This is a genomic window from Spirillospora sp. NPDC048911, from assembly GCF_043198015.1.
GTDB lineage: Bacteria > Actinomycetota > Actinomycetes > Streptosporangiales > Streptosporangiaceae > Spirillospora.
Window position 1 is genome coordinate 731,237 of the sequence record NZ_JBICUD010000003.1, and the last position, 57,671, is coordinate 788,907.

The window sequence follows — 57,671 nt, forward strand, 5'->3', positions numbered from 1 at the left end:
AACGTGCTGGTGTCGGCGGACGGCCCGCGCGTCATCGACTTCGGGGTGGCGCGCGCGGCGGAGCGTTCGACGCTCACCGCGACCCACCAGGCCGTCGGCACCCCGGCCTACATGGCGCCCGAGCAGGCCCGCAACGTCCGCAAGACCGTGCCGGCGAGCGACGTCTTCGCGCTGGGCTCGACGATGCTGTTCGCCGCGACCGGCCATCCGCCGTACGAGGGCGACTCGGTGACCGAGATCCTGGTGCGGCTGGCGACCGAGCCGCCCGATCTCACCGGCCTCCCGGCGGAGCTCGCCGAGGTGGTGGAGAGCTGTCTCGAACGCGAGCCGGAACGGCGGCCCACGGCGGCCGCCCTGCTCCCCCGGCTCGGCTACGACTCCGGCCTCGAACTCCCGGCCGTCCAGCTGCCGCGATGCGCCCTCGCCCTGATCGAGGACTACCGGCAGTGGCCGCAGCGCCCGGCCGCGCCCGCCGGGCAGACCGAGGGCGCAGACGCGGACGCGGACGACGAGGCGGACGACTACACGTTCGCGTCCCCCACCTCGTCCCCCGAGTTCCGGCCCGCACTGGCCGCCCTGCGCGAGAACGCCGCCGAGGCGAGCCCTTCGCCGGGCGCCCCGGCGGGCCCCGTCTCGGACCCGGGGGCGCGTTCGACCATCAGGTGGCGCAGCAGCCGGGCGGCGCGCCGCGCGATGGTGCTCGCGGTGGCGGCCGCCCTGGTCGTGCTGGGCGGCGCCGCGGGCGCCGCGCTCAACGCCCCCGACGACGAGCCGGCCCGGCAGCCGGACGGTCTCCCGGGCGGCGGCCGCCCGCTGGCACCGCCGCCTCCGGCGTCGGGCGCCGGGCAGCGGGCGGACGGCGACCCGCGCATCCAGATCAACCAGCCGCTCGGCGACGGCCACACCGTCTTCGTGGTGCACGGCCGCGGGTGGACTCCCGGCCGGCCGGTGACGATCCGCCTGGACAAGGGACGGGCGTCACCGGCCAGACCGGTCGTCGACATCCAGGGCACCTTCAACTACGCAGTCAACCAGAGCCACGAGTTCTACCCGGGAAAGCTCCCGCCGGGCGTGCACGAGGTCGTGGTGACCGCGTCCGGGGGCGGCGCCGTGGCGCGCGCCAAGTTCACCGTCAACAACCTCTAGACCCCAGGCGCCTACGTGCGGTCCCACCAGAGGTCTTCTTGCCGCGAGCACCAGGACGGGTCGTCCAGCCGGGCGAGGTCGCCGCTCGTGATGACCGCGTGGTCGATGAGGGCCCCGACGACCACCTCGTCGGAGAGCCGGGTCCCCTGCCGGGTGAGCCCGCGCGTGGTGATCTTGCGGCGCAGCACGCGGAGGTGCTCGCCGACGCGGGCGGAGATCCGCTCGCGGAAGGCCGGATCGGTGTCGAACCGTTCCAGCTCGTGATGGGCGTCGGTCACCGTCAGCGCGGCGCGCGCGATCTCGGGTGTGCGCGGCAGCGACGTCGTCCGCGCCGGATCGAGCAGCCACGGCCGGCACCAGAGCAGCGCGACGAGGAACAGCTTCGTCTTCGGGTCGAGGTAGAGGGGCCGCAGCGTCGAGTCGTCGTCCGGCCCGATCACCTGGCCGTTCCCGGAGTCCGTCCGCAGCCCGTGCCGGCTCATGATCTGAACGCGCACCGGCTGGCCTTCGTCGAGCATCGTGCGCGAGCCCACCAGCGTCGTCCCCGACCGCATGAACCATCCGCCGGACGGCTCGCTCCGCCCCTCCAGCGGCGGCAGCCGGACCTGGTGCCCATCGCATTCGACGTAGAGGGCGTGGGTGCCGCTGAGATTGGCGACCCACGCCCCGCCGCCCACGGCGACGATCACCCCGGCGCGCCGGGAGAGTCCCCGGTCCGCCGAGATCACCAGGTCCATGTCGGCGCCGCGGCCGAACTCCATCCGGCCGCCCTCGGGGATTCCGATGGTCTCGCCGGACGGCGCCGTCACCCGGGTCGCGGCGACCTCCGCGTCGATAACGCCCACAGCTGCGGAGTCTAGGACCGCCCGCCCGTGCCGGGTATCCCGGAATTCGGGGATGGCGACTGGGGAGATTTCGGGATTTGCTGTGGTACGCAGTCGGACCCACGGGGGCGGGCCCGCGAGGGGAAGCGGGATCCACCGGGCCGGCCCGAAGCGGCGGTGAACGGCTTCGGACCGGCCCGGGCCCGGTCCCTCCGGGTCTCCCCGGCGAACGAACGGCCCACCGTGTCCTCTGATGACGACGTGTCCACCGATGACGACGCCACCGCGGCGCCCCTGCTCGAAGACCGCCACCTGGCCCGGCTGCTGATGACCACCTGGGCGCTGATCAGCGGACGGGCCGTGCCCGACGCCCCGCCGTCCAGGCTCACCGAGCGGCAGCTGATCGATTTCTGGGCCGACGACCTCCTCGACGCCGACGCGGCCCCGATGCGTCGCGGATCACACCCCTAGCGGCCCTCTCGCGTGTCACGTCCCGTCGCCCCGCGACGTCTTGTGCATGACGGGCTTTCGACGAGGGATCGTGACCAATGGACAAGCTGAAGACCTCATGGCGTGCGCGGGCGACGGATCACTGGTCGTTCCTCTTCGGGCAGATCGCGGTGTACGCGTTCGTGGTGCTCCTCGTCACGGGCGCGTTCCTGACGGTGTTCTTCGAGCCGAGCACGAAGGTGGTCACCTACGACGGCTCGTACGTCCCGCTGCGCGGCGTCCAGGTGAGCGAGGCGTACGAGTCGGCGCTCGACCTCAGCTTCGACGTGCGCGGCGGGCTGCTGATGAGGCAGATCCATCACTGGGCGGCACTGATCTTCATCGCCGCGATCACGCTCCAGCTGCTGCGGATGTTCTTCACGGGCGCGTACCGGCGTCCCCGCGGCCTGAACTGGCTGATCTGGGTGGGCCTGCTCACGCTGGGCATGGCGGCGGGCGTGACCGGCACGATCCTGCCGGACGACATGTTGTCGGGCGGCAGCCTGGGGCTCATCCAGGGCGTGACTCAGTCGATCCCGGTGTTCGGCACCGATCTGATGGGGCTGCTCTTCGGCGGTGAGTTCCCTGGCGACGACATCATTCCGCGGTTCTACTGGGTGCACGTGGTGGCTCTGCCAGGGGCGGTGCTCGGTCTGTTCGCGCTGCGCCACAGGCTGGTCAAGCGGCACGGCCACACGGAGTTCAAGGCGCACGCGAGCCGCAGCCTCGGCACGTTCCAGACCGCACACCTGGCGGCGCCGAAGGCCATGTCGGTGGCGATGTTCCTCGCGACCTGCGGGGTCCTGACGCTCCTCGGCACGGTCGCGCAGATCAACCCGATCTGGCAGTTCGGCCCGTTCAAGCCGGGCGACATCACGGCCGGCGCGGTGCCCGGCTGGTACATGGGCTTCCTGGACGGCGCGATCCGGATCATGCCGGGCTGGGAACTGGACGTGGCCGGGCATCCGCTCACGCTCGCCGTCCTGGTGCCCGCGCTGATCGTCCCGGGCGCGTTCTTCACCGTCCTCGCGGCCTACCCGGCGCTGGAGCGCAGGTTCAGCGGCGACCGCGACGTCCATCACTTCCTGGACCGCCCGCGTGACGCGGCGACGCGGACGGCCGTGGGCGCGGCGGGCATCACGTTCTACGGCCTGCTGTGGGCGGCGGCGGCCAACGACCAGATCGCGTACAACTTCCATCTGTCGCTGTTCGCGGTGACCTGGTTCTTCCGGGTGGCGGTGTTCGCGCTGCCGCTGCTCGCGTTCGTCCTCACGCAGCGGATCTGCCTGTTCCTGACGGCCGGGGAGCGGCACGAGGCGGAGCACGGCCGCGAGACCGGCCGGATCGTGATGGACGTGGACGGCGGCTTCAGCGAGATCCACGAACCCGTCCGCGAGCCGGTGCGCGAGCTGACCGCCGCGGGAAGCGGCGTGGGAACGGCGACCGGGATCACCGCCGGTGCCGGCGGACGTCAGTCCTTCGGCGGGATGACGCGGTAGACATGCCAGCCCTCGGCCACGACCTCGCCGTCCGCGCCGCGCACCTCCGCCTGGCAGAAGACCGTCGACTTGCCGCGCCTGGTGATCCAGCCCTCGGCGATCAGGTCGGTCTCGCGGGCCGCGCTCAGGTACCGCAGCTGCATGTCGATCGTCAGCATGATCGGGATCCGCTCGTACACCGCGCCGACCGCCGGGACCACGACGGTGTCGATCAGCGTGGCGATGGCGCCCCCGTGCACGACCCCGGCGGGCTGGTTGAGGCGCGGCCGGTACGGGAGCCGCATCCGGGCGTAGTCCACGCGGACCTCTTCGAGCTCCAGGCCCACCAGGGACCCGAAGTACGACTCGTCGTTGTTGAAGAAGTCGATGAAGAGCTTGTCGCGCCCGTCACCGAAGGGCTCGTGGAGATCCGCACGCAAGACGCGTTCCTTTCCGGGGGGCTCGGCGAGCAGTTGAGTTGCATGGAGCAACTGAGCTGTCTCCCGGACTCTACCAGCAAGTAACCCCATCCGTTCACCCTCATGAACCACACTGGCACCATGGTCGGAACCCCCCTGACAGGCAGGTCACGCGAGCTCCGCGCCATCGGCCGGCTGCTCGCCGGCGCCTCGGACGGCGCCGGCGGGGCCCTGGTCCTGCGCGGCGAGCCCGGCATCGGCAAGACCGCGCTGCTCTCGCACGCCGAACGGGCCGCCACCGGCATGCGCGTGCTCCGGGTCATCGGCGTCGAGACCGAGGTCGAGCTCCCGTTCGCCGCCCTGCACCAGCTTCTCCTGCCCGTGCTCGACCGGCTCACGGACCTTCCGGCGCCCCAGGCGGCCGCGCTTCGCGGCGCGTTCGGCATGGCCGAGGCGACGACCCGCGACCGTTTCATGATCGGGCTGGCCACGTTCACCGTGCTCGCCGATCTGGCGGCGGAGGCGCCGGTCCTGTGCCTGATCGACAACCTGGAGTGGCTGGACCAGCCCTCGGCCGACGCGCTGCTCATCGCCGCACGGAAGTCGCGGGACGACGCCGTCGCCCTCCTCCTGTCCGCGCGCGAGGTCCCGCGATCCTTCACCGACGCGGGAATCCCCGAACTGGCCCTGTCCCGCCTCAAGGCCGCGGACGCGGCCGACCTGCTCCACGAGCACGCGCCCCTGCTCGCACCCGACATCCGCGAACGCATCCTGCAGGACGCCTCAGGGAATCCCCTCGCCATCGCAGAGCTGGCGAAGGCGAGCCGCGACGAAGACCTGCCGCGCCATCCGGCCGAGACGCCGCCCCTGACCGATCGGCTGATCGAGACCTTCCACCACCACGCCAGGGCGCTGCCCGACACCACCCAGACGCTCCTCCTCGTCCTGGCCGCGGACGACACCGGCGACGTCGCGCTGGCCGTCCGGGCGGCGCGCCAGCTCGGTGTCCAGGCGGACGCGGCCGACGACGTGAAGCCCGCCGAAGCCGCGGGCCTCCTCGTCCTCAAGAACGGGAGGGCGGAGTTCTGCCATCCGCTGATCCGGTCGGCCCTCTACCAGAGCGCGGCCCACGGCCGGCGGCTGGAGGTCCACCAGGCCATCGCCGAGGCCCTGGCGCAGTCAGGCGACGCTACCGAACGCCGCACCTGGCATCTGGCCGCCGCCGCGACGGGCCCGCGCGAAGACATAGCCCTGGCCATGGAACGCGTGGCGGAGAAGGCCCGCAGCCGGGCCGGTCACGCCGCCGCCGTCTCCGCCTACATCCGCGCCGCCGAGCTGACCCCCGCCGCCACCGCACGCGCGCGCCGGTACACCCTGGCGGCCGAAGCGGCCATCGAGGCGGGCCAGCTCCGCCACGCCGAGGTCCTGGCCGACCTGGCCTCCACTCTCACCATCGACGAGAAAGACCTGGCCAGCCTGGCACGCATACGTTCGACCATCGAATTCGAGCAAGGCTCCCCCGCCACCGCCGGCCGCATCCTCACCGAGGGCGCGAAGCTGATCGAGACGTCCGACCCGGGCACCGCCGCCCTCATGCTCGCGGCGGCCATCCGCAACGCCTCGTTCGCCTCCGACCCCGGCCTCGCCCGCGACGCCGCCGACGACCTCAACCGGCTGCCGCTCCCCCGCGACCCGATGTTCTGCGCGCTCACGTCGCTGGCCGACATCCTGAGCGGCGACTACTCCGCGGCGACCGGCCTCAACGAGAGGCTCCAGGCGCTCCCCACCGAGCACCCCCAGGAACGGCTGCTGGCCGCGTCCCTCGCCCTGGTCGCGGCCGACGACGAACGCGCCCACGGCCTCGCCAGCTCCGTGGTCGCCCAGGCCCGCGAACGAGGCACGATCGGCCTGCTCCCCAGCGCACTCGCCATCCAAGCCCAGGCAGATCTCCTGCGCGACCGCCATCCCGATGCCATGGCCGCCGCCACCGAAGGCCACCGCGTCAGCCAGGACCTCGGCCAACCCCACCGCACCGCCCACCTGGGCGCCCTGGTCGCCTGGCTCTCAGCCGTCCAGGGCGACGAAGAACGCTGCCGCGGCCTCTCCGCCCAAGCCATCGCCTACGGCAACGACCACGGAGTAGCGACAACCCCCGCCCTGGCCACCTGGGCCCTAGGCATCCTGGACCTCACCCTGGGCCGCTATGACGACGCCGTGGAACACCTACGCAACCTCCAGGCAGGCGCCACGTCCCACCCCGTAATCGCCATGTACGGCCTGGTCGACCTGATCGAAGCGTCCTACCGTTCGGGCACCCCAGCCGTACAAGCACTCCCCGCCCTGCTCACCTGGACGAAGGTGATCGCTCGCCCCTGGGCCGACGCCATAGCCGCCCGCTGCCGAGCCCTGACCCGACCTGCCGAAGCCGAGACCCACTTCACAACCGCGCTGCGACACCACAGGCCCACCGACCAGCCCTTCCAGCAAGCCCGCACCCAACTCCTCTACGGCGAATACCTCCTGAACCACAACCGCCCAACCGAAGCGACCCCCCACCTGCAGGCCGCCCAGGCCACCTTCAAGCGCCTGAATGCCCACCCCTGGACGACCCGTGCTGTCCGGTGAGGCCGCCAGTGCGGCCACTCCCTGCGGGATACGTTGTGACGCTTACGTGGTTTGGCCGTTCACTTCGAGGGTGACGCCCGGCTTCTCCGTCCAGAAGGCGAGCAGTCCGCCGATCTTCGCGACCTTCGGGAACGGCTCCGGGTAGGACCAGACCACGTCTTCGGCCATGCCGTCGGCGGCCTGAACCGACCAGTAGACGGCGTCGCCCTTGAACGGGCAGTGCGACGTCGTCTCCGAGGGCTCGAGCAAGTCCATCTTCACGTCCGCCACCGGAAGGTAGTAGCGCGGTGGACAGCCCGTCTCGGTGAGCACGACCGGGCTGGACGAGCTCGCGACGACCACGTCCCCGAGCCGGACGACGACGTGATCGGACGCAGGCGTGACCTCGATGTCATGTCCTCGTGTCTTCATGGACCGATCAGATCAGACGTCGCCCGCGAAGCGCCAGCGGGAGTGCCGCCTCGCCCGGCCGCTTCTCAAGGGCGGACGGCGTAGACCAGCTTCGAGTCGATGGCACAGAACAGGGTGGTGGTGTCCGCGGCGGTGAGCTCGTGCGCCGACCCGGTGATCAACCCGGGTTCGTCCGGGGGGTCCAGGTGGTAGCGCCGGTGTCCGGTCGCGAGATCGAAGCCGTAGAGGCCGCCCATGGAGCCCTGATGGACCGTGGTGCCCACGATGAGCGGGCGCTCGCCGTAGCCCTCGTCGGCCGTCTGCCGCCATCGGACCCTGCCGGTGGCGGCGTCCAGGCCCTGCATGTGCCCCTCAGGGTCGGACAGGACGGCGACGCCGCCGCCCAGGGCGGGCAAGAGGTAACCGCCGCGTGAGGCGGGCGTGCTCTTTTCCCGGGTACGGGTGAAGTTCCACCGCCGGGTCCCGGTGCGCGCGTCGAGGGTGGACAGGGTGCCGGCCGTCTCGCCGACGTACACGACGGCCCCTGCGACCATCATCGCCCCGACCGAGCCGGAGGCGAACTGCCAGCGCTCCCGGCCTGTCGCGGAGTCGAAGGCGCGAATCCCACTGGTCTGGGTTCGGACGAGCACCAGCCCGCCGCCGGCCACCGGCGACGCGGCGGCGCGGGAGAGGTCGTCCACGCGCGTTCTCCACCGGGCGCTCCCGGTCGCGGCGTCGACAGCGCAGAGGAAGCGGTCCTCGGAGACGAAGTAGCAGACACCGCCGTCCGTCGCCACGGAGCTCAGGCCGAGCTCGGCGCGGTAGGTCCAGCGGGCCCGGCCCGTGGCCGGATCGAACGCGAACAGGCCGCTGTTCCCGCTGCGGACCCTGCCGGCCACGCAGACGGCGCCCGCCGCGACCACCGGTGTGGAGTCGAGCGTGTTCATGTCGAGCGAGACGTCCCAGAGGAGGCGGCCGCTCGCGAGGTCGAACGCCGTCAGCTTCGACAGCGAGATCGCGTCGCACAGGAATCCCCTGCCGCTCAGCACGGCCATGGACGAGTTCCTGTCCGCCTTGAACGCGCCTCGCCACAGCTGCTCGCCGGTGCGGCCGTCAATGGCGATGGTCGCGTCGCCGGTGACGACGTACACGTTGCCGGCCGCCGCGATGGGCCCGGCCCGCAGATCCGTGTTCCCCGGCAGCGTGAACTTCCAGCGAACCGGGTCGTCCTTCTTGAAGTAGAGGAATCCGGCGCTCGCGGCCCCGGCCACGAGCACGACGCCGCCTACGCCGGCCGCGCCGGCGAGGAGGACCGCGCGGCGGGCGGGGCCGCGGACGGCGGGCTGTGTCCCCTCGTGCTGGACGTGCTGGGCGACGGGCGGCGGCAGCCAGTACGTTCCGTGCGGTGAGGCGAGTTGCCCGCCGGACGCCAGCGTCTCCAGCACCTGCTCCGGGCTCGGCCGCAGCTCCGGGTCCTTCTGCAGGCAGGCCGAGATCAGCTGTCGCAGCCCGGGGTCGACGACGCGGCTGAGATCGGGCTCCTGGTGCAGGACACGGTAGATCAAGTCGTGGACGGCGCCGTGGCCGAACGGGCCCGCGCCGGTGACGGCATAGGTCAGCACGGCGCCGAGGGAGAAGACGTCCGCCGCGGGGCCCGCGGTGCCGCCGGACGCCTGCTCGGGCGACATGTACGCGGGCGTGCCGAGGGCCGCGCCCGTCCGGGTGAGGGCGCTGGCCTCGCTCGCGAGGGCGATGCCGAAGTCGATGACCCTCGGCCCCTCGGGGGTCAGCATCACGTTGGACGGCTTGAGGTCGCGGTGCACGATCCCGGCGCGATGGATGGAGACCAGGGCCTCGGCGAGCCCGGCACCGAGCGTCCGTCCCGCCTGCGGCGGGAACGGACCGTGCTGGGCGACGGCGTCCTGGAGGGGCAGGCCCGGCAGGTAGGCGGTCGCGAGCCAGGGCTGGGGCCCGTCCGGGTCGGCGTCCAGCACCGCGGCGGTGTAGACGCCGTTCACCGCGCGGGCCGCGGTCACCTCGCGGCGGAAGCGGGCCCTGAAGTTCGGCTCGCCGGCCATCGCCGGGTGGATGACCTTGATCGCGACGCCGCGGCCACCGGGCGAGCGGCCGAGGTACACCTGGCCCATCCCGCCCGCGCCGAGCCTCGCCACCACCCGGTACGGGCCGAGTTTGCGGGGGTCTCCAGGCCGTGTCGCCGCCATCGCGATCCCTTTCCGATCCGCACCCGGTCAGCTCCCGGTCTGAGGGGTGCCGGACCCGTCCTTGGCGTCGAGGGCGTACAGATAGCCGTCCTTGCAGGCCACGTAGACCATCCCGTCCGCCGCCGCGGGGGCGGACTCCACCCCGCCGGACATGCCGAACTCCCAGACCACGCGTCCGGTGGCGGCGCCGACGGCGTGCAGGACGCCGTCGTCGGTGATTCCGGCGGAGAAGTAGAGCATCCCGTCCGCCATCACCGCGCCGTCATGGATCTCCCCGTCGGCCTGTATCTGCCAGCGCAACGTGCCTCGCGCCGCGTCGATCGCGAAGAGGTTTCCGCCGAAGTCGCCCACATAGACCACGCCGTTCGCCACCGCCGGTCGTGCGGTGACGGAGCCGCCGAGGTCGTACACCCAGCGCCGTTTTCCCGTGCGGGCGTCGATGGCGTGCAGCTTCCCTCCCAGGAAGTCGCCGCAGTACACGACGCCGCCCGCGACCTGGGGCCTCCCCGTGCCCTGGCTCATGCCGTACGTCCAGCGGACCCGTCCACTGGACTTGTCGAGCGCCGCGAGGCTCTGGACGCGCGGTACGTACACGACGGCACCGGCCACCGCGCGGTCGGAGACGATGTTCTTCCCGCCTGTGGCGCTCCAGCGGATCGCGCCGGAGGAGGCGTCGAGCGCGTAGAACGGATCGTTTCCGGCGAAGACGAGGCCGCCGGAGAGGACGATGTCGGATTCCGAATGGCCCACCGGACGCCGCCAGCGCGCTGTGCCCGTCCGCGCGTCCACCGCGTGGACGTTGCCGTCGTGCCCGGCGACGTACACCACGCCGCCGGCGATCGCGGCTTGCGACCTGACCGGCTGCCCGGTGGCGTAGCGCCATCGCGGCTTGCCCGTCCTGGCGTCGAACGCGAAGAGGTCGCCCTTCTCACTCCCGACGAACACCGTGCCGCCGGCGACGGTGGGGCTGGTCATCAGGTACTCCTCCCCGGTGTTACGCCTCCAGACGGGCTTGCTGACCTTGACCGGCTGGGGCGGCGGCGCCGAGGTCGGGCCGGTGGACGGGCTGGGCCGCGTTGGGGCCGCCGAGGGCCGTTCCTCCGGCCACAGCAGCACGCCGGCCACGGTCGCCGTGACCGCGGTAGCGGCCCCCGCGCCTCCCAGCACGAGAATCCGGCGCCGGGACGGGCCGCGCCCGCCGCCTCCCTCGCCGGGGTCGGTCGGGACGGGCGGCCGCGTGGCCGCCTGGGCGATCCCGGCGGCGACGGACGGCGGCAGCCATCCCAGGCCGTTCAGATCGGTCGCCTGCGGTACGAGCGGTGCCAGGCGTTCCAGCAGCCGCGCGGGCGTGGGACGGCCGGCGGGGTCCCGCGCGAGGCAGTCCGCGACCAGCGACCGCAGCGCCGGCTCGGTGACACCGTCCACGCGCGGCGGTTCGTGCGCCGCGCGGTAGATGAGCATGTGCGGCGGCCCTTGCCCGTACGGGCCTTCCCCGGTCGCGGCATGGACCAGGACGGCGCCCAGGGAGAAGACGTCGGCGGCCGGCCCGGTGCCTTCGCCTCTGGCCTGTTCCGGGGCGATGAAGCCGGGCGAGCCCACGGCCATGCCCGTTCCGGTGATGGTGGCGGCCTCCGCGGCGTGCGCGATGCCGAAGTCGATGACGCGTGGCCCGTCCGTGCCCAGAATGACGTTGGCGGGCTTCAGGTCGCGGTGCACCACTCCGGCGCGGTGGACGGACACCAGCGCCTCGGCGAGACCGGCGCCCAGGGCCAGGACGGCGGGCACCGGCAGGGGCCCGTACCTCTCGACGACCTCCTGCAGCGGCATGCCCGGGAGATAGGCGGTGGCCAGCCAGGGCGGGTCGGCGTCGGGATCGGCGTCCACGACCGGCGCGGTGAACGCGCCGCTGACCGCGCGCGCCGCGCCGGCCTCGCGCCGGAACCGCTGCCTGAAGTCGGCGTCCTCGGCCAGATGGACGTGCACCACCTTGACGGCGACCATGAGCCCGCCCGGAGACCGGCCCAGATACACCAGCCCCATGCCGCCCGCGCCCAGCCTGCCCACCAGCCGGTACCCGCCGACGCGCCGTGGATCCCCGGCCCGCAACGCCTCCATCGCCCAACTCCCGCTGCCCGCGTACAGGGATGACCTTCCTCGCAGCGACCCCCACCGCGCAAGTGATTCGCCCCTCTGCGGACATTCGTCATGGAGAACGCGGCCTCACCGCGGCGGCAAAGCCCACGCGAACATGATGGGCGGGTTTCAGCTCACGGGGCGGGTCGCCTGCACGAAGGTGACCCGGCCGAACCTGTGGTCGGCGTGCGCGACCTCGCGGGCGTCGTCGAACCCGGCCTTGGCCAGCAACTCGATGATGCCGTTGCCGTGGTTGCGGGCCACGACCGGGTTCTGCGCCGCCCGGGACCGCATGAGGCGGGGCAGGTGCCGGAGGGCGTGGATCGGGCCGTGCGAGGAGTGGCCGGCGTCCTCGACGTTGGACGCCGGGCCGCCGAAGTCGACGATGGTGATCTTCCCTCCTTGCCGGAGGGCACGCAGCGCGTCGCGTGCGAACGCGTCACGGCCGTCGTCATCGACGTGGTGCAGGGCCAACGACGAGACCACATGGTCGAGCGAGGCGTCCTCGCCGGGAATCCGGTCGGCATATCCCTGGACGAGGGTCAGCGCGACGCCGCGGCGGCGCGCCTTGCGCGCGGCCCTGCGCAGGGCGTCTCCGTCGGGGTCGAGGCCGGTCACCCGCGCACCCGGCTGGGCCGCGAGCACGGTGAACGACAGGTTGCCCGTGCCGCAGCCGACGTCGACCACCGCCTGGCCGGGCTCGATACCGGCGAGCTCGACCGCACGCTCGTGCAGGGCGCGGACACCGGCCACCCGGGTGAGGGCGTCGTAGAACGGCAGGAGCCAGGTTTTGCCCGCACCCGGCAGGAAGGGGCGATCCCGCTCCTGCGGGGTTCGCTGGTCGGTGATCCGTACGTGTGCCATGGAGGTCCCCTGTGCGCTCGGTGGCGGTCTGCCTCGGCGGCCCGTGACAGACCTGATGTCGTCACTCCCGAGTCTTGGACATTCTGCGGTTGCCGAGCAGGACGTAAGTTGGAAGCCATGGGACATCCTTCGGTCGGCACGTCGCCCGGCTCCCCGTCGAGGCTGCGCACCGTACGGCGCGACGGGACGCCGGTCTACCGCTACCAGCAGCGTCCCGGCCTGCCCGCCGTCTCGGTGATCCGCTTCGACGCCGGAGCCGTCCACACCGACCTCCCGCCGGACCACCGGCACGCCCACGACTTCCTCGTCCTGGTCTACGTCGAGGAAGGCACGGGCTCGTTCACCCTCGACGGCACCGACCGATCGCTGCGTGCCGGCGAGGTCCACGCGGTGTCTCCCGGGCAGGTCATCGGCATCGCGGCCGTCGCCGAGCTCGCCCGCAGCCGCGGGTGGTCGGTCGCGTTCACCCCGGACGCCGTCCCCGCCCTGGCCTCGGTCTCCCCACTGGCCTGGACGCATCATCCCCTGCTGGCCCTGTTCGCCCCCGGCGCCGGGCACGGCCGGGTCGCCGGACCCGACCAGGCGAAGTGGTCGGCGTGGCTGGGCGACCTGGCCGACGAACTCGACGACCCGGGCCGTCCGGGGGCCCACGAGGCCGTCGCCGCCCTGCTCACCCGGCTCCTGGTCGCGTCCGCGCGGCTGGCACCGGCCGCCCCGGGCACCCTGGACCCGCTCGTCGAGCGGGTCTTCACCAAGATCGAGGCGACGTTCCACGAACCGGTCTCCGCCACGGACATCGCCCGCACGCTCGGCTACACCCCCGGACACCTCACCACCGTGCTCCGCCGCCGCACCGGCCGCCCCCTGCTCGAATGGATCACCGAACGGCGCATGATCGAAGTCCGGCGGCTGCTGCGCGAGACCGACCTCCCGCTCGACGCCGTGGCCGCCCGGACCGGCCTGCGCGACGCCACCTATCTCGTCCGCCGCTTCCGCAACCGCTACGGCATCACCCCGCAGCGATGGCGCCGCACCGAACGAGCATGGCCATGACGACGGCCAGCGCGTACGCAGCGAACACGCGCACCCATGCCGCTCATCTGCTCTGTGCCACCGATCGGCTCAGGACCGGCGTCGGAGAACAGCCAAGGGGCCCACAGCGCGGCGAGCACGGCGAGACCCGCGCCCGCCTCGAAGCGCGGCGTGGCGAAGTCGGGACAGAGGCGGGCATCCTGGGCATAGGAGTCAGGATCGTCCGGTGCGTAGCAGACGGTCACGCGATCACCCCGGGCGGGAAAGTGCTTCCAAGCAGTGATCTTGGCGGACACCGTGCGGCCATCGCGCGTGGTGAACCGCACGTTCGCGTAATTCCCACTCTTGGCCCGCACGGCCTTCTCCACCCGTCCGACGGCCAGCGCACGCTCACATCACGCAACACGGCCGCCTCCTGGTAGGCGAACCCCGCGAAGACCAGACTGGCCGCGGCGACCGGCAGAAGCACCACGGTGAGAAGAACGCGGACGGCCGGCCAGCCACGCAGCGGCTTGCCGTCCCGGGCGTGCCGACGGCCCGCATCGCGCATGTTGGCGGCCAGTCTCCGGTCACGCCTGCGCTCGATGGCGCCGCGCCATTCACGCCCATCTCCACCCATACCGCCCATTGGACGCGGGAGCGGATCCGGCGGTTCACCGCCAGCCCAAGCGCTGGGTTTCTCACCATCACCCAATCATGCGAACCGCGCTCTTCTGCCGCAGACAACGCCTGCTTGGCCCTCGATCGAATGCGGTTGCTGCGCCGGTCGGCCTCTGGCAATTCGCTTAGCATGACCTGAGCCCTGCATGGAGACGCGGCAGAAGAGGCATATCGCCGGGGAGGGAACAAAGTTGTTCAGGAGGGAGGTCCTTGAGGGATCGCGGGCGGACGGATCGACCGGGTGTGGGCCCAGCCCCGGGTCCGCGCGGGGAGCACCCAGCGCACCTGGGCGGGGATCATCGTCATCGGCTCTCATGGCTTACCTACGATCGGCGGAGCGCGGTAGCGTGCGCTGATGGATTGGGATGCCTTTGAGACGGCATGGCATGAGAGTGGATGCCGTGCCCTGGCCGACCTCGCCGCAGCGCATCCTGGCGAACGGCTTTACGCCGCGGCTTTTCACCTCTTCTATATGGACGACGTTCAGATTCTCCAGCCTGCTCTTGCCGCCAATATCGAGACGGCGGTGCACCGGAGTCACGGATACTCCACGCGATTCGCTCCGCCGGAGTGGCGGTGGGACGTCCTGGACACCGTGAGCGAGGCGATTCGGCCGTGGTACCTGCGTCTGACCGAGGAATTCCTCAAGCCCGCCGGCACCGATGCCGAACAGGACGCGGCGATGAGCGCGCTCGAAGTGGCACACGACGGCGCCATGGCGAGGGTCTGCAAGGCGATGACCGCGACCGCCCGCCGGGGCGGCATCCACGACTCGCTTCCGCCCGATTTCGTCGTCGTCATCCTCGAAGGCCAGCGGGGGGACGAGGAGGCCGATCTGATCCGGGCGAGCGTCGACCCTCAGGTGCTCGCGACCGTCCCCCAGCTGACCGAGTACCTATCCAAGGGGGCGATTGTCTCCCGGTGGGACGGGTCGCCAGCGTGATGGGGGCATGCCGAGTTCGGTTCGGAAGGCTGCGCTGAATGCGCTGGGGGTGGTGTAGCCCACCCGCTGTGCGACGTCGGCGACGGGCAGCCCGCCTGCCAGGTGTGCGACCGCGTCGAGCATGCGTCTGCGTCGCCGCCACTGGCCGATGCTCATCCCGGTTTCGGCCAGGAACAGCCGCTCCAGAGTGCGTCGGCCGACGCCCACCCGCTGGCATATGGCTGCGACGTCCAGGGTGGTGAGCAGTCGCGTCGCGGCCACCGCCCTGGGGTCGGCCGGTGTCGGCAACAGCAGCGCCGCGTCCGATGGCAGTTCGGCGAGCAAATCTCCGAGCACGGCGACCAATCGGGCATCGCGGGGGGTGTCCAGGCTCAGGGGCGCGTGCGCCACCAGGTGCATCACCAGTTCGCGCAGTAACGGCGACACGTCCAGGACCCGGCAACCGGCCGGCAGCAATTGCGCGCGCTGGCCGGTGTAGAGAATGCGCAGTGCGCTGCGGTGCACCACCCGCAGCCGGTGCGCGATGCCGGCCGACACCCATAGTGCGCGGTGCCTGGGCAGGGTCCAGCGGCCCCGGGCGGTGTCCACGACCAGCACACCGGACGCGGCGTAGATCAGCTGGTGCCATCCCGCCGCTTGCGGTGGGGTCAGCGGTCCCGGCGGATGGGTCACCGCATAGCCCCGCAGGTCCGGCTCGACATGACGCATACGCGACACAATCGGCCGCGTCCGCGACTGCGCGCAACCCGCCCCGGCTTCTACCGTGCTGACATGAACGAACTCTCCCACGTCGCGATCAACGCCGACGACCTGCCCCTGACCCGACGGTTCTACCAGGCCGCCTTCGGCTGGGAATTCGCCCCTTGGGGACCGCCTGGCTTCTACCGGATCGACGCCGGCGCACCGGGCGGCCCCGGAGTCACCGCCGCCCTGCAACAGCGACGCGACCTACTGCCGAACCGGCCCACGACAGGGTTCGAATGCACCATCGCGGTGGCCGACGTGGCCGCCACCCGAACCACGGCCCTCGCGGCAGGCGGCCAAGTGCTGATGGAAACCACCACGATCGCCGGGGTCGGGCATCTCCTCTGGCTCGCCGACCCGTCCGGCAACGTAGTAGGAGCCATGACCTACGACTCCACCGCCCACTGACGACACACCTCCGCCGCACCCCTCATAGAACCAATAGACGCCCGCTCGTTAGTTCGCGGTTTGGCGCAGTACGCCCTGGCGTGCCTGCCACACCAAGGCGGGGCTGCCCAACTCGTCCATCCAACTGGGCGGTGCGGCTGCGGTGAACGCCGCCGTCATCGTGGTCAACCATGCAGCGAACGAGACGAAGTCTGGTTCGGCGTCGCCGGGATCCTCCCACGCGCCGCCTTCGAGGTAACGGGCCCGGGGTTCGTCTTGGTGGTGGTAGTAGACCGCGTACTCGCCGTCGGCATTCGGCTGGGTGACATCGAAGCACCACACCGCTCGTCGACCACCACGAACTCCACCCGGCGATCACCGACCTCGCGCACACAGGACAGCCGATTGTGCGTGGTCAGGAACGCCCGGTAGGACGGCGGCAGCGTCCAGGCCACTGTGCCGAAGTGCGGCTCGAGACCCGTTTCGCGGGAGCGGCAAGCCGCCTCCGAGGCTGGCGGGGACCCGTCGATCTTGAGCGTCCCGGTGGCGGCGGCGCTTCGCAGCGCCTCAAGGTTGGCGGAGGTTTCGCGGACCATGCGGACGAGGATGAGGCGGCCACCGACGCCGCGTCTCGGGTGGACGTGAGCTAGTGGCAGGGGTGGGCGTTTGATGGGGCCGGGGCTGGGCGGGGGCGGAGGGACAGGATTTCGGCAAGGACTGACAGGGCTATCTCGGGGGCTGTGCGGGCGCCTATGTCCAGGCCTGCGGGGGTGTGGATTCGGTCGCCTTGTTCTAGGGCGGAAATGACGGCGGCGCCTCGGGTTCGGCTGGCTATTAGGCCTATGTAGGGGATCGACGCGGCTAGGGCGGCTGTGAGGATCGGTTCTTCGTCTCGGCCGTGGGTGGCGACGATTACGGCTGAGGCGTCGGGGGGGATTTCTGTTTCTGGGGTGGAGGGGTGGGCGGCGAAGCCGGCGGCTGTTCCGATTGTCGTGAGGGCCGTGGCTACTGGGCCGTCTCCGAAGATTTGGAGTAGGGCGGGCGGGATCACCGTTTCTAGGAAGACGTCCAGGGTGCCGCCGGATAGGCATGGGTTGGTGACCGTTATCAGGCCGTCCTCAGGGTTTGTGGGCGCTGGTGTTATGCGCAGGAGCGTTGATTCGCCTGATTCGAGTTGGCGCAGGGCCTGGGTGCGGACGGTTGACGCTGCACAGGAGCCGCCTACGAAACCTTCTAGTGTTCCGTCGGGCAGCACCAGCGCCCGGTCGCCCGTCTTCGCACTGGTCGGGCGTTCGGTGCGTACCACTGTGGCCAGGACGAACGGGGTGCGCGTGCTGCGGAGGTCGTCGGCGCGGGTCAGGAGGTTCATGGGATGGCCAGGTCCGTCCGGAACGGGCGGCCCTGCATGACGCGCCACACGTTCGCCGGGGTGAGCGGCATGTCGGCATGGCGGACGCCGATCGCGTCCACGACGGCGTTCACGATCGCGGCGGGTGAGCCTACGGTGGCCGACTCGCCGACGCCCTTGGCGCCCAGGGGGTGGTGGGGCGAGGGGGTCGTGGTTTCGCCCAGCTCCCAGGACGGGCATTCCATCGAGGTCGGCAGAAGGTAGTCCATGAATGAGGCGCCCAGGTGGTTGCCGTCCTCGTCGAACGCCATGACCTGCATGAGCGCCATTCCCACACCGTCGGCCAGACCGCCGTGCACCTGGCCTTCGACGATCATCGGGTTGATGCGGACGCCGCAGTCGTCGACGGCGATGAAGCGCCGGACCGTGACTTTGCCGGTGCCGGCGTCGACGTCGACTACGGCGATGTAGGCGCCGAACGGGTAGGTGAGGTTGGGCGGGTTGTAGACGGTGGTCGCGTCCAGGTGGCCTTCGACGCCCTCGGGCAGTTCGACGCTCCCGTGCGCCGCCATCGCGATCTCCTGGATGGTGGCGCCGGTGGCGGGTTCCCCGCGCACCGACCAGCGGCCGGGTGACCATTCGAGGTCCTCGGGCGCGGCTTCCAGCATGGCACCCGCGACGAGGCGCGCACGTTCGCGAACTTTGCGGGCGACCACTGCTGTCGCCGCGCCAGAGACCGGAGTCGAACGCGAGCCGTACGTCCCTAGGCCGAACGGAGTCTGGTCGGTGTCGCCATGGACGACGTCTATGTCGTCCACGGGAATGCCTAGCTCCTGGGAGACGATCTGCGCGAACGTCGTTTCGTGGCCCTGTCCTTGGGACTGGACGGAGATGCGCAGCACGGCCTTGCCGGTGGGGTGGACGCGCAGTTCGGCGCCGTCGGCCATGCCGAGGCCGAGGATGTCCATGTGCTTGCGCGGCCCGGCGCCGACGGCCTCGGTGAAGAAGCTGATCCCGATGCCCATGAGCGGGCCGTCGCCGGGGTTCGCGCGGCGGTCGGCCTGCTCGGCGCGCAGTTTGTCGTACCCCGCGATGTTCATCGCCTCGCGCAGCGCGCGGGGGTAGTCGCCCGAGTCGTACTCCCAGCCGGTGGCCGAGGAGTACGGGAACTGCTCGGGGCGGACGAGGTTGCGCAGGCGGAGCTCGGCGGGGTCCAGGGCGAGCTCGGCCGCCAGCACGTCGATCATGCGCTCGACCAGGTAGGCGGCCTCGGTGATGCGGAACGAGCAGGCGTAGGCGACGCCGCCCGGCGCCTTGTTGGTGTAGACGCCGGTCACCGCGCAGTGCGCGGCCTCGATGTCGTACGACCCGGTGAAGACGTGGAAGAAGCCCGCGGGGTACTTGGTCGGCTGCGCCGTGCCGTTGAACGCCCCGTGGTCGGCGAGCGTCTTCACGCGCAGCCCGCGGATGCGCCCGTCGCGGGTCGCCGCGATCTCGCCGCGCATGTGGTAGTCGCGGGCGAACGACGTCGTCATGAGGTTCTCGGAGCGGTCCTCCATCCACTTGACCGGACGGCCCGTCACGATCGAGCCGACGATCGCGCAGACGTAGCCGGGGTAGATGCCGACCTTGTTGCCGAAGCCGCCGCCGATGTCCGGCGAGATCACCCGGATCTTGTGCTCGGGCAGCCCGGCGACCAGGGCGTAGACGGTGCGGTGGGCGTGCGGGGCCTGCGTGGTGGTCCAGACGGTGAGCTTGCCGGTCACCTTGTCCATGTCGGCGACGATCCCGCAGGTCTCCAGGGGCGCCGGGTGGACGCGCGGATAGAGCACGTCCTGCGCGACGACCACGTCCGACTCGGCGAAGATCCGCTCGGTGAGGTCGGCGTCGCCGGCCTCCCAGTCGAAGATGTGGTTGTCGGATTTGCCTTCGAGGTCGTCCCGGATGACGGCCGCGCCGTCGTCGAGGGCCGTTCTCGCGTCGATCACCGCGGGCAGCGCCTCGTAGTCGACGTCGATGAGCTCCAGCGCGTCACGTGCCGCGTAGTGGTCGTCGGCGATGACGAACGCGACCTCCTGCCCCTGGAAGCGCACCTTGTCGGTCGCCAGCACGGCCTGGACGTCGCCCGACAACGTCGGCATCCACGCGAGGTTGAGCCCCTCCAGCGTCGCGCCCGTGATGACCGCCCGTACGCCCGGATGGGCTTCGGCCGCCGAAGTGTCGACCGACAGCAGGCGGGCGTGGGCGTGCGGGCTGCGCAGCACCGCCCCGAAGAGCGTCCCGGGAAGCCGCACGTCGTCGACGTACGTGCCCTTGCCGCGGATGAAACGGGCGTCCTCCTTGCGCGGCACCCGCCCGAAGCCGTGCGTGGTCTCGGTCATGACGTCACGTCCTCATGGTGCTCGGCGGCCCACCGCACCGACTTCACGATGTTCTCGTAGCCCGTGCAGCGGCAGATCTGGCCCGAGATCGCCTCACGAATCTCACTCTCGGACGGGTCGGGGTTGCGGTCGAGGAGCCACCGCGAGGTCATCAGCATCCCCGGCGTGCAGAAGCCGCACTGCAGGCCGTGGCAGACCGAGAAACCCTCCTGGACGGGATCGAGCACACCGTCCCGTTCGAGCCCTTCGACCGTCCTCACGGCCTTCCCGTCCGCCATGACGGCGAGCACCGTGCACGACTTCACCGGCACCTCGTCCAGCCACACCACACACGCACCGCAGTTGGACGTGTCACACCCCCAGTGCGTCCCGGTCAGCCCGAGCTCGTCCCGCAGGAAGTGAACGAGCAGCAGCCGCGGCTCGACGTCCCGCACGTAGTTCTCGCCGTTCACCGACACCGTGATGTTCATCCCAGGCACCTCCCGTACGCGCGCCGCAGCGCCCGCGCCGTCAACTCGCCCGCCAGATGCCGCTTGTAATCGGCCGGCCCGCGCTGGTCCGAGCCCGGATCGCAGTGCTCCGCCGCGACCCGTCCCGCCTCCCGGAAGACCTCCTCGGACGGCTCGGCGCCGCGCACCACCGCCTCCGCCTCGACCGCGACGAAATGCTCGGCCCGCACGGCCGTCAGCCCGATCCCGACCTCGGCGACCCGGCCACCGTCCAGCCACAACGCGGCGGCGGCCGCCGCCAGCGGCCAGTCCCCCACCCGCCGCTCGACCTTCTCGTACGCGCTGGATCCGCCGGGCCTGATCGGCACCCGCAGCTCGGTAAGGAGTTCTCCCGCCTCCACCACCGTCTCGTACGGCCCGGTGTGGAATTCCCGCACAGGCACCGTCCGCTCCCCGCCCGGCCCCTGGATCACCGCGACCGCCCGCAACGCCGCGAACGCCGCGGACAAATCCTCTGAAGGATCGGCCTGGCACAGCGAGCCCCCGACCGTCCCCCGATTGCGCACCACAGGATCCGCGATCACCCGTTCTGCATCATGCAGAACAGGAAAGTGCTCCCCCACCAGAGCCGAATCCAGCAGCTCCGCGTGCCGAGTCAACGCGCCGATCCCCAGCACATCCCCGTCAACCCTGATAAACGACAACTCATCAACATCATTGATGTCGATAAGAGCCTCGGGCTCGGCCAGCCGGAGCTTCATCATCGGCAACAGACTGTGACCGCCCGCCACCACCCGTGCCTCCGGACCGTGCCGCGCGAGCAAGGCCAGGGCCATATCGACACTCGTGGCCTTCGCATATTCGAAACTGGCGGGAACCTGCATGTGGGCCTCCCTTGAGATGCCCGGATTCTGATCGCGTCCGCCACCGGCCACAACCGATGAATAACCGAAGCCTTAATCGCAAACTGAAGCCATGACTCTCACCCAGCTGAGAGCGTTCGTCCTGGTAGCCCGCCTGGGTTCGGTCCAGGAGGCCGCCCGCGCACTCTCCGTGAGCGAGCCGGCCGTCTCCCAGGCCCTCTCCGCTCTCCGCCGCCACCTCGGCGACCCCCTCCTCACCCGCGCCTCCGACGGAATGGCCCTCACGGAAGCAGGCGCCCGTCTCCTCCCGATAGCCGCCCAGATGCTGTCCCTGGCTTCCGAAGCCGAAACCTCCGTCCACGCCCCCGAAACCCTCCGCGTGATAGCCACCCCGGCCCTGGCAGAGTTCGTCGCCAACCCACTCCTAGACGCATTCGTCCGCCGTTCATCCCGCAAGATCGAGGCGAACGCCAGCACCGTCGCAACCCGCGAAATCCCACCCCTCCTGCACAACCACCTGGCCGACATAGCCCTGGGCCCCTACCTGGGCGACGACCCCGCCCTCCGCTCCGAGCCCATCTTCAGAACGAGCCTCATAGCAGTAGGCGCCACACCCGCCACCACCTGGCTCGTAGACCCCTCAGGCACCGACCCCCGCAGCGAAACGAGCACTCTCCTCCGCCGCCTCAAAGTCACCGAAAACCAAACCCGCGTCTTCCCCACCCAAACCGCAGCCTGGTCGGCCGCCGCCGACGGTCAAGGCGTAGCCCTGGCCATCGCCCACCTCCGCCGAGGCGACCTCCCCTTAATCGCCACCCCAGCGACACCCCTGAACATCTGCTGGCACGCCACCACACTCGCCAACCGCAGACCTGACCTAGCCGAAGCGTTCCGCCGCTACGTCACGACACCCGACGCCCTCCACGTCATGCGCAGCCCAGACACCGGCGTCCCCCCATCCCGCTTCCGCCCCCCAGTCCACGTAACCATCTGGAGCTGACCCCCATCTCACACCCGCTCAGGACTTGAGTGAGCTTCCCCCCGTTCCACGGCCACGTGACCTGAGTTGGTCGTGGGGCCAACGGGGAAGGAAGTGGCTCGTGCCTGTACCTCATCCGCCGGAGTTCCGGCGTCGTGCTGTGGAGCTCGCCCGCACGGGCGACAAGTCGGTCTCTGCGCTGGCCAAGAGCCTGGGAATCAGCCAGTCGTGCCTGAGTAACTGGATCCGTCAAGCCGCGGTGGACGAAGGCCGTCAGGGCGGGCTGACCACGGCGGAGAAGAAGGAAATGGTCGAACTGCGCCTTCCAGTCTCGGAATGCTCAGCCCGGTCGCCTTCAAGGAACAGCATCGAACCTCACCGGCCACCGGCTGACCCATCTCACCCCAGCTGGCCGTGGAACGGGGAATCTCAGTCTGCCTCGACCTCTCAGTAGCGTCCACGCCTGAACACCGCGGCCACCTCACCACCACCGCCGAACGCCAGGAACCCACCAGTTCATCCGAGCCCAAGGGCAGAAACGCCCCATAGCGGAAACTAACCTTTCAATTCCTGCTGAGAACTCTTCAGTTCGCCTGAACTCTGGGAAATTCCCGACCCATCCTCCGAAGCCGACGTGCGAATTACTCCGCACCGGGCTCTCCACGAGGTCATGTTGTTGGGATAGGCCGGTCAGGGCGTCTGGCCAAGGGCTCGAGATGCCGAGAACATCGCGGTAGCGGTAACGATAAAACGCCACTCTGCCGGGGCCAAGCAAGGGACCCCATCCAGTTCGATGGGTCTCCAGCGTCCTTTCAGACCCCGGAGCCTTCGTCGGATGGCCGTCCACGTCATGCGATGCCGGTGCATCACTCAACGGTCCACCCGCCACCAGACGAAGGTGTGCAGGCGTCACATGGTGTGCTTGGCGACCGCATGTTTGAAGTAGTTGACCCAGCCGCGCAGGATCCAGCTTGATCCGGATCAACGCGATCTTGTAATCGAGATCCGACAACCGTGAGGTCAGTGCCTTGCTCTTCCGCTTCAACGACTCGCCCGGCTCGTCTGCGATGAGCGTATACACATGCCACCTGGCCGTTCCCCGCTTCACATCCAGACGACCCGGAGCCGAGGAAGTCGAACCCCTTCGCAAGATGAACAACCAGGGTCTTGGCCGGGCGATAGGAGCGCTCGCCGGTCAGTTCACAGCCAGCTTGTCGGCGCCATGACATCATAAACTCAAGCCCAGCAGGCACCCGGGAGGTTTTCCTCTTATCTCTTAGGAACGCACTCCTCGCAATCCTCGGTGAAAAGCGCTACAACAATTTCATTCCCAGTTCGTTCTGGGTCTATATATATAGGCCGGCCCGGACCCATCGTACAGAAGGTCACATTTCCCGTAAAATGAGCAGGATCAAACAGCGTCGGCGCAACAGAAACATAGGCAGCCATCCTAATGGACGGAAGTTCGCAGTGCTGTCTATTTAGCGCCGCCCAGGCAAACGCCACTCCACGCCGCAGCAATCGCAGAACGCGGACCTCACCTACAGAATCAAGGTCCATGTCTGGAATACCACGACCGTTTACGGCGACCTCATAGTCAACCACCTCAGAAAATCTCGATCTGTCCCCAAAATAGCTCTCACGCCAAGCCCTTAGCAAAGTCGCGCCATCAGAAATCATCCATCCGCCATCTATAGGAGCTTGAAGTTCCGAAATCAGATCGTCCTGAGCAATGCTCTGAAAAAAGCCTCTGCCGGCAATCCTTGCAGCATCAGCACTCATCCATGCCATACAGACCCCATCCATGGCGCCGACTGATGCACCATACCATCACGGGCACTCGCCAATTACTCGGTCGAAGACTTCCGCACCTTTCTTTAGCCCCTTGCCATAGTCCGGATAATTCTTCCTCAAGTCCCGCTGCAGCGCTTTGGGCATACCATCAAATTCGCCAGTTGCGGGATTATACTGATACTTCGGAGCATCTCCCGACTTCACGCCCGGAATTTGCTCCTGGAAGTGCATCTGCTTCATACCATTTCTGGCTTCAATATCGATGCGGTAGGGGCCGCGCTGCCATACAGTGTAGCTCTTACCATTCAGGTCGATCGGTGGGTCGTCATTATGTACCAGGACATATGTACTGCCAAATGATACATAATAGGTGTGCCGATCGGCCACCGTGAGGTTGCGGACGCGCTGCTGGGCCGTCGACCAGGCTCTGGTTGATTTGACCTGTACATAGGTTCCCGTACTGGTGCGAAGCCACATACCTGGTTTCAGGTCTTCAGCCTTGATCCACTTGTTCATACCGTTGGCAACCCAGAAAAGGTGGCCAGCGGTAGCGGTGACCGAGTGGGCTGTCGAGTTACCTTGGCGGATCTTGGCTCCGGGGTTTTCGATGCCCGGCTTGGTGATGGACCAGATGGGCCGAGAAGCGGTGGCATCGATTGTGATCTGAACCAGTCGCTTCTTGCCGCTTCCCTTGATGGTATGCAGAACGGGCTTGCTCTGAGTTTGCCCTGTCTCGGGGTCTGTGGCGATGACCTCGTCGCCAACCTCGATGTCCTTGATGGCCTTTTTTGTACCGTCGGCCATCAGAACTTGAGTGTCCGGCGTGAAGCTGTTACGAGTGCACGCCTTACCGACTCCAAAAAGTCTTCTCAGGAACTTACTCGCCACGGGAACGGGGAGGCCGAGTGCAACAGCGCTTGCTGCTACTCCTGGCCAGTTGCCCTCTGAGGCATAGGTGAGGCCGTCAAGGACGTCACCCGCGGTCTCGGCCCCCGGGAGCATCTGCAAAATCTGAGGTGCCTTGTGGGGGTCGAACTTAGGGTTGCAGACGGAGGTGTCACTGGAGAATTCGTAACAGTAGAACGCGAGCCACTGGGCGTAGAGCTGCTTGTTGGGTGATTGGCGCAGGTTGATGACGTTCTTGCGTAGTTGTTGTTTCCAGGTGTCAACGGGCGTACCCGGCTTGGGTTTTGCGCCTTTCGGTGCTTCCGGACGTCTGTTATCGGGGTGTTCGTTGTAGGGGTCGTAGTCGTCGTTGAGACCCTCGTTGGGGTGACCGTCAGGGTAGCCGCCGGCGCCGCCGTCACCAAGATCGCTGTCACCGCAGGCTCCGTCGGAACAGTTGTCCAGGCCAGAGGGGTCACTGGTGGTGACGGGGGTGTTGTCGGCGTAGGTGTAGCCGTTCCAGCTTTGTGGGTCGGTGAGGTTGAAGACGGGGTCGACGCTGATGAAGCGGCCGGTGTTGGGGTCGTATTCGCGGGCGGATAGATGGGTGAGGCCGGTGCGGTCTTTGGTGCCGCCGACGAAGCCCTTGTCCATGGTGGTGGGCCAGGCGGGGGTGGTGGTGTCGCGGGGTTGGCCGTAGGGGGTTTGGCGGCGTTGGGTGAGTTTGGTGTTGTCGGCGGCGTCGATGGTGAGTTGGCTGGTGCCTTGGTGGTCTCCGGCCAGGAGGGTGACGCCGGCCGTGGTGCGTTGGGCGATGGTTTGGCCGTTGTGGCTGTAGTAGCGGGTCGCGGTCGGGCTGGCGCCGCTGGTTTTGGTGAGCGTGAGCTCCATGCCGGGCAGGTAGAGGGTGGTGGCGGTGGGGTCGCGGCGAATCAGGCGGTCGCCGTCGGGGGTATAGACGAAGGTGGTGTCGCCGTTGAGGCTGGTGTCGGTGTTGCCGGCGTCGGTGATCTTTTGGATCTCGTTTTCGGCGTCCCAGACGTAGGTTTGGGTGCGGTCCCCGATCTTGCGGGTTTGGGTGTTGCCGGCTTCGTCGTAGGTGTAGGTCTCGGTTGCGGCGGGGCCGGTATGGGGGCTGGTTCCGGTTTGGGTGACGGCGCCAAGCATGTGTCCGCGGACGCTGCCGCCGATGGTCTGGCCGTCGGGGCCCTTGTCTCCGGCGTAGGCGTAGTTGCGGGTGGCGGCCAGGCCGGTGGCGGTGTGGTGTTCTTCCTTGATGCGGCTGCCGTCGTCGGCGAACTGATAGCTGATCCGATAGGGGGCTGGGCCGCCTGCGATGGCGTAGTTGGGGTCGTTGGGGCAGGTGCCGCCGTTTTGGGCCCATGCCTCGGTGAGACGGCGTAGGTGGTCATAGCGGAAGCATTGGGTGTCGATGCCTCGGGTGCCGCCGTCGGTGGTGGGTGCGTTGGCGCGTGCGTCGTCGACGATGGAGCGGACGTTTCCGGCGTTGTCGTAGTCATAGGTGGCGTTGAGGTCGACGCCCGGGACGTCTTGGCGTTCCACCGCGATGGTCTTGAGCCGCTGGGTGACGTTCTGGTAGCCGTAGCTGAGCCAGGCCTTCTTGGCCCCGGCTTCCAGCTGGTATTGCTCGGGCTTGCCGGTCAGGGAGTACTGGGTGTGGGTGACGTAGGTGCTCAGCCCGGTGAGTGTGGTGGCGCGCTTGAGCTCGTCGTAGCCAGGTCTGACGACCTCAGACGCCAGGCCACCGGCGGCAGGGAGGCCGATGGATTGCACGGTGCCATCGGGGTTGTAGACGGTGTTGAAGGTATAGGAGCCGTTCAATCCCTTGGCGGCGCCGGGCAGCGTTTCCTCGGCGGGGATGGTGACGGTGGTGGTGGTCGGCCGGTTGAGGGCGTCATAGACGTCGACCTTGGAGGTGTACTCGTAAGTCTTGCCGTCCGGGCCCGGTGCCCACCGCGAGGCCGAGGTCAGCTGGCCGGCGCGGACGGTGTCATAGGTCCGGCTGGTGAGCAGTGGGCCGGTGGCAGAGCCGGAACGCGTTGCGGTCGTGCGGCCCAGGCCGTCGTAGCTGGTGAAGATCTTCTGTCCACGGGCGTCCTGGGTCCAGGACACGCGGTCGAACTCGTCATAGTGGATCGCGTCGGTGCCCCGGTCGGGGTCGATGCTGCCGGTCTTGCGTCCCAGCTGGTCGTAGTTGTACGTCCAGGTCTTGCCGCCCGGTCCGGTGATGGTCTTCAGGCGCCCTGCATGGTCATAGCCGTAGGTGCTGGTGTCGTTCTTGCCGTTGGGGCCGTGCTGGATGAGCTTGGTGGTGTTGCCGCGGGCGTCGGTGACGGTGGAGGTCGGGGTGCCGCCTTCGGGGGGTTGCACGTGGACGGTGTCGCCGCGGGGGTAGCTGGTGGTGGTCTGCCAGAGTGTGGCGGCGTCGCCGGCTCCGTCGGCGAGTTCCTCGGTCAAGACGCGGCCCAGGCCGTCGTAGGTGTAGCGGGTCTGGGCTTCGACCTGGCCGGGCTTCATCAACACCGGTTCGGGTGCACCGGTGGAGTGGTAGCTGGCGTAGGTGGACTGCACCTTGCCCACCGCATCGAAGAAAGTGTCGGTGACCAGCCGGCCGCCCTGCGGGCCGGGGTCTTGAGTCTGGCGGGCCCGCAGTGACGCGTCGTAGAGGGTGTATCCGTAGGGGGTCTGCCCGCCGGTGGAGGTGACGGTCCGCATCCCCACTGTAACGATCTTGTTCTCGGTGACCTGGTAGGTGTACTCGATATTGGGAATCGGGTTACGGTCCCGCGGCCGGTCCGGCAACCACACCTTGATCAGGCGGCCGAGGGGATCGTAGGCCAGATCGGTGCGCTTGGTACCGGCGTCGGTCTTGGCGGTCGGCTGTCCCCAGGCCGGCTGCAGGGTCTGGCTGGTCTCCAGCTTCCGGCTGGAAGCATTGGTGGGATCCACCGGCGGGGAGACGGTCTTGACGCTGGTGGTGAGTCCGGAGGTGTTCTCGACGTAGCTGGTGGTGGTCAACTGGCCCTTGGTATCCAGCATTTCCCGGGGGCGACCGAACACATCACGAAGCTGCGTCGTGGACAGGACTTGCTGACTGGCGGTGCTGCCGTCATGCGAGACAAGCCGCTTGCTCTGCTTGCTGTTGCCGTTGGCGTCGTAGGTGGTGGAGGTGTCGGAGACGGTGTGGTTCTGACGATCGGGATTCTGAACGCTGCAGCTTTGGGAGACCACATCCACCCGGGACGGGAACGACTTGAACCACCGGGTGTCGTTGTCGGCATACTCGGTCCGGGTACACCGATCGTCAGCGCCGGTCGCGGTGTCGCCTTGGTCGTCCTCCCAGACCTTCCTGCCCGTTTCTGTGTCGTAGCGGGTGTTGACGCGCGTCGTACGCCACGAGCCAGGCGCTCCCATCGCGGTGTGGGTGCTGCTGCTGTCCGCCGCTACAAGATTCGCGGTGACCGTGAACGTCGTTGTGCCCCACGGTCGGGTGCGCGAGGCCGTCTGGTGCTGCCAGGGCACGTTCAAGGTGACCGCGTGCGCGGGCCCGTCGGCGCCGTTGCGCACGACCTTCTTCAATTCGAAGCCGGCCAGTGATTCATGATCTTGATAAAGCAGATCCTGTCCGTTGCTGTGCACGGTGGATGCCTCGTCGGAGACCATGACCTCTTTTCGGCCGCCGCTGCGATTGCTCCAATCACCGTGCATGCCGCGCAGGTAGAGGTAGTCGGTCTGTGTCTTGGGGGCGTTGAGGCCACCGGTGGTGACGCTGACCTTGCCGTAGCCGCGCCACTGACCCCAGGTCTTGTACTTCTGCCTGGTCAGCCCGTCATCGTCGTCGAAGTGCCAGGCCGCTGGGCCCTGGTAGTCGTAGGCGGTCACTGTCTGCGGCGAGTAGCCGGTCCGGTCCACCTTGGCGGTGGAGGCCACCACGTACTTGTGGAACCAGTCCAGCGACGGATTCGCAAGCGAGCCGTGTTCCCACATCACCGGCATGCAGCGAGTGGTGTTGCTTTCCGGCTTGGGCTTGTTCTCCAGGGAGCAGTTGCCGCCTAGGTAGTTGACACTAAGCTGACCACCGTATTCGTCGTTGACGCCGACGATCCGGTATTTGTAGTAAGGGCCTTCGGTGTCGCCGAGCTTGTCGACCCGGTTGGGCATCTCCTTGTAGGCGAAGGTCGTCTTGGGCAGCTCGATCGGTGCTGCCGTGGTCGCTCCGCCGTGTCCGGTGTGTTGCACCGATGTCATCAGCAGTGAACGGTCGGCGTCGGCTTCGCCCCACTGGTGTGTCAGCGCCCAGGAATCCACGTCACAGTAGGCCTTGCCGCTGCACTTGGTCGTGTCGGCATTGGCGATCTGGGTGGTGACCTTGGTCAGCCGCTTGCGGGACCAGAAGGTCGGCGAGAGCGCACCGTGGCCCAGTTCGCAGTCCTGGGTGGAGCCGCAGTTGAGATACCAGGGAGTGTCCTGCCACAAACTGCGGTTGGTGTCGATCTTGGTTTCGGCGCAGTTGGCCATGTCCGCCGCCAAGCACCGCTCAGCGGTGTCGAACACCACCTTGGCCGGCGCCTTGGCAGACAACGTGTCCTTGCGCAGACCATAAGAGATGGTGGCCAGAGTCCCGCCCCGCACGTAGGGCGTCTGGTCGGAGGCCTTGAGGTTCCGCCCGTAGTGGTTGGTCTCGGAGGTGTAGGTGTAGGTGATGGCGTTGCCGTTGCGGTCCTCGACGTAGTCCAGGTTCCATCGCCAGGCCTGCTGACACCAGGAGTCCGCGAACCCGCTGCTCTTGTGGCAGGGATCGCTGCTGTCGTCGCCGTAGACCGGCGCGGTCCATGTCGACTTGGACCCACCGGGAATCTTCTTGTCGTATCCGAAGTAGTACTGGGTGCCGTCGGTGGTGGTGATCTTCCAGTACTCGTTGTCGTTGTCGCCGTTGTCGACGCCGGCATCGGTCAGCTTCTCGATCCGGGTGCCGTCATCGTTGCGCAGCCGCCACTTATTGGCCCCGGCCGGGATCAGCTCGCCACCCTTACCGTTCCAGCTGATGGTGGCGTTGTCATATCCCCAGCAGCGATCACCCGGATAGTTGACTCCGTCCTTTTTCGGAACGTCGTCGACATCCTTGTCGTCATCGTCTTCGCAGGTTTTGTAGCCACGCTCGATATAACCGGGCCACAACTCGAAACCGTCACCCGCCCATGAGGACTGATTGTTGGTGTTGGAGGTGCGGCCATCGATGCTGCCGGAGTTGTAGGACAGCGTTACGTTCGGCGTCAGGCTTCCCGGAACCGGAGGAACCCGCATCGGCTGGGACCATCGGAGCTCACCGGTCTGCGTTCCCACGTCGATCGTCGATGACGGCGCCAGCGAGGTCGCCTTGTAGTCACCCTTGTCGCTGGAGGTGTCGGGCTCAGCGGCCAACACGGTCGCCATCCCCGTCGCAGCGGCGGACGGCTCGGGAGCCGCGATCACGTCGGCGGACAGTGTCCGATGTTCGGTGTCGTTGAGAGTCTGGATCGGGGTGGCGGTTCGGCATTGCGGTCGGCTGGGTGTGGTGAGCACGCAGGCGGGATACTGCACCAGCCGTAGCGAGGATCCGTAGGATCCGCCGAAAGCAGTCGCGAACTCCGAATAGTCCAGGCCCACCTTGAGCAAGCCATCTCGCAGCGGGCCGGCAGGGGGCGTGTCCGTACGGCCAACGGTGAACACGACACCCGTCAATCCGGCCTTCTCAGTAGCGGACCGATCAACAATGCGCACTCGGGCACGTCCGGCTACCTCGCCGGAAGCACCCGTTGGCAGCCGCTTGACTGACCGGGAATCTGGGGCAGCCACCCATACTGGCGTCCTGCCGGCACGCACTGCACCTGATGAGCCGCGCTTGGCCGTAGTTGCTGCGCCGGGGACAACGACTTCGGCCGAGCCCGGTTTTGGCCAGGACGGAGACGGCAGCGGTGCCCGGGTGAACGCCTTGGGACTGGACAGGCGTGGCTTGGTCCGCAGAGGTGTGGTCTTGACCGACCGGTCGGCCGACTTGACCTTCGGGCGGCCTGGGGCATCGTCGGCCTGGGCGGGCGGCGCCACGAACAACCCAGCGCTCAGCCCGATGGCCGTTCCCAGCGCGACGGTCCGGAGCATGCCGGCTCGGCCCGACAGCATCATGTGCCCACGCTTGCTCACTGCAGCCTCCATGCCGCATGTGCACCCTGCAAAGGTGCAACAAGACGTTGTCGTTGGGGGAAGAGCCGGGTCGCTTACGGCTTGGCCAGGCAACCGGCGGGGCTCTGCTGCTCAGTCGGGTTCGCCAGGCAGCCGATCTGGGTCATGCCAAGCGCTCCCTGGAAAGCCCAGACGTCATCGATGAGACCGGGAAAGAACTCTCCGATGGTGTTGTTGTTCTTGGTGGCGCCGATCCGGAGTTCCTTCGTGCCGGCGAACGAAGGAACGCCCTTGAGCTCTGAAATCCTCTGGGCGAACTGACCGTTGACGTAGAGCGTCATCGTGTCGGATGTGGCCTCGTACACCAGCGCCAGGTGGTCGGCTGCTTGGTCACCGAAGACGACCTTGCTGGACGGGTGAAAGGTCCGATTCCAGGTGACATCCGCCGCCTGGTCCTTGTCGGGCATCTCGATCTGCCAGCCGCCCTTGTCGACCTGGGTCGGGCTTTCGGGATCTGCGGGGTCGGTCCCCTTGAACGCGCGGGGGTGCCAGCGCACCGTGAACGCGCTGTTAACCGCCCCGGACTGGGAGAACACCGCCGCCGTCGCGGTGGGGCCTGGGTTGTTGAGATCGTCGGCGTCCGGGTTGTGGTCGGGTGTGGCCCATCCGGTGATGGTGAAGCTCTCGTCGGTGTTCACCACCGGACCCGAGGTGGTCGCGAACGCTTTGGCTGTCGCCGGCAACCACAGGCCGCCCTTGCCGTCACCGATCCGTCCGTCCTGGGCGGGTGGCCGGAATTCAGGTCCTGGGCCGCTGAGTGCCAGCGGATGCTGGTTTCCGATCTCGTCGGTGGGGCTGCTCAGCTTCCACCATGCCTTTACCTGCGCCGGTGAATCGGCGAGTTTCATGACCTCATCGTTAGTAACGATGCGGCCGAAGACGCGAACGTCGTCAACCTCACCCGGCCACATTTCCGCGGGCGCCTGGTTCACCAAGGATCGGCCGATAGCGACCTTCCTAGCGCCGGCCACAAGAGGAGCAGCGACCTGGGTCGGCGCTGATTGGAGCTTGCCATTGACGTAAAGACGGGTCTGGCCACGGTAGGCGTCGTACACCCCGACCAAATGGGTCCATTCATTCAGTTGTGGAGGAGCGTCCGACAGGGTGCGGGCTGATCCGGCCAGAGAAAAGTTCCACCGGTCTTCGGCGATCGAGTACTGCAGCCATGCGTGGGTCGTCGTGCCGTCGTCAAGGCTGACGGCGTTCCGGTAATTGACCTTTTCGGTGAGCTTCACCCATGCCGACACCGAGAAGCTCTGCGAGGCCTCTACCACTCCGGCGGTCGTCTCGGCGTAGTCAGTGGCACCGTTCAAGACCAAGGACTCACCGACCTTGCCGCCGAGGTCAGGACTGATCTTGGCGCCGCCGCGCATCGAAGCGGGATGCCCGTTGCCCGAACTGTCCCGGAGTTCGCCATCCGGCTCCTGATCAGTAGCCTTATCTAGCGGCCAGGCCCCACTATTGGGTTTGCCCTCGGCCACGCGGTAGGGATAGGGATTCTTTTCGCTGGGCATGTCGACCAGGTCCACTGCCTCAACGGCCAAGGACTTGGATCCGCCGGTCTCGGGCAGCACATCCACGACCGCAGTGCCATCCGCAGCGGCAGGAACCCATGCCCGCTGACCGGCACCGTTGGTGTACCAGTAGCCCTTCAACTTGTCCACAGGCCTACCCGGCTCGACACCTGGGGACAACTTGAACCGCCCGTACTGACCGACTCCGTCACTCCAGGGCGCGTTGGTGTCCTGTGGGTCGGTCATCGGATAGCGCCCGTCCTGGGATATCACGTTAGGCCGGGGCGGTTTGGTGTGGTCGTAGATGAAAACGCACCACCGCGCATCAGGGTTCTGCCAGACTATTTCGCCATCCGAACCACTCTGCACATTGCTCCAGGGGCTGACGCCCTGGTTGACATACTTCCCGTCCACGAGCCTCTGATCCCAGGCACGCACACGCCATGAGATGTCCTTGTTCTCAGGTATTGCGAGGGAGTCAAGTGCCTCGGTCTCGAACTTGCTGCCCTTGGGTTTCACGTCCGTCCAGTAAGTACGTTGCTTAGCTCCGTCCCACCAGACTTCAAATTCACCCTTCAGCAATTCATTTTTTGCACTCGTGTCCCGCAAGTATGCACTGAGCCGCATCCCGGACTTCTTGCGGATGTAATCTCTACGTGGATCTCTGAAGCCGCGGCAGACGTGCCCGAAGCCTTCAGAGACCGTTTGCAGTTCGTTGGCGTTCGGCTGGTTCGGGGGAAGGTTGTATTCGACGCGCAGCACTGGCGCGAAGGCAGGCTCTGAACCGCCTTGGAATCGCTTCCAGTAGCTCAAATTGCTTTCGTTCGGGGATTTGAGCCCCAACGTGATCGTTGACCAGTACCCGTCCGCGGATCGCTGGACGGTATCACGTAGGCTCGCGCTGGAGGACGACACCGGTCCTTGGCCGATGTTGGGCCCGCCCTTGTTGCTGGTGAAGGCGTGCAGCTTCTTCTGCCAAAACCCCGTCGACCCCGTGGAACTTGAGTTCCCCCACGTCATTCCACCGTTGATCACCTTGGTGAGCCACAACTCGACCGGCGTCAACTCCCCGTTGTAGTTAAGCGTCTGATATGCCTGGAACTCAGCGGTCAGTATGTTGTAGCCATTGAACACATGCGAGGGGAACTGAAAGAGCAGCCGCTTCTTCAGACCGTTGCCGCAGTCCCCCATCCCGACACCGCTCTGATGGCAATAGCCCACACCCTGACCCTTGCGGACCGTGGTGCCGGCCTTGTACTCGGTCGGAAAGTTGATCAACGTGGGCTGGCTGTCAGAAATCATCGCCCACTTGTTCGGCTTCGGCGAATGAACATCCGGATCGATCGTCAGCGGAAAGTCCGCAGCCGGATCACGCAGCAGCCCCTGATCAGGCTCCAGCACCAGCGAATCCCGGTCTACCACGGCCTTCACCGGGGCGGTCCGGCCCTCACCGGAATCAGAGCCCGCTTCAGCCGATCCGGTTCGCCGCGGCGCTGCCGAAGGCACAACTGGAGTCCGACCAGTTGATTCCCACATCACCGGAGCCGGTGCTTGAAACACCAGACCACCCGACGTGGGATCCACCGCATGAACTTCGCCCGACCCGGTCGTCTTGAGCTCCACCGTGGAGGTCGCCAGTCCGAGATCAATCTTCGCCAGCCGTGGGTCTTTGGCCGCCTCAGCCGTCTTCACCACCAGCCGGTGCGAGAACCCGTCCGCAGTCGCGATCAGCTGCAGATCGACATCCTTGAACACCTCATAGGTGGCGGTGTTCTCCTCCACTCGTGGAGCCGGCAGGACGCCGTACGGCCACGACAACGCCAGCCTGTGCCCCCCGCGCTCCATCCACGCGAACGGACCGTTCCCGCCCATCGAGAAGCCCACGTCCGCTGCTGCAGCGGCCGGAACCAGCATGTCCCCCCGACGCTGCAAGCTGGTGTCGATCGGCACCCACTTCCCGTCCTTCGGCGCGCGGATCGAGTTGACCGCGATCGTCGCCGTCAACGTCCCCGTCGGGTTCGCCATGATCTCCTGGGTGTAACCCGTTTTCGACAGCACCTGGACCGGCTTGCCGGTGCGCTCGGCCTCCGTCAGCGCCGCAGTCTCAGTCGGCGCGACACCGTCCCCACCAGCGCCGGTCACGGCCGCACTTGCAGCCGAAACAGGACTTTGGAGCACGCCGCTAAGCATCACCACCGACGTGACTGCGGTAATCGCGCGTGACCGCCAGCCAGACAAGAGCCCGAAACCGAAATTTGGACACGACATAAGCGCACCGCGACGACCGCCCACAAGCACCCCTGCGTTAGGAAAAGACGCCATAAAGCGCACTTAACGTAACGTCACAATGATCAGTCAGGAAGATCGAAGTTCCAAGAGAATCTGTGATGGTCACCACACTCCCCTCGGTCAACCAAGCCGATGACCAGTGCGTCCGCGCGAGCGCACTCGTAAGCACTCCTCAACAGCCAGCCACATGATCACTCACAGTGACCGGGGCGCGTTTCGGGCAAGAACTTGACCGATAGGACAGGTCAGCAACGAACCGCACCTCGCTAGTGTCGTGAGTCGTTAATTCATTGGCAGTATGCGGCGAGGGGTTGCGAGGATCTCGTCAGCGGTCTTGGTCCAGACGAATGGCTTGGGGTCGGCGTTCCATTCGTTGATCCACTTGCGGATGTCGGCTTCGAGTTCGGTGACGCTGCGGTGCGCCGAGCGGCGGAGTTTGCGGTTGGTCAGTTCGGCGAACCAGCGTTCCACCAGGTTCAGCCACGAGCTGCTGGTCGGGGTGAAGTGCAGGTGGAAGCGTGGGTGGCGCAGCAGCCATTGCTTGACCGCGGGAGTTTTGTGGGTGGCGTAGTTGTCCAGCACCAGGTGCAGGTCGAGGTCTTGGGGGACGGCGGCGTCGATCAGCTTCAGGAACCGCAGGAACTCCTGGTGGCGGTGCCGGCGGTAGTGCTGGGCGATCACCGAGCCGCTGCCGAGGTCGAAGGCGGCGAACAGACTGGTGGTGCCGTGCCGAACGTAGTCGTGGGTGGCGCGCTCGGGCGTGGTGGGCATGATCGGCAGGATCGGGGCGGTGCGGTCGATCGCCTGGATCTGGCTCTTCTCGTCCACCGCGAGCACCAGGGCATTGTCGGGTGGGCTCATGTACAGCCCGACGACGTCGCGGACCTTGTCCACAAACTGCGGATCGGTCGACAGCTTCCAGCTCTGCACCGCGTGCGGCTTGAGTCCGAACGCCCGCCAGATCCGCGACACGGCCGACTGCGACATGCCGGTGGCCGACGCCATCGATCGAGTCGACCAGTGCGTGTCCTGTCCGGGTGTCTCTTCCAAAGTCTTGGTGATGACCTGCTCGATCTGGTCATCGGTGACCGTGCGCGGACGACCGGGACGAGGCTCGTCCGACAGACCCTCCAACCGATCGGCCGCAAACCGCGCACGCCACTTCGACACCGTGTTCCGCGACACCCCAACATCCCGCGCGACATCACCGATCGTGCCGCCCTCAGCGCACCGCAACACGATCCGGGCTCTCAGCGCCAACGCCTGGGACGTCTTGCGCCGGCGCGACCACCCGGTCAACACCGATCGTTCCTCGTCGGACAACACCAACGGCTCAAGCATCGGACTCGGCATCACCACAGCCTACCGACTAACAACGAACTAATGACTCAGAACACTAGTTCTTTGCCCTGGACGGACTCATTTCCGAGAGTTGATAGTGACTTGCACGATGGCGCTCATGCAATTGAGAGGGGGCACAGCGACGATCGTGCCCGGGTTAGCGCATCTGGCCGAGACTTTCCAGCCCGGCTATTCGGAGGCAGCGCCAGATCGGATACGGCAGCCGAAATTAGAATTCAAGACACGACCCGGACCAGCAGAAGATCGATAACATATGAGACAACATCTGCAGCACGTAAGGTTGTGACGTCGCGTCACTACCTTGTCGCGGATCGCCATATTGGCCTATTTCGCCGCCGACGGCCGGGGCGTGGCCCGCCTCCGTCGCGGCAGCCTCCCGCCAGCGCCTGATCGCCCTTGACGTCTCGCGCGAACGCCCGCCAGACCGACGCTAAGACCCGCCGACTTCGTTCCCTCGGGGTCCTCGGAATCCCGCACGACGATCAATTGGAGCAGGGCTGCGATTCTCCGAGGATACGAAAGTGAGCGCAGTTTCCGTTCTTTCGGAGAATACGCCGATCACTGTATCGCTTTGTGGACGATAGCCGGAGTTTGAGCGGTGCTCAGCCGTGATAGATGAGATCTCCCGGTTAGTCGCGGCGTGTGTCGTGGTTGTCCGAGCGGTTAGGCCCGCTCGGACCACTCGGGGTTACTTTTGCTGGCAGTTGCCGGTGAAGCGGTGGGTCCGGGCGGTGGGGCCGGCCATGAAGTCGCTGATGACCTTGATGCCGGTGAACTCGCGGTCGTCGGGGCGGTTGATGACGGACTGGCGGAAGGCGGAGGTGTTGGCGTCGCCGGAGAAGTTGCCGGCGGCGCTGGGGAGCATGCCTTCGTAGTCGACCACTGAGGTTTGTTTGAGGGCTTCTAGGAGGCCCTCACGGGTGAGGTCTTTGTTTTCGGCTGCTTTTTGCAGGACTGCTTTGAGGGGGTAGGACGAGACCCAGCCTGAGGTGTAGTTGTCGTTGGGGTCGACGGAGCCCAGGGCTGCGCGCATCGCGGTGTGGCCTGGGGAGTCGGTGGCGAAGGGCTTCCAGGGGGCCGTCTGGAGGTAGCGGGCCTTGAGGGCGCGGGCGGCGCGGTTCTTGAGGAGGGTCTTGTCCCAGGTGGGGTTCGAGCCGAAGAACCGGCCGTCGTAACCGGAGGACACTGATTCGCCCACGATGGTGGCGGCGTCGGCTGGGCCGGTGGTGACGATGACCAGGTCTGGTTTCTGGGCGAGGATCGCGGTGATGCCGGCTTGTGGCTCGCCCTGGACGACCTCGACGTCGGTGAAGGTCAGGTCGTGGGCTTTGGCTGCGATCTGGGCGCCCGCGGCCGCGTCGCCGCCGTAGTCGCCCGGGTAGTGCACGGACATCACCTTCTTGAGGCGGGTCCGCTGGGAGGTGTAGTCGATCGCGTTCATCGCCTCGTAGCAGTAGCTGGCGCCCGATTCGAGGATGACGTCCTCGGCGTCCCACTTGGAGGCCCAGGACGCGGGGACCGCGATCATCTTGGACGAGCGGAGGTCGGGCAGGATCGCGTCGGTCATGGGAGAGCCGAGCGTCTGGGCCAGGGCCAGCACCTTGCCCTTGATCTCGTTGTGGGCGCGGCGGTGCACCTCGATGTCGTACCGGTTGTCGCGGACGTAGGTGACGACGTCGACGTCGTAGCCCTTGATGCCGCCCTGCTGGTTGACCCGCTGCCAGAACTTCTGCTCGGCCTGCGTCATGGGCCCGCCGAGATCCTTGAACGGGCCGGTCGTGAGGTCGGAGATGATCCCCAGGTAGATGCAGCCGTTCTTCTTGTTGACCGCGTTCGGGCAGGGCTCCTTGGTCACCCCGGGGCCGGTGGCGTGCGCGTCCGACGACCCGGCGCAGCCGGTGAGCGCCGCCGTGAGGAGCGCGGCGGCGGCCAGGGCCCTGAGCACGGAGGTCCTAGAGCGCACGGAGTCCATCGATCACTTCCTTGAGTAGGCGTTTGTCGGGAGCGGCGGCCACGGCGGGCCGGCGGATGTCGACCAGCCCGCGGTCGGACAGGTCGCCCAGCAGGATCCGCACCAGCCCCAGCGGCAGCCCGAGGGCCGCGGCCACGTCCGCCACCGACTGCGGGCGGACGCACAGCATGAGGATCGACTCGTCCTCGGGCGTCAGCGTCCGGGGGTCGGGCATGCCCACCTCGGCGGTCACGATGACGGCGATGAGGTCCAGTCCCTGGTGCGCTGACCGCGTCCGTCCCCTGGCCATGGCGAACGGGCGCACGACCGGTCCCGCCGCGTCATCGACCCACAGTTCGTCTTCCGGGCCGGCCATGTGTCACCTCGCCGCTTGGCCGTTGCACGACCGCCGGTCATTCATCGTCGGCCGTCCCGTCCCTGTCGTTGTCCGGGGTGGGCTCGGCCCTGCCGCGCTGCCAGCCCTGCTGCATGGCCGTCATGAGCGACCGGGTCCGTTCGGGGGACGGCGGCGGCGCGACGCCGCCGGCGGGCGGCGGCGTGTCGCCGTAGGCGGCCTGGGCGGCCTTGGCCTGGGCGGCGGCCTTGGCTTCGGCCTTGGCCTTGGCCTCGCGGCGGAGCTGGGGGGCGAGGTGCGCCTGCCGCTGGCGGCTCGGGAGCGCCGGCATCGGGGCGGCCGATCCCTCGGGCGGCGCGGTGCCGAGGGTCGCCGGATGGGCGACGACCGTGGCGGTGGTGGTCGCGGGCGGCGGCATGGCGATCGGCGGATCGTCGGGTTGCGCGCCCTCGGGCAGCGCTCCGGCGGTGGTCTCGGCCAGCAGGTTGCCGGGGATCAGGACGATGGCCATCACGCCCCCGTACGGGGAGCCGCGCAGCGTGACCTTGATGTCGTGCCGTTCGGCCAGCCGGGTGACCACCGAGAAGCCGAGGCGGGCGCTGTCCTGGAAGTCGAGGGCCGAGGGTTTGCGGAGCCGTTCGTTGATCTCGGCGAGGGTCTCGGGCGGGATGCCGAGGCCGCGGTCCTCGATCTCGAAGACGAACCCGTGGGCGGCGGGCTGGCCGGTCACCCGCACCATCGTCTCGGACGGGGAGAACGAGAGCGCGTTCTCGATCAGCTCGGCGAGCAGGTGGATGACGTCGGCGACGGCGCGGCCGTGGATGGCGAGCCGCGGCATGTTGAGCACCTCGACGCGCGTGTAGTCCTCGACCTCGGCGGTCGCGGCGCGGGCCACGTCGATGAGGCGGACGGGCCGGCGCCAGGTCCGCCCGGCGGGCCGGCCCGACAGGATGACCAGGCCCTCGGCGTGGCGGCGCATGCGGGTGGCGACGTGGTCGAGCTCGTAGAGCCGTTCGAGCTGGTCGGGGTCCTCCACGTGCCGCTGCATGGTCTCGAGCATCCCGAGCAGCCGCTGCAGGAGCGCCTGGTTGCGGCGGGCCAGGTTGATCAGGATCTCGCCGAGCCGCTGGTGGGCCATCGCCTCGCTGGCGCCCGCCCGCACGACCGCGCGCCGGGCCTCGGTGAACGCGCCGTCGATCTGGTTGATCTCGCTGATCGTGAACTCGGTGGCGGGCGCGTCGTCGGTGACCTCCTGGCCGGTGCGCGCGAGCTCGCTGATGCGCGGGAGCCGTTCGCTGGTGAACGCGTGCATCGAGGCGGCGACGCTGCGGCTCTCGCGGATCAGCCGGCGGCCGACGCGGAACGCGACGACGATCGAGATGGCGATCGCGAGCAGCCCGAGGCCGCCCGCCAGCGAGAGCCGGATGAGCACGCCGGTCGCCTGGTCCTTGGCCTGCTGGGTGTTGCGCGCGCGGAGGTCCGAGGTGAGGGCGGCCAGCTGCGCGCTGACGGACTCGGTGGCCGTGCGCCACGCGCCGACGTCGACCGGCGGGCGCTTGCCGGTGCGCCCGAGCTGCATCATGCGGTCTTCGAGATCGCGGAAGCGCGCGTTCTCCTTGCCGGTGACGATCTGCCGGTAGCGCACCTGGGCCGCCGCGGGCAGCGACCGCGCGGCCTCCTCGAACATGAAGCGCTGCGCGCCGGCCGTCCGCATGAACTGCAGGTACTCGACCTCGGCGAGCTTGCCGGCGGCGAGCGCCCCGGTGACGAGGGCGTCCTCACGGGCGAGGTTCTCGCGGGCACGGTCCAACGCGACGAGGACGCGGGCGTCGCGGACGAGCTCGCGGTCGTCCGGGTACACCTCGTCGAAGATCACCGAGGCCTGGTCGATCAGCTCGTTGAACCGGCCGAGCGCCTGCGGCCGGTCGATGTCCTCCTTGTCGACCGACGTGCGCAGGCCTTCGAGCTGTTCGAGCAGCCGGACGACCGTGCCCATCTGGCGCCAGGCGGCGTCGGTGGTGGCGCCGCGGACGTCGCCGTCCTTCGCCGACGCGCGGAAGACGGCCGCGACGCGGTTGGTCTTGGCGCGCTGCGCATCCAGTCCGGCCCGGCCGATCGTGGCGTCGTCACCGAGGTGCGCCACCGACATCCGCCGCTCGTCCTGCAGCGCGGCGATCAGCTCGGTCGTGGGCGTGACCACCTTGCTGTCGAACGTCTCGGCCCGCACCAGCCGGAGGCTGTCGCGGAGGGTGACGGTCGCGGCGTACGCCCAGAGGGCCACCAGCGCCGTGATCGGCGCGATCAGCAGAATGATGATCTTTGTCTGGATCGAATGCGCTCTTCTGGTCATCCGGCCCTCGTGTCCCCGGCGAAAGATCAACAAAGTCGATGCGGCCGCATATGACGCAGGTCACATCAGTAGCGGGACGCTACTCCTGACTTTTACGACGCGAAGGGAGAATCGAGGTAGGACGGGCAATTGTTACTTCCTCGACACATGCCTGTACGTACCGGGCGCCCGATCTTGTCGGTCGACGCGGGTCAGGTCCAGCGACTGGGCGATGACCGTTCGCTGGATCTCCGACGTCCCTTCGTAGACGCGCAACGAGCGAACCTGCCGGTAGAGACGTTCGGTCGGCGCGTCCGCCACCAGCCCCGCCGCGCCGTGGATCTGCACGGCGGCGTCGACGATCTCCTGAGCGGACTCGGTGGCGTAGAGCTTAGCGATACTCGAATGCCTGGTGAAGCGGCGGCGGCCATTGTCCAGCTCCCAGGCCGCGCGGGCGACGAGCAGCGCGGCGGCGTTGAGCTTGACGTCCATGTCGGCCAGCGTGGCCCGGACGGTCGGCAGGTCGATCAGCCGGCCGTCGTAGATCGGGCGCCGTGCGGCCCGCGCGAGCGCCTCGTCCATGGCGCGGCGCGCGAATCCCAGCGCGGCGGCCCCGACGGTCATGCGGAAACGGTCGAGGACCTCCATCGCGATCACGAAGCCGTGGCCGGGACGGCCGAGCACGCTGTCGGCGGGGAGCCTGCAATTTTCGAAGGACAGGTGCGCGAACGCGCGCGGAGCGATCGTCCGGATCCGGTCGTGGATCCTGAGCCCGGGCGTCGTCGCCGGGACGAGGAAGGCCGACAGCCCGAGGGCCCCGGGGCCTTCGCCCGTACGGGCGATCACGGTGTAGAGATCGGCGATGCCGCCGTTGGCGACCCAGGCCTTGCGGCCGTTGAGCACGTACCCGTCGTCCACGCGATCGGCGCGGAGCTGAAGGGCCGCCACGTCCGAGCCCGCCTGCTCCTCGGAGAGCGCGAACGCGGCGACCTGCGAGGCGTTGGCCAGGCCCGGGAGATGCCGCTCCCGCTGCGCGGCGGAGGCGTGGCGGGGGAGGGGCGTCGCGGCGAGGGCCTGAATGGAGAACGCGTAGTCCGCGAGGTCGTCGGCGTAGGCGAGCCCTTCACGGCGGAGGCAGAGCGACCGGAAGTCCGGGGCCTCGCTCTCGTTGAGGTAGGCGAACCAGCCGTCCTCGCCGAGCGCCCGGATGATGCCCAGCTCGGTCTTCTCCGGGTCGGCCTCGGCGTCCGCCCAGAGACCGGCGTGCTCCGCAGTCCAGGCGGTGATCTCCTCGGCCAGCGTCCGGTGCCGGTCCTCGTAGAACGGGAGGGCCAGGATCTCGTCGTCGAACGGGAACGCCATCAGATCACCAGCTCCGCTTCGGCGTTCTCCCGCAGCGAGGCGACGAGCTGGTGCTCGGTGAAGAAGGCGAACGAGGCGTACCCGCGCCAGATCCGCCGCCACTCCTCCTGGACCGCCACGGCGCCGTGGTCGCGCTCCACCTCGTCCAGATAGGTGGTGATCACGTCCACGGCCTGGCGCGTATGGCCGGTCGAGACGTTGTCGATGGACAGATGGGCGTCCTCGTAGGCGGTGTCGAAGCCGTGCGCGCGCAGCTTCTCGATCTCGTGCATGCGCAGCTCGCCGAGCCCGTACATCTCGATCGCGAGGTTGTAGCCGAGGATCTCGCAGTAGAACGAGTCCGGGAACAGCCCCAGGCAGAGCTGGCCGATCGCGAAGAAGTAGTGGCTGTCCGGGAGCTCCTCCTGGTCCTTGAACGCGGCGTCGCGGACGTGCGGCAGGCCGATCGACATGCTCTCCATCACCTGGTGGATCAGCGTGATGTGGTTCTTGCGGACCTCGCCGCGGCCCATCTCGTCGGCGTAGATCGCGAACATGAGCTCGTCGCTGCGCCGCCGGTCGTGGCCGGTGTTGCCGACGCGATGCGCCCACGCGGCCTCGATCAGGTTGCCCAGCGCCATCGTCTTCTGGTGGAAGACGACCTGCTCGCGGTCGGGGATCTCGGCGAGCGGCTCGTAGGGGTTGACGAGCTTGTCCCAGTAGATCGTCTCGACTCGCGCGCGGAGGGCGTCCGGCGTGTAGTCGAACCAGCTCGCGTCGGTGTGGCGGCCGGCGGCGCCGTGGATGAGCAGGACGTCCCCGTCGGCGAAGCCCTCGCGGGCGCGCTCCTTGGCCCTGGCCAGGGTGTTGGGGAAGTGCTCGATGTTGACGAGGCGGTAGAGGAACTCTCGGTCGTCGAGCGCCGGAAGCTCTGCGTGGATCACGTCGGGCGGCGCGCTGGTCTCGACGGCCGTGCGCCACCGGCGGGCCTGGACGTCGCCGACCCTGTTGACCGGGAGCTCGATCGGCGGCAGGTCGGCCTCGGGAACCGGCCACCGGCCGCCTCCGGCGGCGGACCCACCACCGCCTCCGGTGGCATGGACCTCCGCGACCCACGCGGTCAGGACGGCGGACTCGTGCTCGTCGAAGATCGCGAACATCGGGCCGCCGAACTTGATGGCGTCCAGGAAACGGCAGCCCCCGCCGGGCCGCGGCTTGAGGTGGGGCGTCCGCCGGAAGCGGGTGAGGAAGTCCGCAGCGTCGAAGTCGGGGGCCGCGAACGTCTCGGTGAGCGGGCTTCCCGCGACGCGGATGTCCCGGTGGAGCAGTCCCGCGTAGGGGGCGTGCCGCGCGACGATCTCGGCGGCGCGCGCGCCGAGCGACAACCCGGCGCGCCAGCCCGCGAGCTCGCCGAGCATCGCCACGTGCTCGTGCTCCAGGTCGAGGACGCGGCGCACGGCCGCCAACAGCCGAGCCCTTTCGGCCGGGCCGTGCGGGGATTCGCACGTCAGGTCGAGGTATTCGGCGAGGACGTCGCGGAGCCGGTCTTCCGGGAGCGCTGGGGCGAGGCCGTTGAGGAGATCGTCCGTGCCGAGGGCGTGGAACGCGTAGTGGACGCCGACCACCTCGGGAAGGAAGCTCGCCGGAAGCCGTCCGAGCGCGAGGTAGAAATTGGCGTGCAGCGCGGTCAGCGGGCGGGCCTGCGCCTTGTCGAGGAAGTCGGCCGCGGTGAGGGCGGGCAGGTGGATCCCGGCGTCCTCCAGGGCTCTGCGGCGGCGCCTGTGAACGGATCGGCCCGCTTTTCCTTCGCCGCGCAAGACGAAATGTTGCTCGAAGAGGCGGTTGACGAGGACGGACGGCTGCGTGGCGGGCTGGGAGAGGGTGTCCAGCCAGCACCCGCCGACGAGCCCGAGCGGAGCGCGCTGGCGCGCCACCGCCTCGCGCAGGGCCGGTTCGAGCTCGGTGAGGGCCTTGATGGTCGGCTCCAACTCGGCACGGACGGCTCGTACCTCTGCCGCGATGCCGTCCGCGTCCACGCTCTGCTCTTCGAGGCCCTCGCCGCCATCGGGCAGGGGCAGGAAGGCGTGGAGGACGCGCCGGGAGGCCAGCAACATCGCCTCCGACTCCTGGTCGCGCAGCAGCCGGTGGAAGATCGCCTCGGGACCGGCGTCCAGCAACGCGGTCGCCTCGGCCGCGGCTTCCGGGCTGAACTCGAACGTCGTCAACGGCAAGGAGGTCAGCAGGTCCGGCAACGTGAAGGTGGGGAGCGACATCGTCGGCCCTCCGTTCAAAGTGATGTTGCGGCTAGGGCCTCAGGGGCTCAAGCGGCTCAAGGGGTTCAAGGGGTTCAAGGGGTTCAAGGGGTGATGTTGCGGAGCAGGACACCGATGCGCGAGCCCGGGACGCTCGCCGCCAGGAGGTAGTGGCGGCCGGGCGGCAGCGGCTCGGCCTCGGCCCGGTCGACCAGGTTGATGATCGGGTCCGCCGCGAAGCAGTGCCCGATGCGCGCGATGTTGCCGGTGTAGAGCTGCGCGGGCACGAAGCCCGCCTGCATCTCCTTCAGCGTGACGATGGGCCGGAAGATGTTGGAGTGGCAGAGCCCCGCCACGTCCTCGACCGTCAGGCCGCGCGGCTTGAGCACCCGGTCGTTCACCTCGCGGGAGAGGTCGGAGTCGATCTCGTTCGCCCAGCCGAGCCGGTGGATGTCGTGCGCCGCCGCGCACCCCGCGAACTCGAAGACGGTGTCCCCGCCGGAACCCGAGCCTGCGCACGCGCCGTCCTCCCGTGCGTCCATCACCAGGCAGCTCGCGGCGCCGTCGCTGAAGAGCGCGAACTTCTCGACCCTGTCGTTCGCCTCGGCGCGGTCGGCGGTGATGACCAGCACCCGCCGGTGCCGGCCCCCGGCGACCATGGCCTCGGCGATCTGGAGCGCGGCGAGCAGGTTGACGCACCGGCCCAGCGTCACGCCCGCGAAGTCGGCGTGCTCCAGCCCGATCCCGGTCATGATCGTCTGCACGAAGTCCCCGTGGTCGCGGGTGTCGGCCGGGAGCCGGGTCGAGCAGAGCACGAGCGCGTCGACGGCGGCGGGGTCGAGCCCGGCGGCGCGCAGGGTCGCCGTCCCGGTCTCGACGGCCATCGCCGGGACGCCCTTCTCGGTGCGGCGGATGTTGCCCCAGCCCCAGAAGCTCGGTTTGGGGAGGATGCGGAACTCCTCGATGCGTTCCGCGAGGTTGGGGATCGTGGCGTGATCCTCTTCGAACTCCCCCAGGACGTAGCGAGGTGCCCGGAGCCGCACGGCCGCGTCGGTCATGGCTGAATCACCCCGTCGCTAGATCACTTCGATGTGGTCGGCGGCGGTGAGCGGGCGCAGCACGTCGAGGACCTTCGCCGGGTCCCGGTCGAGGTAGAAGTGATCGCCCTCGGGCCAGTGCAGGTGGACGCCCGCCTCGCTCTCGTGCCGCCAGTCCTCGACGCCCGCGCGGTCGACGTGCGGGTCGTCCCGTCCGCAGATCACCGAGAGCGGGACGGTCAGCGGCGGCGCGGCCGTGTAGCGGTACGCCGCGAAAAGCCGCACGTCATCGCGGAGGTCGGCGAGCAGGAGATCCTGCACCTCGCGATCGGCCGCGCTGAATTCCGCGGGCAAGCCCAGGAACTCGGCCGCCGCCTCCGCGAACGCCTGGCCGTGGTTGCCGTCGGACCAGGTGATGTAGGCGGACGGATTGTGGCGCGGCGCGGTGCAACCGGAGACGACCAGCTGCCTGAGGCCGCCGGAGCCGTCGCCGTCGAGCCGCCGCGCCACCTCGAACGCCATGATCGCGCCCATGCTGTGGCCGAAGAGCAGGTAGGGACGGTCGGCCGTGTCCGTGATCTCGGCCGCGACCGTGTCGGCCACGGCGGCGAGGGACTCCGGTGGCGGCTCCTCGGCCCGGTGCCATCGTCCCGGCAGGCAGACGGCCGTGACCTGCGCGGCGTCGGCGAGGAGCGGCCGCCATTCCAGGAAGGCCCGCGGATCACCGCCCGCGGGCGGGAAGCAGTAGACCCGCACCGGAGGCGGCTCTGCCGCCTCCGGTGACAGAAGCCAGCGGTCGTCCGCCATCTCCGGCGTCACCTCTGCCCGGCCGCCGGAGCGGAACCGGACTCGGCGGTGGATCCGGACGCGGGAGCGGTCGCCGAAGTGGTCGCCGCCCGGGTGCCGGAGGGCGGTCCGGCGCCTGCCTCAGCTTCGGGTCCGGCCGCGGCCGGAGCGGTCGGCTCACCCGCAGCGGTCGCTTCGGCCGCGGCCGCAGACTCAGCCGGGGCCTCGGCCTGGGCGGGACGGGAGCGCGGCTTGCTCCTGGAGACCGCCACACCGGCCAGGCACAGCACGCCGCCGAGGAACGCGAGCAGCGTGGGCACCTCACCGAGGAAGATCCACGAGATCAGGATCGCGAGGGCGGGCACCGCGTACGTCGTGGCGCTCAGGTTGCCCGCGCTGAGCTTGGACAGCGCGTACGCCCACGTGGTGAACGCGAGCGCGGTCGGGAAGGCGCCCAGATAGATCATGTTCAGCGTGGCCTGTGCCGGCGCGTCCGCCACCTGGGTCACCAGCTGGTACGCGAACGGCAGCGTCGCGACGGCCGCGACGCCGGTGCCGAAGGTGGTGGCCTGCAAGGGCGTGGCGTGCTTGAGCGCGTACTTCTGGCTCACCACTCCCCCGGCGAAGCCCAGCGCCGCGACGAGGCAGAGCAGCACGCCCATCACCGACGACTCGTCACCGGAGTCGGCGGTCGCGAACCCGACCACCGCCGCGCCCCCGAACGACACCGCCATCCCGGCCAGCAACCGGGTGGGGAAGCCCTCCTTCAGGAGGTAGCCGCTCAGCAGCGCGATCAGGATGGGGCCGATGCCGATCAGCAGGGCCGCCGTCCCCGCGTCCACCTCTTCCTCGCCCCAGTTCAGGGCGACCATGTAGAGGCCGAACCACAGCAACCCGGAGATGAGGATGCCGGGCCAGGCGGCCCTGGGCGGCAGGCCTTCGCGGCGGAGGCCCATGATGACGGCCAGCACGGCCACGCCGACGAGCAGCCGCCCCAGCGCGAGCGCGCCCGGCGAGAAGTGCGGGGCCGCGCTGCGGATGGACACGAAGGCCGAAGCCCAGAGCACCATCGTGGTGGCCGCGGCCGCGATCGCCGCGCGCGCGGCCCATGCCTCTGACGGGGAGTTCTGAGTCATGGGACTTTCACCTCCCACCTACGGAGCGGATGCCCCGCCCCTCAGGGCGGCGAGGAAACGCGGCAGAGTACGGCATGGTGAGCGGCCTTTCTGGTGCAGGTGACGTGAGTGATGCGGCTCAGATCTGAACTGGCTTAGGTTGCGTTGAGTGATTGTGTCGGTGAGTTCGGTTACGGTGTCGAGTGTGAGGATTGTGGTGCAGATGAAACTGCTGCCGACACCTGAGCAGGCGGCCGCGCTGGCGGCGACTCTGCGCGCGTGCAACGCTGCGGCCGATCACGTGTCGGTGGTGGCGTTCGACCGGGAAGTGTTCTCCCGCAATGACCTGCAGAAGATCACCTATGGTGAGGTGAAGGCGGTGTTCGGGTTGTCGGCGCAGCCGACGGCGCGTGTGGTGAAGAAGGTGGTCGACGCCTACACGACGTTGCGTGCCAGCATCCGGGCCGGTCGACTCGGGCCGCCTGGTTCGCCACGTCGCCTCAAGGCCGAGGGCAAGCCGATCCGGTTCCGCCTCGATGCGGCGCAGCCGTTCGATGACCGGTGCCTGTCCTGGCAGACCGACGCCCACACTGTGTCGATCTGGACCATGGCGGGCCGGTTGAAGGGCATCGCGTTCACCGGGTCGCCCGCCCAACTCGAGACACTGACCGACTACCGGCAAGGCGAAAGCGACCTGGCGCACCGGGACGGCATGTGGTTCCTGTACGCCACCTGCGACGTGCCCACCGCTCCGCTGAACACCGACCCGGTGGGCTGGGTCGGTTTCGCATGCCGCCGGTGCGGGCTCGCTGGCCCGGCCGACGTCGTCGCCGCCGTGAACGTCGCACGACGCGCACGAACGGCGTGGGCGTTCGTCAACACACCCGCACCACAACGGACCTGACACCTCCCGAACTGGTGGATGCGACCCGTCACCGCCCCATCGTCAGGGGCAGTCAGGGAGCGCGACCCGGCTTGCAGGACCCGAACCCCTCGGTCCTTCAGGGTCGAGAAGTTGACCAGTCCTCGGTCGTCGCACGTTAACCCCGGGTCCGGGCCTCCTCCGGGGGCGTGGCAGGAACCTGTAACGGCTGTCAGGTAGTGGCAACGCCCGTTGGACGGCCGCGTGCCCGCGCTTACGTTGCGGCCATGACCACTTCCGTTGAGGACCGCATGGCGAAGATGCGGGACATCGTGTGCGAGATTCTCGAACTTGACCCGGACGAGGTCACCGACGACAGCCTCTTCAAGGAGGACCACGGCGCCGACTCGATGGGAACGATCGAGATCCTGGCGCTGCTGGAGAAGGAGTACGGCGTCGTGATCGACGAGGCCGAGCTGATCCGCATGGTCAACCTGACCGGCGTGTACGCCGTGGTGGCCGAGGTGGCGGGATGGGAGCGGGCGACCGAGCGGGCGTCATGACCCGCCGGGTGGTCGTGACCGGGCTCGGCGTGGTGTCCCCGATCGGCATCGGCGTGGCGGACTTCGCCCGCGGGCTGCGGGCGGGCAGAAGCGGCGCTGCGCCCGTCCGGGGCTTCGACACGACGGGCTTCGAGCACGACATCGCCTGCGAGGTGCCCGCCGACTTCGACGAGTCCGCGGGGCTGGGGCGGGCCAGTGGTTTTGCGGTTGAGGCCGCTCGGCGGGCCGTGGAGCACGCGGGCGCACCCGACCTGCGGGAACGGCGCGGCCTTGTCGCGATCGGCAGCACCATGGGCGAGTCACGCGACATCGACGCGCTCGTCGCACAGGAGCTCGCCGACGGGCCGGACGGGCTGGACCCTGCGATCGTCCAGCGGATGAACGCGGGCAGGCTGTCGGTCTCGATCGCCTGCGAGCTCGGCCTGACCGACGTCGAGGCGGTGACGATCCCGACGGCGTGCGCGGCGGGGAACTACGCGATCGGCTACGGCTACGACGTCGTCCGGGCGGGCGAGGCCGACTTCGCGCTGTGCGGGGGCGCCGACGCGTTGTGCCGCAAGACGTTCGCGGGTTTCTACCGGCTCGGCGCGATGGCGCCGGAACGCTGCCAGCCGTTCGACCGCGACCGGCGCGGCATGCTGACCGGCGAGGGCGCGGGCGTGATGGTGCTGGAGGACCTGGACTCGGCGCGGGCGCGGGGCGCGCCCATCCTCGCGGAGGTGCTCGGGTACGGGCTGAACTGCGACGCCGCCCATCCGGTGGCGCCCGACTCCGACAGCGTCGCGCGCTGCATGCGGCTCGCCTTGAAGGACGCCGAAGTCAAGCCCGAGGAGGTCGGCTTCGTCTCGGCGCACGGGACGGCCACCAAGGCGAACGACATCGCGGAGACCCGCGCGATCAAGCAGGTGTTCGGGGCGGAGAGCCCGCCGCGCACGGTGTCGATGAAGTCGATGCTCGGCCACACGCTGGGCGCCGCGAGCGCGCTGGCCGCGATCGGGTGCGTGGTCGCGCTCATCGAGGGCTTCATCCCGCCGACGATCAACCACGTCGAGACCGATCCCGAGTGCGGCCTGGACTGCGTGCCCAATCACGCCGTCCCCGCCGACCTGCGGGTCGTCCAGAACAACGCGCTGGCGTTCGGCGGCAACAACGCGATCCTCCTCCTGGGCCGGTACGAGGTGGCGGCATGACCACGACGATCTCGGCCTGGTCGGCGATCTCCCCGTTCGGGCTCGGCGGAACGGATTTCGCGGCGGGCGTCCAGGGCGGCCGGCGGCCCGCGGAGTGCGGGGTGCCGGGTTTCGACATCCGGGAGGTGCTCGGGCGGAAGGGCACGCGCGCCATGGACCGCGTGACCGCCCTCGCCGTCGCCACCGCGAAGCCGCTGGTGGACGGGCTCGGCAGCGAGACGGCCCTCGTCCTCGGCACGAACGTCGGCAGCGTGAAGAGCAGCATGGACTTCGCCCGCGACACGCTGACGGAGGACAAACCCTTCTACGTCGACGCGGGGCGGTTCCCGAACGCGGTCCTCAACTGCGCGGCGGCGCAGTGCGCGATCTGGCACACGTTGCAGGGTCCGAACGCGACGATCTCGGGTGGACGGGCGACGGGGCTGCTGGCCCTCAACTACGCGCGGCGGCTCCATCGTTCTGGACGGGCGACCGGCGCGGTGCTCTGCGGGGCGACCGAGGAACTGTCGGCCGAACGTTCCTGGTTGGAGAACGCGTCATCGCCTCTGGGCGAGGGCTGCGCGATGTTTCGTCTCGAACGGGACGGGCCGGGGCTGGCCGAGGTCTTGGCGGTCGAGTTCGGGGTGTGCGCCGACATGACGCAGGCCGCCGCCGTGCTGCGGCGTTGCGTCGATCGCGCGTTCGCGTCGTCGGGTACAGGCGCTGAGCAGGTCTGGCTCGTCGTCGGCTCGGGTGGCGAAGGTGACGAGCTGGACGGCCTTGCCGCAAAACGGTTGTGCGTCACCGACCTGGTCGGCGACACGTTCGCCGCGTCGTCGGCGTTCGGGATCGCCGCGGTGCTCGCCCTCGCGGAGGCCGAAGGACGCGACGGGACGGCACTGGTGACCGCCGTCGACCGGGACGGGGTCGTCGGGTGCGCGTTGCTGAGGCTTACGGGAGAGGGACGGAGCCTCATGGGAGAGGGGACGCGATGAGCGGGGCGGCCCTGGTCAGCGGCGGCTCGCGGGGCATCGGAGCGGCGATCGTGCTGCGGCTGGCCGAGGACGGCCATGACGTGGCGTTCTGCTACCGGTCGGGGGCCGAAGCGGCCCGGGAGGTGGAGAAGAAGGCCGCCGACTTCGGGGGGCGGGTGATCGCACGGCCGGCGGACGTCACCGATCCCGCCGCCGTGACCGACCTCTTGAAGGCCGTCCGCGACGAACTGGGCCCCATCGATACCGTCGTCACCTCGGCCGGGATCGTCCGCGACCGGCCGCTGGCGATGATGGGCGCCGACGACTGGCGCCAGGTGATCGACGTCAACCTCGACGGCACGTACAACGTCTGCCGCGCGGCCGTCTTCGAGATGATGAAACGCAAGTCCGGCTGCGTGATCACGCTGTCGTCGGCGGCGGGCGTGCAGGGGAACGCGACGCAGACCAACTACTCGGCGTCCAAGGCGGGGATCATCGGCTTCACCCGCGCGCTCGCCAAGGAGGTCGGCCGCTATGGCATCCGGGCGAACGTCGTCGCGCCGGGGTTCGTCGAGACGGACATGACGTCGGAGCTGCCGGAGTCCGTGCGCGAGCAGGCCCTGGCCCGGGTGCCGCTCGGCCGGATGGGACGTCCCGAGGAGGTGGCGGACCTGGTGGGCTTCCTGGCCTCGGACCGCGCGTCCTATATCACCGGGGCCGTGTTCCAGATCGACGGCGGCATACTCGGCTGACCTCTGCTGTCGACCCGGGACAGCAGGCCCAGCTCGGCGGCGCGGGCACCCGCCTGGAAGCGCGACGCCGCCCCCACGTCCCGCATGATCTCCGCGACGTGGCGGCGGTACGTGCGGACCGAGAGGCCGAGCTGCCGCGCGGCCGCGTCGTCCTTGTAGCCGGCGCTGAGCAGGGTGAGGATCCGCAGTTGAAGCCCGTCCAGGCCGTCGTCCTCACCGATCCGGCGGTGCTCGGCCGGGCTGGCCGATTCCCACGCGCCGGAGAAGAGGCCCCGCAGCGCGCGCAGCATGGCCGGTGTCCGGACGAGCAAGGCCTGCGAACCCTGCGATCCGGTGCGCACGGCCGCGGCCTGCTCGTCCACGAGGACCAGCTCCTGCAGCGAGGTCTCGGCCACCCGGACCTCCACGCCGCTCGCCTGTGCCTTGTCGATCAGCCGGGAGCCCCACGGGGCGCGCACGGCGTCCTTCGCGCAGAGCATGCGCACCCGGACGCCCGTCTTGAGCAGGTCGCCCAGCTCCGGCAGCACCTCGGCCGCCCAGCCGCCGGCCGCCATCACCAGGACGAGTTCCTCCCGGGCCGACGCGGCCAGCGTGCGGAGCGTCTCACCGGCCGGATCGTTCTCTTCCGCCAGATCGACCAGCGTGGCCGCCGCGAGCCTGCGGCGATGCTCGAACATGGCCGCCTCGACGAGGGTGCGGGCCTTGAGCAGGTCCCGTTCCACCTCGTCCAGCGGCGACCGTGAGGGCAGAGGTCGCTCGACCGCCGGTTCGGCACTCATCGCTCGGTCTCCCTCCCTAGCGCAGTGTGAAGACATGGGTCCGGGATCGGGACGGGTCGCCGGGGCGGACGTGCATCCGTCCCTGGCCGGGGTGCATGACGACGGCGGCGACGGTGCGTTCCAGACGGATGTCGCCGTCGTCCGGAACGCAGATCGGCGGCGAGGAGAGGACCGCGAAGTGCTCTTCGGCGTCGGCTGCGGCTGGAAGGTCGGCCAGTTCGGCCGTGCAGGCTTGCAGGCGCCGGAGCGAGGAGTTGCGGGCGAAGACGTTCAGCTCGTCGTCCGGAGCGAGGTCCGGGTGCAGGTAGTGGTTGGTATGGACGGTCTGGGCGCCCTCGACGACGCGTGTCTCGCCACCGAGGATCTCGACGTAAGCGGCCTTTCCAGGCGAGCAGAGCGTGAGGCTGCGGGAGCTCGTCAGCCGGAGGCCGGAGAGGAGCTTGAGCGCTTCGTCGACGTCCCCCGCGTTGTCGAGGAGGTGGCGGATCGCCAGGTAGGGCGGGAGGCCGGGACGCCACCGGCCGCCGAGCACGAGGTTGAGGCCGATCGCCAGCCCGTCGGAGTTCATGCCGAGATAGCCGAGGAGCCCGGCGAAGCTCAGGAGGAGCGAACGCCGACCAGATTCGGCGGGCGCCACTTCCAGCACCGCGATCTGGTCGTCCAGGTCGCCGTTCAGATCGACCGTCTGGGCCACGACCTCACCTGCGCGAGCGTAAGTCGTGCAGTCGCCACGAGTCGGCACCCTGCGATACCCCAAGATCTCGCGCCGGATCTGCAGGAGCATCGCTTCGTCCGGAGTGATACCGGCACCCTGGGCGAGCCCGTCGATCTCGGCGGCCAGGTCCGGGGTCTGGTGGGTGATCGCTTCCCGATGGGCGTTGATCGTCGGACGCAGCGCGTCGAGCGAGACCGGCTCGTCCAGAAGATGGTTGAGCCTGGCGAGCGAGTCGTCCAGGAACGCCCGCAACTGGTGCGAACGAGCGGCACCGTGCCGGCGACCGAGCTCGGCAGGGCCGCCGGAGAGGAGAATGTGGTCGGCTTGGGTCACTGGCGTACCTTCGGATGAGCCGCCAGTTGCTCCTTCACGTGCGGCCATTCCGCGCGCAGGACGCTGTAGAAGATCGCGTCGCGGCGGCGGCCGCCGGGCATCGGGTTGAAGCTGCGGAGCGTGCCCTCCTCGGTGGCGCCGATGTTGCGCAGGCCGCGGCGTGCCTGCTCGTTCAGCACGTCGGTCTTGAACTCGACCCGTTCGGCGCCGAGCGTCTCGAAGGCGTGCTCCATGAGGAGGTACTTGGCCCAGCGGTTGATGCCCTGGCCGCGGAAGTCGCGGCCGAGCCAGGACCAGCCGATCTCGATGCGCCGGTCGGCCTGGGCGAGGTTGCCGAAGCTCATGCTGCCCACGACCCGGCCCGAACGCTTGTCGGTGACGACGAAGACGACACGGCGTCCGGCGGCGTGATCGGCGAGGGTCGCGTCGAAGAACGCCTCGAAGTCGGCGTCGGTCTCCACCCTGCTGACGAAGTAGCGCCAGATGTGCGGGTCCATCGCGATCTTGTGGATCTCGGCCCGGTCGGCGGGCTCGATGGGCCGCAGCAGGACGTGCTCGTTCGCCAGGGTCGCGGGGGCCAGGTCGGCCCAGCTCTCGCTCATCGGGCGGGCTCGCTTTCGGGGTCCAGGGTCAGGAGGGTGATGACGTCGCGCAGCGTGCGCATGCGCGCCACGTCGCGTTCGGTGAAGCGGGACAGCGCGACCCCGGTGTCCTCGCAGACGGAGGTGAGGAAGAGGACCTTGTTGAGGGAGGTCAGGCCGTAGTCGCCCGCGAGGTCGCGGTCGAGGTCGAGCGCGTCCGGCGCGGGCGGCGGATCTAGGAGCGGCGCGAGGTTGCGGCGCGCCGTCGTCTCGACCTCGGTGTGGTCAGGCATGGATTCCCCTGTCGCTGTCGTGGATCTCGGCGCGGTGGAGAGCGAGGATCCGGCTGCGTTTGGGCTTGAACTGCGAGGTGAGCGTGTCGCCCTCGATGCTGAACGGCGGCGACGCGACGACGACCTTGTGGATGCGCTCGTCGCGTTCGAGGGTGGCGTTGGTGCGGGCGAGGTGGGCGGCGATGGCCTCGTGGTCGGGGGGTTCGCAGGACGGGGAGACGACCGCGACGAGCGTGGTCTGGCCGGGGCAGAAGATGACGCATTCGGCGATGGCGGGGCTCGTCTTCATGGCCTCCTCGATGGGACGAACGACGATCTTCTTACCGTTGTCCAGGACGATCGTGTCGTCGGCGCGGCCGTGGATGAAGAGGAAGCCGTCGTCGTCGATGTGGCCGACGTCGCCCGTGCGGACGGTGCCGTCGGGGGCGAACATGCGCTCGGACTCGCCTGGCTGGGCGTAGGCGTAGCGGGTGTTGACGGGGAAGTCGGCGCGGACGCTGACCGCGTTGGTCTCGGGATCGATGAGGACGTGCTTGCCGGGGAGAACGCGGCCGACGCTGCCCTCGCGGTGGGCGCCGGGGTGGTTCTTGCTGACGATGCACGTCTCGTTCAGGCCGTAGCCCTCGTAGATCGGCAGGCCGGCGGTGGTGAAGAAGCGGAGCATGGCGGCCGAGGCGGGCGCGGAGCCGGTCCAGAGGTAACGGATGCGGTCGCCGAAGAGCCTTCTTGCTTCGTGATCGAGAGGGCGGCCGGACGCGGCGGACCGTGCCTCGATGTGCTTCTTGGCGGACTCGTAGAAGCCGGGCACTCCCATGACCACGGTCGGCCGGGTCTGGCGCATGGCCAGGAAGGCGGCCTCGTAGGTGCTGACCGTGACGTCGTGGCCGTAGCGGAGCGCCGAGTAGATCCAGTAGCGCTGCTGGAGGAGGGAGAGGGGCAGGAAGACGAAGAGGTCGTCGTCGGGGCCGTGCTGGAACATCTCCTGGACGGCTCGGAGCGACGAATCGATGCTGCCGACACTGGCGGCTAGCCCCTTGGGGCGGCCGGTGCTGCCGGAGGTGAACTTCAGCGTCGTGACGTCGGTGGGTTCGTAGTGGTGTGGTGGAGGGGCCGGCTCGGGTTCGGTTTCGGCTCGGTGGCGGATCTCCTTGGCTGAACGATCCGTGAAGAGCAGCTTCAGGTCGTAGCGGGCAAGAAGCTCTGTGCTCTCCTCGAATTTGCCCGGCTCGAAGCCCGCGGTCACGGCTCCCAGGCGCAGGGCCGCGAGGTCCAGGAGCACCCATTCGAGGCTGTTGGCGGCGAGGACGCCGATCCGGTCACCGCGTCCCACGCCCTGGGAGCGCAGGTGAGAGGCCAGGCGTCCGGCCTGCTCGTAGAGGTCTGGAAGATCGATGGTCTCCGTGCCGTCGAGACCGACGACGCGGAGCCGGTGCCCGGGGGCGGGCGGCGTCGCCACGATCGTGTTGATGATCGACTCCATCAGGCGCCCTCCCTCTCGATGTAGGCGGCCATCGCGCGGACCGTGGCGACCTCGGGCAGGCGGTGCAGGGGGATGGTGATCCCGTACCGCTTGCGCACGCCGGTGGCGATGGTCGCGGCGGCGATCGAGTCTCCGCCGAGATCACCGAACGGAAGGTCGGGAGGCACGTCGGCGCGTTCCAGGACCGTCGCCCACAGCTCGGTGATCTGCTTCTCCAGGTCGGACGAGGGGTCGGCGGCGGTCGAGACGGTGGCCGCGACGGGGGCCGCCGTGATCAGGCGTCCCCGGTCGACCTTCCCGTTGCGGGTCAGGGGCAGATCGTCGTGCCACACGTACGCGGACGGGATCATGTAGTCGGGCAGGTGCCCGCGCAAAATCTTGGTGAGGTGGGAGTCGGGCGGCCGCTCGTCCCCCGCGGCGGTCAGATGCGCCACCAGGCGGTCGCCGCGCGAGGCCTCCTGGCGGACGACGACGGCCTGGTGGACGCCGTCGATCGCCGCCAGCCGGGTCTCCACCTCGCCGGCCTCGATCCGGTGCCCGTTCACCTTGATCTGGTGGTCCGCCCGCCCGACGATCTCGATCTCGCCGGTGGGGAGGTAACGGCCGAGGTCTCCGGTGCGGTAGAGCCGTTCGTCCAGGCGGTCGTCGTGGGTGAATCGTTCGGCCGTGCGGGCTTCGTCTCGCCAGTAACCGCGCGCCAGGCCGGTTCCGGCGGCATAGATCTCGCCGGTCACCCAGTCGGGCAGGTCCTGCTTGCTGTGCGGATCGAGGACGTAGGCGCGGTTGTTCGAGTTGGGCCTGCCGTACGGGATGCTCGCGCTGCCGTCGTCGTCGGGACCGATGGGATGGAAGATGTTCCAGATCGTGGTCTCGGTCGGGCCGCCCAGGGAGACGAGGGTGAGATCGTTCTTCAGGGCGAGGAGCGCGGCCGGGAGGGCCGGCGGGACGCGGTCGCCGCTCATCATGATCAGGCGGAGTGACGTGAGGGCGACCGTGGCGTCGTCGTTCGCCGCCGCCTGGTCGTGGAGGAGCGAGACGATCGCGGGTACCGAGTTCCAGACCGTGACGCCCGCCTTGCCGCACAGCTCCAGCCAGTGGGACGCGTCGATCGCGCGGTCGTGGTCGGGCAGCACGATCGCCGCGCCGGCGCCGAGGGCCCCGAACACGTCGTAGACCGACAGGTCGAAGTTGAACGCGCTGATGCCGAAGAAGCGGTCGTCCGGCCCGATCTCGAACCTGCTGTTGCAGTCGGTCACGACGTTGACGACGCTGCGGTGGCTGACCATGACGCCCTTGGGGTCGCCGGTCGTCCCGGATGTGTAGAGGACGTAGGCGAGGTCGTCCGGGGTCGCGTCCGATCGGCGTTCCACCTCGACGGTGGGCGGGGGCGGCTGGGCGGCGTCGAGGGTGAGCGTCTCGGCCGTCGTGGTGGTGATCGCGTTGGTGAGGACGAGGCGGACGCGGCCGTCCTGGAGCATGTAGGTCCGGCGCTGGTCGGGCAGGGCGGCGTCGACGGGGAGATAGGCGGCCCCGGCCATCACGGT

At 68.8% G+C, this 57,671-nt stretch carries 46 protein-coding genes (2 of these 46 running past the window's edge); 14 read left to right on the forward strand and 32 right to left on the reverse strand.

Annotated features, from left to right (window positions below; all coding sequences use genetic code 11):
• On the forward strand, positions 1 to 1,146 hold the 3' portion of the coding sequence (locus ACGFNU_RS17345; protein ID WP_392594604.1) for a serine/threonine-protein kinase. The gene continues 444 nt to the left of window position 1, outside the view; the window shows 1,146 of its 1,590 coding nt (coding positions 445-1,590); its start codon lies beyond the left edge, outside the window; the stop codon is at positions 1,144 to 1,146.
• Positions 1,147 to 1,157: 11 nt separating this feature from the next.
• Here the strand turns inward: ACGFNU_RS17345 and ACGFNU_RS17350 are convergent, their stop codons facing one another.
• On the reverse strand, positions 1,158 to 1,991 hold the full coding sequence (locus ACGFNU_RS17350; RefSeq protein WP_392594606.1) for a hypothetical protein: 834 nt from the start codon (positions 1,989 to 1,991) through the stop codon (positions 1,158 to 1,160).
• A 240-nt stretch (positions 1,992 to 2,231) separates the two neighbouring features.
• Between ACGFNU_RS17350 and ACGFNU_RS17355 the strand changes: the two genes are divergently transcribed.
• Together ACGFNU_RS17355 and ACGFNU_RS17360 are read left to right on the forward strand one after the other, a co-directional pair.
• Entirely contained in the window at positions 2,232 to 2,441 is a 210-nt protein-coding gene (locus tag ACGFNU_RS17355) for a hypothetical protein (protein ID WP_392594608.1), read from the forward strand.
• A gap of 77 nt (positions 2,442 to 2,518) precedes the next feature.
• Positions 2,519 to 3,958 (forward strand): cytochrome bc complex cytochrome b subunit, encoded by a 1,440-nt coding sequence (locus ACGFNU_RS17360; RefSeq protein ID WP_392594609.1) that lies wholly within the window; start codon positions 2,519 to 2,521, stop codon positions 3,956 to 3,958.
• On the opposite strand, the gene ACGFNU_RS17365 is transcribed toward ACGFNU_RS17360, so the two are convergent.
• Positions 3,931 to 4,377, reverse strand: a complete 447-nt coding sequence (locus ACGFNU_RS17365; RefSeq protein ID WP_392594611.1) for a PaaI family thioesterase — start codon at positions 4,375 to 4,377, stop codon at positions 3,931 to 3,933. The genes ACGFNU_RS17360 and ACGFNU_RS17365 overlap by 28 nt on opposite strands.
• Before the next feature lie 120 nt (positions 4,378 to 4,497).
• Between ACGFNU_RS17365 and ACGFNU_RS17370 the strand changes: the two genes are divergently transcribed.
• Complete coding sequence (locus ACGFNU_RS17370; RefSeq protein ID WP_392594613.1) at positions 4,498 to 6,981, forward strand: AAA family ATPase; 2,484 nt, start codon at positions 4,498 to 4,500, stop codon at positions 6,979 to 6,981.
• A 42-nt stretch (positions 6,982 to 7,023) separates the two neighbouring features.
• Here the strand turns inward: ACGFNU_RS17370 and ACGFNU_RS17375 are convergent, their stop codons facing one another.
• The 4 genes from ACGFNU_RS17375 to ACGFNU_RS17390 all read right to left on the reverse strand — a co-directional run bounded on the left by ACGFNU_RS17375 (position 7,024) and on the right by ACGFNU_RS17390 (position 12,590).
• Positions 7,024 to 7,392: a DUF427 domain-containing protein gene (locus ACGFNU_RS17375; protein ID WP_392594615.1), complete on the reverse strand. Its 369-nt coding sequence runs from the start codon at positions 7,390 to 7,392 to the stop codon at positions 7,024 to 7,026.
• 65 nt (positions 7,393 to 7,457) lie between these two features.
• On the reverse strand, positions 7,458 to 9,593 hold the full coding sequence (locus ACGFNU_RS17380) for a serine/threonine-protein kinase (RefSeq protein WP_392594617.1): 2,136 nt from the start codon (positions 9,591 to 9,593) through the stop codon (positions 7,458 to 7,460).
• Positions 9,594 to 9,620: 27 nt separating this feature from the next.
• Positions 9,621 to 11,708, reverse strand: coding sequence for a PQQ-binding-like beta-propeller repeat protein (locus tag ACGFNU_RS17385; RefSeq protein WP_392594619.1), 2,088 nt, complete (start codon positions 11,706 to 11,708; stop codon positions 9,621 to 9,623).
• 147 nt (positions 11,709 to 11,855) lie between these two features.
• Entirely contained in the window at positions 11,856 to 12,590 is a 735-nt protein-coding gene (locus tag ACGFNU_RS17390; protein ID WP_392594621.1) for a class I SAM-dependent methyltransferase, read from the reverse strand.
• Positions 12,591 to 12,707: 117 nt separating this feature from the next.
• Between ACGFNU_RS17390 and ACGFNU_RS17395 the strand changes: the two genes are divergently transcribed.
• Positions 12,708 to 13,643 (forward strand): helix-turn-helix domain-containing protein, encoded by a 936-nt coding sequence (locus ACGFNU_RS17395; RefSeq protein ID WP_392594623.1) that lies wholly within the window; start codon positions 12,708 to 12,710, stop codon positions 13,641 to 13,643.
• Here ACGFNU_RS17395 and ACGFNU_RS17400 read toward each other — a convergent pair.
• Entirely contained in the window at positions 13,592 to 13,990 is a 399-nt protein-coding gene (locus tag ACGFNU_RS17400) for a hypothetical protein (protein WP_392594625.1), read from the reverse strand. The two genes, ACGFNU_RS17395 and ACGFNU_RS17400, sit on opposite strands and share 52 nt — an antisense overlap.
• A gap of 647 nt (positions 13,991 to 14,637) precedes the next feature.
• On the opposite strand from ACGFNU_RS17400, the gene ACGFNU_RS17405 reads away from it, so the two are divergent.
• The gene (locus ACGFNU_RS17405; RefSeq protein ID WP_392594627.1) at positions 14,638 to 15,225 is read left to right on the forward strand and encodes a hypothetical protein; all 588 of its coding nucleotides are present in this window, start codon (positions 14,638 to 14,640) and stop codon (positions 15,223 to 15,225) included.
• Here the strand turns inward: ACGFNU_RS17405 and ACGFNU_RS17410 are convergent.
• Entirely contained in the window at positions 15,178 to 15,933 is a 756-nt protein-coding gene (locus tag ACGFNU_RS17410; protein ID WP_392594629.1) for a helix-turn-helix domain-containing protein, read from the reverse strand. The two genes, ACGFNU_RS17405 and ACGFNU_RS17410, sit on opposite strands and share 48 nt — an antisense overlap.
• 63 nt (positions 15,934 to 15,996) lie before the next feature.
• Between ACGFNU_RS17410 and ACGFNU_RS17415 the strand changes: the two genes are divergently transcribed.
• Positions 15,997 to 16,377 (forward strand): VOC family protein, encoded by a 381-nt coding sequence (locus tag ACGFNU_RS17415; protein WP_392594631.1) that lies wholly within the window; start codon positions 15,997 to 15,999, stop codon positions 16,375 to 16,377.
• Between the two features lie 48 nt (positions 16,378 to 16,425).
• Here the strand turns inward: ACGFNU_RS17415 and ACGFNU_RS17420 are convergent, their stop codons facing one another.
• The 5 genes from ACGFNU_RS17420 to ACGFNU_RS17440 form a co-directional block, all read right to left on the reverse strand.
• Positions 16,426 to 16,698: a hypothetical protein gene (locus ACGFNU_RS17420; protein WP_392594633.1), complete on the reverse strand. Its 273-nt coding sequence runs from the start codon at positions 16,696 to 16,698 to the stop codon at positions 16,426 to 16,428.
• A gap of 304 nt (positions 16,699 to 17,002) precedes the next feature.
• Positions 17,003 to 17,725, reverse strand: coding sequence for an XdhC family protein (locus ACGFNU_RS17425; protein ID WP_392594635.1), 723 nt, complete (start codon positions 17,723 to 17,725; stop codon positions 17,003 to 17,005).
• Positions 17,722 to 20,085, reverse strand: coding sequence for an aerobic carbon-monoxide dehydrogenase large subunit (locus ACGFNU_RS17430; RefSeq protein WP_392594636.1), 2,364 nt, complete (start codon positions 20,083 to 20,085; stop codon positions 17,722 to 17,724). Before ACGFNU_RS17430 ends, ACGFNU_RS17425 begins: the two co-directional genes overlap by 4 nt.
• Positions 20,082 to 20,555, reverse strand: coding sequence for a (2Fe-2S)-binding protein (locus ACGFNU_RS17435; RefSeq protein WP_392594638.1), 474 nt, complete (start codon positions 20,553 to 20,555; stop codon positions 20,082 to 20,084). Before ACGFNU_RS17435 ends, ACGFNU_RS17430 begins: the two co-directional genes overlap by 4 nt.
• Positions 20,552 to 21,418 carry an FAD binding domain-containing protein gene (locus ACGFNU_RS17440; RefSeq protein ID WP_392594639.1) on the reverse strand — a complete coding sequence of 289 codons (867 nt, stop codon included), beginning with the start codon at positions 21,416 to 21,418 and terminating at the stop codon, positions 20,552 to 20,554. The genes ACGFNU_RS17435 and ACGFNU_RS17440 overlap by 4 nt, the downstream gene beginning before the upstream one ends.
• A gap of 91 nt (positions 21,419 to 21,509) precedes the next feature.
• Between ACGFNU_RS17440 and ACGFNU_RS17445 the strand changes: the two genes are divergently transcribed.
• Entirely contained in the window at positions 21,510 to 22,397 is an 888-nt protein-coding gene (locus ACGFNU_RS17445) for a LysR family transcriptional regulator (protein ID WP_392594641.1), read from the forward strand.
• Between the two features lie 100 nt (positions 22,398 to 22,497).
• On the forward strand, positions 22,498 to 22,830 hold the full coding sequence (locus ACGFNU_RS17450) for a transposase (protein WP_392594643.1): 333 nt from the start codon (positions 22,498 to 22,500) through the stop codon (positions 22,828 to 22,830).
• A gap of 455 nt (positions 22,831 to 23,285) precedes the next feature.
• Here the strand turns inward: ACGFNU_RS17450 and ACGFNU_RS17455 are convergent, their stop codons facing one another.
• The 13 genes from ACGFNU_RS17455 to ACGFNU_RS17515 all read right to left on the reverse strand — a co-directional run bounded on the left by ACGFNU_RS17455 (position 23,286) and on the right by ACGFNU_RS17515 (position 47,647).
• Positions 23,286 to 23,342: a group II intron maturase-specific domain-containing protein gene (locus ACGFNU_RS17455; RefSeq protein WP_392594925.1), complete on the reverse strand. Its 57-nt coding sequence runs from the start codon at positions 23,340 to 23,342 to the stop codon at positions 23,286 to 23,288.
• A 303-nt stretch (positions 23,343 to 23,645) separates the two neighbouring features.
• Positions 23,646 to 24,167: a hypothetical protein gene (locus ACGFNU_RS17460; RefSeq protein WP_392594645.1), complete on the reverse strand. Its 522-nt coding sequence runs from the start codon at positions 24,165 to 24,167 to the stop codon at positions 23,646 to 23,648.
• Positions 24,168 to 24,206: 39 nt separating this feature from the next.
• Positions 24,207 to 31,256, reverse strand: coding sequence for an RHS repeat-associated core domain-containing protein (locus ACGFNU_RS17465; protein WP_392594647.1), 7,050 nt, complete (start codon positions 31,254 to 31,256; stop codon positions 24,207 to 24,209).
• Positions 31,257 to 31,330: 74 nt separating this feature from the next.
• Positions 31,331 to 34,951: a LamG-like jellyroll fold domain-containing protein gene (locus ACGFNU_RS17470; protein ID WP_392594649.1), complete on the reverse strand. Its 3,621-nt coding sequence runs from the start codon at positions 34,949 to 34,951 to the stop codon at positions 31,331 to 31,333.
• A gap of 429 nt (positions 34,952 to 35,380) precedes the next feature.
• Positions 35,381 to 36,451 carry an IS630 family transposase gene (locus ACGFNU_RS17475; protein ID WP_392594651.1) on the reverse strand — a complete coding sequence of 357 codons (1,071 nt, stop codon included), beginning with the start codon at positions 36,449 to 36,451 and terminating at the stop codon, positions 35,381 to 35,383.
• Between the two features lie 697 nt (positions 36,452 to 37,148).
• On the reverse strand, positions 37,149 to 38,432 hold the full coding sequence (locus ACGFNU_RS17480; protein ID WP_392594653.1) for an ABC transporter substrate-binding protein: 1,284 nt from the start codon (positions 38,430 to 38,432) through the stop codon (positions 37,149 to 37,151).
• A complete protein-coding gene (locus tag ACGFNU_RS17485; RefSeq protein ID WP_392594655.1) occupies positions 38,413 to 38,787 on the reverse strand; it encodes a DUF742 domain-containing protein in 375 nt (124 codons plus the stop codon). Before ACGFNU_RS17485 ends, ACGFNU_RS17480 begins: the two co-directional genes overlap by 20 nt.
• 37 nt (positions 38,788 to 38,824) lie before the next feature.
• Positions 38,825 to 41,116 carry a nitrate- and nitrite sensing domain-containing protein gene (locus tag ACGFNU_RS17490; RefSeq protein ID WP_392594657.1) on the reverse strand — a complete coding sequence of 764 codons (2,292 nt, stop codon included), beginning with the start codon at positions 41,114 to 41,116 and terminating at the stop codon, positions 38,825 to 38,827.
• 132 nt (positions 41,117 to 41,248) lie between these two features.
• Positions 41,249 to 42,457, reverse strand: coding sequence for an acyl-CoA dehydrogenase family protein (locus tag ACGFNU_RS17495; RefSeq protein WP_392594659.1), 1,209 nt, complete (start codon positions 42,455 to 42,457; stop codon positions 41,249 to 41,251).
• Entirely contained in the window at positions 42,457 to 44,709 is a 2,253-nt protein-coding gene (locus ACGFNU_RS17500; protein WP_392594661.1) for an iron-containing redox enzyme family protein, read from the reverse strand. The genes ACGFNU_RS17495 and ACGFNU_RS17500 overlap by 1 nt, the downstream gene beginning before the upstream one ends.
• Positions 44,710 to 44,792: 83 nt before the next feature.
• Positions 44,793 to 45,746, reverse strand: coding sequence for a hypothetical protein (locus tag ACGFNU_RS17505; RefSeq protein WP_392594663.1), 954 nt, complete (start codon positions 45,744 to 45,746; stop codon positions 44,793 to 44,795).
• Between the two features lie 18 nt (positions 45,747 to 45,764).
• Positions 45,765 to 46,532, reverse strand: coding sequence for a thioesterase II family protein (locus tag ACGFNU_RS17510; RefSeq protein WP_392594665.1), 768 nt, complete (start codon positions 46,530 to 46,532; stop codon positions 45,765 to 45,767).
• 8 nt (positions 46,533 to 46,540) lie between these two features.
• On the reverse strand, positions 46,541 to 47,647 hold the full coding sequence (locus ACGFNU_RS17515; RefSeq protein ID WP_392594667.1) for a DMT family transporter: 1,107 nt from the start codon (positions 47,645 to 47,647) through the stop codon (positions 46,541 to 46,543).
• A gap of 184 nt (positions 47,648 to 47,831) precedes the next feature.
• On the opposite strand from ACGFNU_RS17515, the gene ACGFNU_RS17520 reads away from it, so the two are divergent.
• From ACGFNU_RS17520 to fabG, 5 genes are all read left to right on the forward strand, one after another.
• Positions 47,832 to 48,530, forward strand: coding sequence for a hypothetical protein (locus ACGFNU_RS17520; RefSeq protein ID WP_392594669.1), 699 nt, complete (start codon positions 47,832 to 47,834; stop codon positions 48,528 to 48,530).
• A gap of 245 nt (positions 48,531 to 48,775) precedes the next feature.
• Positions 48,776 to 49,051 carry an acyl carrier protein gene (locus ACGFNU_RS17525; protein ID WP_392594671.1) on the forward strand — a complete coding sequence of 92 codons (276 nt, stop codon included), beginning with the start codon at positions 48,776 to 48,778 and terminating at the stop codon, positions 49,049 to 49,051.
• Positions 49,021 to 50,241 (forward strand): beta-ketoacyl-[acyl-carrier-protein] synthase family protein, encoded by a 1,221-nt coding sequence (locus ACGFNU_RS17530; RefSeq protein WP_392594673.1) that lies wholly within the window; start codon positions 49,021 to 49,023, stop codon positions 50,239 to 50,241. Before ACGFNU_RS17525 ends, ACGFNU_RS17530 begins: the two co-directional genes overlap by 31 nt.
• Complete coding sequence (locus ACGFNU_RS17535) at positions 50,238 to 51,215, forward strand: beta-ketoacyl synthase N-terminal-like domain-containing protein (protein WP_392594675.1); 978 nt, start codon at positions 50,238 to 50,240, stop codon at positions 51,213 to 51,215. The genes ACGFNU_RS17530 and ACGFNU_RS17535 overlap by 4 nt, the downstream gene beginning before the upstream one ends.
• Entirely contained in the window at positions 51,212 to 51,946 is a 735-nt protein-coding gene (gene fabG / locus ACGFNU_RS17540) for a 3-oxoacyl-[acyl-carrier-protein] reductase (protein WP_392594677.1), read from the forward strand. The genes ACGFNU_RS17535 and fabG overlap by 4 nt, the downstream gene beginning before the upstream one ends.
• Here fabG and ACGFNU_RS17545 read toward each other — a convergent pair.
• The 6 genes in view from ACGFNU_RS17545 to ACGFNU_RS17570 are tightly spaced (at most 16 nt apart) and all read right to left on the reverse strand, a layout consistent with a single transcriptional unit that may run on beyond the window.
• Entirely contained in the window at positions 51,898 to 52,725 is an 828-nt protein-coding gene (locus tag ACGFNU_RS17545) for a hypothetical protein (RefSeq protein ID WP_392594678.1), read from the reverse strand. The genes fabG and ACGFNU_RS17545 overlap by 49 nt on opposite strands.
• Positions 52,726 to 52,741: 16 nt before the next feature.
• Positions 52,742 to 53,773, reverse strand: coding sequence for a C45 family autoproteolytic acyltransferase/hydolase (locus ACGFNU_RS17550; protein WP_392594680.1), 1,032 nt, complete (start codon positions 53,771 to 53,773; stop codon positions 52,742 to 52,744).
• A complete protein-coding gene (locus ACGFNU_RS17555; protein ID WP_392594682.1) occupies positions 53,770 to 54,375 on the reverse strand; it encodes a GNAT family N-acetyltransferase in 606 nt (201 codons plus the stop codon). Before ACGFNU_RS17555 ends, ACGFNU_RS17550 begins: the two co-directional genes overlap by 4 nt.
• Positions 54,372 to 54,647 (reverse strand): acyl carrier protein, encoded by a 276-nt coding sequence (locus ACGFNU_RS17560; RefSeq protein ID WP_392594684.1) that lies wholly within the window; start codon positions 54,645 to 54,647, stop codon positions 54,372 to 54,374. The genes ACGFNU_RS17555 and ACGFNU_RS17560 overlap by 4 nt, the downstream gene beginning before the upstream one ends.
• A complete protein-coding gene (locus tag ACGFNU_RS17565; protein WP_392594686.1) occupies positions 54,640 to 56,127 on the reverse strand; it encodes an AMP-binding protein in 1,488 nt (495 codons plus the stop codon). The genes ACGFNU_RS17560 and ACGFNU_RS17565 overlap by 8 nt, the downstream gene beginning before the upstream one ends.
• Positions 56,127 to 57,671, reverse strand: the 3' portion of a protein-coding gene (locus ACGFNU_RS17570) for an amino acid adenylation domain-containing protein (protein ID WP_392594688.1). It continues 1,755 nt past the right edge of the window; 1,545 of the gene's 3,300 nt are visible here — the last part of the coding sequence; its start codon lies beyond the right edge, outside the window — the gene reads right to left on this strand; it ends in the stop codon at positions 56,127 to 56,129. The genes ACGFNU_RS17565 and ACGFNU_RS17570 overlap by 1 nt, the downstream gene beginning before the upstream one ends.

Coding starts and splice junctions, on each gene's coding strand:
- ACGFNU_RS17360 (WP_392594609.1), top strand. CDS start 2,519: ATGGACAAGCTGAAGACCTCATGGCGTGCGCGGGCGACGGATCACTGG.
- ACGFNU_RS17370 (WP_392594613.1), top strand. CDS start 4,498: ATGGTCGGAACCCCCCTGACAGGCAGGTCACGCGAGCTCCGCGCCATC.
- ACGFNU_RS17375 (WP_392594615.1), bottom strand. CDS start 7,392: ATGAAGACACGAGGACATGACATCGAGGTCACGCCTGCGTCCGATCAC.
- ACGFNU_RS17380 (WP_392594617.1), bottom strand. CDS start 9,593: ATGGCGGCGACACGGCCTGGAGACCCCCGCAAACTCGGCCCGTACCGG.
- ACGFNU_RS17385 (WP_392594619.1), bottom strand. CDS start 11,708: ATGGAGGCGTTGCGGGCCGGGGATCCACGGCGCGTCGGCGGGTACCGG.
- ACGFNU_RS17390 (WP_392594621.1), bottom strand. CDS start 12,590: ATGGCACACGTACGGATCACCGACCAGCGAACCCCGCAGGAGCGGGAT.
- ACGFNU_RS17395 (WP_392594623.1), top strand. CDS start 12,708: ATGGGACATCCTTCGGTCGGCACGTCGCCCGGCTCCCCGTCGAGGCTG.
- ACGFNU_RS17405 (WP_392594627.1), top strand. CDS start 14,638: ATGGATTGGGATGCCTTTGAGACGGCATGGCATGAGAGTGGATGCCGT.
- ACGFNU_RS17410 (WP_392594629.1), bottom strand. CDS start 15,933: ATGCGTCATGTCGAGCCGGACCTGCGGGGCTATGCGGTGACCCATCCG.
- ACGFNU_RS17415 (WP_392594631.1), top strand. CDS start 15,997: ATGAACGAACTCTCCCACGTCGCGATCAACGCCGACGACCTGCCCCTG.
- ACGFNU_RS17425 (WP_392594635.1), bottom strand. CDS start 17,725: ATGAACCTCCTGACCCGCGCCGACGACCTCCGCAGCACGCGCACCCCG.
- ACGFNU_RS17430 (WP_392594636.1), bottom strand. CDS start 20,085: ATGACCGAGACCACGCACGGCTTCGGGCGGGTGCCGCGCAAGGAGGAC.
- ACGFNU_RS17435 (WP_392594638.1), bottom strand. CDS start 20,555: ATGAACATCACGGTGTCGGTGAACGGCGAGAACTACGTGCGGGACGTC.
- ACGFNU_RS17440 (WP_392594639.1), bottom strand. CDS start 21,418: ATGCAGGTTCCCGCCAGTTTCGAATATGCGAAGGCCACGAGTGTCGAT.
- ACGFNU_RS17445 (WP_392594641.1), top strand. CDS start 21,510: ATGACTCTCACCCAGCTGAGAGCGTTCGTCCTGGTAGCCCGCCTGGGT.
- ACGFNU_RS17460 (WP_392594645.1), bottom strand. CDS start 24,167: ATGGCATGGATGAGTGCTGATGCTGCAAGGATTGCCGGCAGAGGCTTT.
- ACGFNU_RS17475 (WP_392594651.1), bottom strand. CDS start 36,451: ATGCCGAGTCCGATGCTTGAGCCGTTGGTGTTGTCCGACGAGGAACGA.
- ACGFNU_RS17480 (WP_392594653.1), bottom strand. CDS start 38,432: ATGGACTCCGTGCGCTCTAGGACCTCCGTGCTCAGGGCCCTGGCCGCC.
- ACGFNU_RS17485 (WP_392594655.1), bottom strand. CDS start 38,787: ATGGCCGGCCCGGAAGACGAACTGTGGGTCGATGACGCGGCGGGACCG.
- ACGFNU_RS17490 (WP_392594657.1), bottom strand. CDS start 41,116: ATGACCAGAAGAGCGCATTCGATCCAGACAAAGATCATCATTCTGCTG.
- ACGFNU_RS17495 (WP_392594659.1), bottom strand. CDS start 42,457: ATGGCGTTCCCGTTCGACGACGAGATCCTGGCCCTCCCGTTCTACGAG.
- ACGFNU_RS17500 (WP_392594661.1), bottom strand. CDS start 44,709: ATGTCGCTCCCCACCTTCACGTTGCCGGACCTGCTGACCTCCTTGCCG.
- ACGFNU_RS17505 (WP_392594663.1), bottom strand. CDS start 45,746: ATGACCGACGCGGCCGTGCGGCTCCGGGCACCTCGCTACGTCCTGGGG.
- ACGFNU_RS17510 (WP_392594665.1), bottom strand. CDS start 46,532: ATGGCGGACGACCGCTGGCTTCTGTCACCGGAGGCGGCAGAGCCGCCT.
- ACGFNU_RS17515 (WP_392594667.1), bottom strand. CDS start 47,647: ATGACTCAGAACTCCCCGTCAGAGGCATGGGCCGCGCGCGCGGCGATC.
- ACGFNU_RS17525 (WP_392594671.1), top strand. CDS start 48,776: ATGACCACTTCCGTTGAGGACCGCATGGCGAAGATGCGGGACATCGTG.
- ACGFNU_RS17530 (WP_392594673.1), top strand. CDS start 49,021: ATGGGAGCGGGCGACCGAGCGGGCGTCATGACCCGCCGGGTGGTCGTG.
- ACGFNU_RS17535 (WP_392594675.1), top strand. CDS start 50,238: ATGACCACGACGATCTCGGCCTGGTCGGCGATCTCCCCGTTCGGGCTC.
- fabG (WP_392594677.1), top strand. CDS start 51,212: ATGAGCGGGGCGGCCCTGGTCAGCGGCGGCTCGCGGGGCATCGGAGCG.
- ACGFNU_RS17545 (WP_392594678.1), bottom strand. CDS start 52,725: ATGAGTGCCGAACCGGCGGTCGAGCGACCTCTGCCCTCACGGTCGCCG.
- ACGFNU_RS17555 (WP_392594682.1), bottom strand. CDS start 54,375: ATGAGCGAGAGCTGGGCCGACCTGGCCCCCGCGACCCTGGCGAACGAG.
- ACGFNU_RS17560 (WP_392594684.1), bottom strand. CDS start 54,647: ATGCCTGACCACACCGAGGTCGAGACGACGGCGCGCCGCAACCTCGCG.
- ACGFNU_RS17565 (WP_392594686.1), bottom strand. CDS start 56,127: ATGGAGTCGATCATCAACACGATCGTGGCGACGCCGCCCGCCCCCGGG.